Origin of the sequence: Synechococcus sp. FACHB-909 (genome assembly GCF_014698945.1) — a bacterium.
Taxonomy (GTDB): Bacteria; Cyanobacteriota; Cyanobacteriia; order PCC-6307; family Cyanobiaceae; genus Cyanobium.
Genome location: NZ_JACJTY010000002.1, coordinates 222,665 through 275,021 on the forward strand (window position 1 = coordinate 222,665; position 52,357 = coordinate 275,021).

Below are 52,357 nucleotides of genomic sequence, written 5' to 3' on the forward strand. Positions count from 1 at the left end.
GGGCCCAGAAGGCCCCCAGGGCCGCCACCAGGTTCACCCCGGATTCCATCGCATCCGAGAGCAGGCCCACCGAGCCGGTGTATCGCCAGGCGGCCGTCTTGAGCACGATGGTGGCCACCGCCGCCGCCACCGAAAGAAGGATGTAGGAGCGGGGGGACGCGAAGACCATGGGATCGGACCGGTCGCCAGGGGGAGGATGCCGCCCGGCCATGCTCGCCCAGCCTGGCCCCGGCGTCGCGTGGGGTCGCGGTCTGGCCCGTTCAGGGGCGGCGTTCGGCCACCAGCAGCAGGCCCCCCATGATCGAGAGGTTCTTCAGCAGCGCGATCCGCTCCTGGGGGTCGGCCACATCGTTGTGGAACAGCAGGGTGGTGGGCACCAGGAACAGCAGCAGCAGGATCGCCCCGAGCCGGGCCCGGATGCCGCTGATCACCAGCACCGACCCCACGACCATCAGGGCCACGGCCGCCGCCAGCAGCACCGGCGCCAGGGGGATGCCCCGGCCGGCGATCATCCCAGCCACCCCGGCGAAGCCCGTCAGCTTGCCGATCACCGCGTGGAGGAACACCAGGCACAGCAGCACCCGCGCGATGCCATCGAGGAGGGAGGGTCGGGACCCGGTGGAGGACGTCATCGCTTGCCGTGCGGATGGGGGAATTCTGCTGGGGCTCCCCTGGGCCTGACGAGCCAACGGGCCCCGGCCTGACGGCTGGCAATCTGGATCGGACCTACGTGCTTCCCGCTCCCCATGGCCGCCGGCCCCGCCACCGCCGTGCTCGCGCTGCGGGGCGTTCGTGTGGCCGGCCGCGGGCGGCCGCGGCTGGAGGACGTCGACCTGAGCCTGGCCCCCGGCGAGCGGGTGGCGCTGCTGGGGGCCAGTGGCGCCGGCAAGAGCACCCTGCTGGCGGTGGCCAACGGCCTGCTGGCGCCGGCGGCGGGCACGGTGCTCTGGGAGGGCCAGCCCCCCGCCCGCTCCCGCCGCGGCCGGCGGCTCCAGCAGGCCCGCATCGGCACCCTCTGGCAGGACCTGCGCCTGATCGAGGAGCTGACCGTCCAGCAGAACCTCAACGCCGCCCGCCTGGCCCGCTGGGGCTGGCCCCGGGCCGTGCTCAACCTGCTGCTGCCGCTCGACACCGAGGCCTGCGCGGCGGCCCTGCGGGCGATGGATCTGGATCCGGCCCTGCTGGAGCAACCGGTGACGGCCCTCTCCGGCGGCCAGCGCCAGCGGGTGGCGATGGCCCGCCTGCTGCGCCAGGAGCCCACCCTGCTGCTGGCCGATGAGCCCCTGGCCAGCCTCGATCCGCGCCTGGCCGGCGAGCTGCTGGCCCTGCTGCTGGCCCAGGCGGCGGCCCCCCGGGCCCTGCTGCTGAGCCTGCACCGCCCCGACCTGCTCGACGGCTTCGATCGGGCCGTGGGCCTCAAGGACGGCCGGGTGCTGTTCGACGGGCCGGTGGGCCAGGTGAACCCCGACCTGCTGGCAGACCTCTATGGGGGCACCCCCCCCGGCGCGGCCCCTTGAAACCGGCGCCGCCGCTGCTGATGCTGCTTCCGGCCCTGGTGCTGGTGCCCCTGGCCGTCCTGCTGCCGCCGCTGGTGCACGGGGGCGGCTGGGAGCTGATCGGCAGCTTCGCGCTGGCGGCGGTGACCCCGTCGCTGGATCCGGTGGTGCTCGCGTCGCTGCTGAAGGGGCTGGGGGTGACGGTCGGCATGGCCCTGCTGGGCTGGGCCGGCAGCCTGGTGCTTGGCCTGCTGCTGGGGGCGTGCAGCTCCCGCACCGTGTGGCGCACCCTGACCGGCAGCGCCCTGCCGGCGGAGCTGATCCGCCGCCTGCTGGCCCTGCCCCGGGCGATCCATGAGCTGATCTGGGGGCTGCTGCTGCTCCAGCTGGTGGGGCTCCAGCCGGCGGTGGCGGTGCTGGCGATCGCCCTGCCCTTCGGTGCCCTGGTGGCCCGGGTGCTGTCCGACCTGCTCGATGCCCTGCCCACGACCGGCCTGGAGGCCCTGCGGGCGGCGGGCGCCCCGGCGCCGGCCGCCCTGCTCACGGCCCTGGGTCCGGCCCTGCTGCCCGGGGTGCTCAGCTACGGCGGCTACCGGCTGGAGTGCGCCCTGCGCAGCGCCACCCTGCTGGGGGTGTTCGGCCTCGGGGGCCTCGGCACCGACCTCAAACTCACGCTGCAGTCGCTGGAGTTCCATGAACTGTGGAGCGGCCTGTGGCTGCTGCTGGCGGTGATGCTGGCCCTGGAGGCGGGCATCAGCCTGCTGCGGCGGCGCTGGCTGGTGCCCGGCAGGTTTGTGCTGGCCCGGCGGGGGGTGGGCGAGCGCAGCCGCGAGATGCTGCTGGCCCTGGCGGCCCTGGTGCCCCTGTGCGTCCTGGTGGGCCGGGCCCTGGGGGTGGATCCGGCGGCCCTGCTCAACTGGCAGCCGCTGCCGGGCCTGGGCGGCGGCGACTGGGCCGCCACCTGGGCCCTCCCCTGGCCGCGGCTGGTGGGCGGCACCCTGCTGCTCACCGCCCTGGCGGCCTGCCTGGCGGTGGGGCTGGCGCCGCTGCTGCTGCTGGTGGTGGCGCCGGTGGGCTGGGCGCGGCAGGGGCTGCGGCTGCTCTGGGCCCTGGGGCGCCTGTGGCCGCCGCCGCTGACGGCCCTGCTGCTGCTGTTCGTGCTGCAGCCGGGGGTGATCACCGCCGCCCTGGCCCTGGGCTTCCACAACCTGGGGGTGCTGGGCCGGCTGCTGCTGGAGAGTGTCGACGCCACCGACCCGGCCGCTGAGGAGGCCATGGCCTGCGGCGGCAGCGGGCCGCGGCTGGCCCTGCTCTACGGCCGCTTCAGCGCCCTGGCCCGGCCCTATCTGGCCTACGGCGCCTACCGGGCCGATGTGATCCTGCGGGAATCGGTGGTGGTGGGGCTGGTGGGGGCGACCGGGCTGGGCAGCCAGCTGCTGGAAAGCCTCAGCTCCTTCGCCTGGGACCAGCTGCTGGCGCTGGTGGCGGCCTACGCCCTGCTCACCCTGGCCGGCGAGGACCTCAGCGACCGGGCCCGGCACCGCTGGTTGCGGGCGGCCTGAGGGTGCCCCCCGCGTGGCACTCCCCGGGAGGATGCCCCAAGGTGAGCCGGCCCCGGTGCCGCTGCGATGCCCCCGACGCGATCCAGTCCCGACACCCCTGGCCCACCCTTCCACTACCGGTTCCTGCACCGCGTCGCGCCGGCGGCCCGAACCGGCTTCCTGGAGCTGGAGGAACGGCTGCGGACCGCGGCCCGTGGCTACCCCGGCTTCGTGGAGGAGAGCCTGCCCAACCCCCTGGGTCAGGCCGACAACGGGGAGCTGCTCTACGAATCGTCGCTGACCTTCGCCAGCCTGGCCGATTTCCTGGGCTGGATGGACAGCCCGGAGCGGCGGAACCTGCTCAACCCGGCCGAGCGCGGCGGCTACCGCTACGCGGGTGACGGCGACTGGGACGGTTATGCCCGCTGGCTGGGGGAAGCGGTGCGCCGCCGGGTGCCCGTCTGGAAGGTGAACCTGCTGGTGCTGCTGGTGCTCTATCCCACCGTGGAGGTGCTGCGGGTGCTGCTCCGGCCCCTGCCGCTGGATGGTCCCAGCGGCCTGCTGCTGGCCAATGTCTGCAGCGTGGCCCTCACCGGCTGGTGGCTGGTGCCCTGGGTGAGCCGGCTGTGCCGGCCGTGGCTGGAGGGCACCGGCAGCCGGCGTGGCCAGCGGCTCACGCTGACGGCGATCCTGGCGAGCCTGGGGCTGTTGCTGCTGCTGTTCCGGGTCCTGCCCGCCACCAGCACCTGAGCGCGCCTCAGTAGCGAACCCGGTCGGGCCTGGCCTGGTACTCCTTCCACACTTCCACCGCCTCCTCCCGGAGGACCTGGGTGAGCCGGATCGAGCGCTGCTCCTTGGGCAGGGCCAGCTGCTCGTAGATCGGACGATCGTCGAAGTCGCCGTATTCGAGGGCGTCCTCCACGCTGGCGGCGTAATACACCTCCTCGATGCCGGCCCAGTAGCAGGTGGCCATGCACATCGGGCAGGGCTCGGCGGAGGTGTAGAGGATGCAGCCGGGCAGCTTGAAGCTCTGCAGGGTGATGCAGGCCAGCCGGATCGCCTCCATCTCGCCGTGCCAGGTGGGATCGTGGCTGGCCACGACACGGTTCATCCCCTGGGAGATGACCACGCCATCCCTGACGATCAGCGCCCCGAAGGCCCCGCCGGTGCCGTAATCGATGGCGGCTTTTCGTGACAGCTGAATCGCCTGGCGGATGAAGGTCTCGTGGTCCGGCGTCGCTGCAGCCATGAACCTTCCTGCGCAGGCCCCACCGTAGCCGCGCCGGCCGTGGCAGCCTCCCTTTCGAGATCACGCCAGGGGCCGCCGATGGCAGGGAGTGCCGCCCGCTGCGGGCCGTTGCGGGGGGCGGGCCTGGCCGCTGCCACGCTGATGGTGAGCTCCCTGGCGTTGGGCGCCCTTGCCCCCACGGCCCTGGCTTCCCCGGCCGCCCCGCCCTGGCTGCAGCGGCTGATCGGCCAGCTGAAGGCCCAGCCGCCCGGCAATCCGCCCCAGACCGTGTGGCGCTACCGCTACCGGGGCCAGGTGGTGTACTACCTGCCGCCCCAGTGCTGCGACCAGATGAGCACGCTCTTCGATGCCGAGGGCCGGGTGATCGCTGCCCCGGACGGGGGCCTCACCGGCCGGGGCGATGGTCGGGCGGGCGATTTCCATGAGCGGCGCCGCGAGGGCCTGCTGCTCTGGCGCGATCTGCGGTGATCGGGCCCACCCTGATCAGCCCCGCCCGACCAGCTCCAGGCCATCGGCCAGGGGGATCCCCTCCCGCTGGAAGCGGGCCACCAGACGCCCCTGCAGCTCACGGGCGCAGGCCCACTGCTCGCCGGTCACCGTGGTGAGCAGGACGCTCACGGTGATGCCAAGTGGGCCCGTGGCACTGACGCCCCGCAGCAGGGGGGGCGTCAGCAGGCGGGGTCCCCAGGTGGGGTCGGTGTGGAAGGCGGCGAGCTCCTCGGCCACCACCGCCAGGGCCTGGCCGATGGAGGTGCAGCGGTGGGAGATGAGCAGTTTCACCTCCTCCCCGGAGCGCAGCTTGGTGTGGTTCACCACCCGGTCGAACGCACTGTTCTGGACCACGGCCACCCGGTGGTCGAAGCAGTGCAGCTGGGTGCTGAGCACACCCACATCCACCACGTCCCCCTCGAGGCCATTGATCTCCACCCAGTCGCCGATGGCGTAGCGGTCTTCGATCAGCACGGCGAGGCCGGCGACGAAGTCCCGCAGCAGCCCCTGGAACACCAGGGCCAGGCCGCCCAGCAGGGCGCCGCCGGCCAGCAGCAGGGAGGAGGAGGCGGCCCGGATCCCGGGAATGTCGATCAGGATCCAGCCGGCCGCCAGCAGGATGCAGACCAGATCGATGAGGCGATGGCTCACCCGCAGCAGGCTGCGGTGCCGCTGCTCCCGGCGGGCCTGCTCCTCCACCGGCACCCTGGAGCCGTCGGCCCACTGGTGCAGCAGGAAGGTGGCCAGGGAGCGCGCCAGCAGGGCGGCCAGCCCCACCATCAGCACCTTGAGGAGGGAATGAACCGGCTGGAGCAGCAACTGCAGCCCCAGGGGCACCTTGCCCGGGACGGCCATCACCCCCAGGGCCAGCATGACCATCAGCTGCAGCAGCACCAGCAGCAGCAGCACCAGCCCGAAGACCTGGTGGAGCTGCAGGCGTTGCTCCAGGGCCCGATCAGGGGTGGGGCTGCGGCGGCTGATGAGTCCGGCGCAGCGCACCCGGTTCCAGCGCCACAGCCAGAGGGTGGCGGCGGTGAGCAGGGCCAGAGCCAGCTGCACCGTGAGGGTGAACTGCCAGCGGCGGCGCAGATCGGCCGGCTGCATCACTTTGCGGGCATGGCGCAGGCGGCGCTGCAGCCGCTGCTGCCAGCGTTCCCCGAGGGCCAACGCGCTGACGCCGTTGAGGCTGGCATCGGCCCGGGTGATTGTGAGCAGCGGCAGGGGTTCGGAGCGTTCGGGCACCCTGGCTTCGAGCACCACATCGCCCCCCGGCAACTGCCGGCGCTCCACCACCAGCTGCTCGGGAGCGCTGCCGCTCACCCGCTGGAGCGGCGACGGCTCACAGGCCCCATCACTTCCCCCCAGCACCCGCACCAGGATCCACTCGGCGATCTGTTCGCTCTCGCTGCAGAGGTGCTCGGGGTCGTAGAGGAGGCGCAGGTTGCCTTCGATCACCTCGGCGCGGCGCCGGGCGTCGGGAGCATTGTCCTGATGGCCCACCACTGGAGAGGCCACGGTGAGGGCGGGAACGCCGAGGATCCGCACCTTGGCCAGCTCGAAACTGCCGGCGGCCACCACGCCGCCGGGGTCGGCCGGGCCTGTCCCGGGCCCACGGGCCCCGCTGCCATCGGCCGTGGCGGCGGCCATCGCCCCGGCCGGCGGCAGCCACCAGAGGCCGACGGCGAGCAGCAGGGCGAGGGCCCCCAGCCACCAGGGGCGCGCCGCACGATGCCACCAGGAGCGCACCCTCACGGCGCCTGATCGGCGGGTTCACGGAGCCGCGGCAGCAGTTGCACCAGGTTGCAGGGGCGGGTGGTGGCATCGAGCTGGGCGCGGATCAGCCGGTCCCAGGCGGTGGACACCGCATCGAGGGAGCCGGGCAGCACGAACACCACCGTGCCGTTGGCCACCCCGGCCAGGGCCCGACTCTGCAGGGTGCTGGTGCCGATCGTCTCGAAGGAGAGCACCCGGAACAGCTCGCCGAAGCCCTCGATGGTCTTGTCGAGCAGGGGCGCCACGGCCTCGGGGGTGCCGTCGCGGCCGGTGAGGCCGGTGCCGCCGGAGCTGATCACCACCTGGACGGCGGGGTCGGCGATCCAGCGGCTCAGCTCGGCGCGGATGCGATAGCGGTCGTCGGGCACCAGGCTGCGCTCCAGCAGCCGGTGGCCGGCCGCCTCCAGCCGCTGCTGCAGGGCATCGCCCGAGGGATCGTCGGCAAGGCTGCGGGTGTCGGAGACCGTGAGCAGGGCGATGGAGAGGCTCACGGATCCTGGGGCTGGGCTGGCACCGACGCTAGGGCGGAGAACGCCTCTGGCACACTGACTGTCGAGGAACGCAGGCCAAGCGGAGAACCCGGGGATGACCTGGAAACGGCTGGGGCGCGGTCTGTTGTTCGGCCTGGCGGGCTTCCTGCTCAGCACCGGCCTGAGCTACGTGCTGGTGCTGCAGCTCTACACCCGCCATGACCGCGAGCTGGCCGCGGCGATGACCAGCTTCTTCTTCTTCGGCCCCATCGGCGGGGCGATCGCCCTGGTGGTCGGGCTGCTGGTGTGACGCGGGGGCCGCGCTCAGGCCGCCACCGCCTCCACCACCGCGACCGGTGACGGGGTCGGGTGGATCCCCGCCAGGCGCAGGCCGGCGCGCTCCAGCAGCTGGGCGTACTCCGTGGGGGTGCGTTCCCGGCCGCCCTCGGTCATCACCAGCATGTTGAGATCGAGCAGCTTGCCCGGGGCCGGAGCGTTGCCCGGGGGGATCACCTGCTCGAGGATCAGCAGCCGCCCGCCCGGGGCCAGGCCGGCGCGGATGTGGCCGAGGATCGTCAGGCAGGCGTCATCGCCCCAGTCGTGGAGGATGTGCTTGAGCAGGTAGGTGTCGCCGCCGGCCGGCGCGCTGGTGAAGAAGTCGCCGCCGACGACGCTGAAGCGCCCCTCCAGCTCCGGCGGCACCGTCACCGGCGCCACCACCGCCGGCTGGTCGAAGAGGGTGCCGCGCAGGTGGCCGTGGTGGCGCAGCACCGCCTGCAGCAGTCCACCGCGGCCGCCGCCCACGTCGATCAGGTGGCGGGAGGCGCTGAAGTCCCAGGTGGCCAGCAGCCCCTCGGTCTCGACGCGGGAGAAGTCGGTCATGGCGCCGTCGAAGATGGCGCCGCGCTCGGGGTTGTGGCCGTACCAGTCGAAGACGGGTTCGCCGAAGTGGTGGCGGAAGGCGCTCTCGCCGCTGCGGACGCTGTGGAGCAGGTCGGTCCAGGCGTCGTAGTGCTCGCCGCCGAGCATGCGCACGAACTGGCGCAGGGAGCCGGGGTGGTCGCTGCGCAGCAGTTCGGCCAGGGGGGTGAGCACGAAGCGGCGCGGCTGGCCCTCGCTCTCGGCGAACACGCCCAGGCTGGCCAGACCCCGCAGCAGCCGGAACAGGGACTCGCCGTCGGCGCCGCAGCGGCCGGCAAGCTCCTCGGCGGTCAGGCCGTCGGGGCCGGCGGCGGCCAGATGGTCGGCGATCGCCAGCTCGGCGGCCACATGCAGCATCTGGGTCACCCAGTTGCCGCAGGCCAGCTGGAGGAAAAGGCCGGAGAGATCCGCGCTGGGGTCCATCGAAGCGGAGCGGGGCGTTGCCGGTCTACACCTGCCCTGCACCAGGGTCATCCCTGGGGGTTCGTTGACCGCGGGTGACCGGTGCGCCGACACAGACACCACGGGCGCTGACCCCTTAGGTTCCGGGCGAGACCACCCGTCACCGCGCTCCCCAGCCATGACCCTGAGCTCCGCCGAGCTGCTTGACGCCCTGCGCTGGCGCTACGCCACCAAGCAGTTCGACCCCAGCCGCCGCATTCCCGCTGACACGTGGGTAGCGCTGGAGCAGGCGCTGGTGCTCACCCCCTCCTCCTACGGCCTGCAGCCCTGGAAGTTCCTGGTGATCGAGGATCCGGCGCTGCGCGCCGAACTGCGGCCCCATTCCTGGAACCAGTCCCAGATCACCGATGCCTCGCACCTGGTGGTGTTCCTGGCGCGGCGAACGATCGAGCTGGGCGATCTGACGCGGCTGATCGAGGCCACGAGCTCAGCCCGCGGCGTGCCTGCGGAGCAGCTGGAGGGCTACCGGCAGCTGATGCAGAAGGATCTGGTCGACGGCCCCCGCAGCGCCGCCATCGCCAGCTGGGCCAGCAACCAGGTGTACATCGCCCTGGGCAACTTCATGACCGCCGCCGCCCTGTTGCAGGTGGACACCTGCCCGATCGAAGGCTTCTCGCCACCCGACTACGACCGCCTGCTGGGCCTGGAGGGGAGTCCCTACCGCAGTGCCGTGGTGTGCGTCGCCGGCTATCGCGATCCGGCCGACAAGTACGCCGACCTGGCCAAGGTCCGCTACCCGCTCGATGCGGTGATCGAAGACCGCTGAATGGTCAGCCGCCCCGCTACGCTGGCCCTGTCGCTGGCAGCAGGATCGGATCGAGGGCCTCGTGACGCCAGCGGCCCTCGGCCTTCTCCGCCACCAGGGGAATGAGGCGGAGCCGCAGCGGCGTGCCGCTGCCCACATCCACCCGCAGACCGGAATAGGTTCGGCGCAGGCTCGAGCCGCGCCCGGAGCGGCCCAGGAACAGACGGGATTGGGCCAGGGGGCGCTCCCGGCCGTCGACGGTTTCCTGGAGCAGAGGCCCCTCCCGCCGCTGGCGGCGCAGGCTGTAGCCGCTGCCGCCGCAGATCAGCCAGGGAATGTGGGCATCGCCGTGGCCGGTGTCGGCGGTCTGGAGAAACTCCATGCAGTGGGCGTGGCCGCTGAAGGCCAGATCGATCAGGGGCCGCCCGGCTGGCAGCGGCCCGAGGGCGGCGGCGACGCGATCCAGCACGCCGCGCAGCCGGGCCCGCACCGCCAGGGTCTGGCCCTGGTCCCACTTGCTGGTTTCGGTGACGTAGGGGGGATGGTGCAGCACCAGCAGCCGGCCCCGCACGTCCGGGTTGCGCCAGGAGGCGATCAGGGCGTCGGCGAACCAGTCGAGCTGCTCCTGGTCGACCGCCGGCGGACCGCCTTCGAGCTGCTTGTCGATGTCCCGGATCTGCTCGTCGAGCTGCTCGGCCTTGGCGGCCCGGTCGTCGCGGGCGTCCTCATCGCCGCCGAGGGGCCCGAGGGAGAGCAGCAGGGTGGCCCGTTCGGCGTCCAGCCGCTGGCGGCGCCGGCGCAGCTGGCCGTCGTCGGCACCGGCCGGCAGGGGCTGGTTGAAGGTGTTGGAGTCGAGGGCGAACACATCGACGCCGGCCCAGCGGACGCTGTAGTGGCGGTGGGGCAGGCGGGTGAAGGCGCCGGGGCGGTAGAGCAGGCAGCGAGCCCCGTCGATGGAGGCGGTGCGGGTGCGGGCGAGGTGCTCCTCCAGCTCGGCCTCGGGCACGGCGCCCAGCCCATCGAGGAAGGCGCGGGCCCAGGCCTGGCCCACGAAGGAGCCGTGCCAGCCCACATCCAGCTGGATCCAGGAGCGCAGCAGCCGCCGCGGCGGCGCCGTGACGCCGGCGAGCAGCCCCAGCGGCAGGGGGAGGTCGTAGTAGTCGTGGTTACCGAGCACCGGCAGGAACGGCACCCGGAAGACGAGCCGGTCGTAGCGCAGCCGCTCCCAGTCCTCGCCGCCCACGATCCACTCCCGGTAGGGACGGATGAAGTTGTCGGGGTACTGCTCGCTGGAGCCCACCGGGTAGACGACGTCGCCGGTGTGGAGCAGGAAGCGGGCATCGGCGCCATGGGCGAGCAGCTGCTCCGCCACCCGCCGCTGGGGGGTGTCGCGGCGATGCAGGCCGGTGCCGCTGTCGCCGAGCACCAGGAAGGAGAAGGCCTCGGGGCTGCCCGGATCGCCGTCGATCGCCAGGCGGCAGGGGTCGATGCCATGGCGGGCGAGGGCGGGATGGCCCCAGCGCACCCGGTCGGCCATGCGGCGGATCTTGGTGGCGACGCCCGCCTCGGTGGCCAAGTTCATGGGGGCGCGGTCACGGTGGCGGCAGCGGCGCGAACACCGTCAGGGCGCCGGGCAGGCAGGTGAAGGTGACCGGGTCGGCCTCGAGCATCTCGCCGTCGATCACCAGTCGCTGGGGCGGGTCGGTGGTGATCGTGATGCGGCTGGCCCGCAGACAGAGGAGATCGGGGTGGTTGGCGGGCGACTGCACCACGGCGGAGGTGAGCAGGGAGGCGAGGGCGTTGAGGCCCTGCAGGCGGGTGGCGGGGGAGGCGATGGTCACCTCCAGCAGACCGTCGTCGGGGATCACCCGGCCGAAGCCCTGGGCCAGCACGGAGGTGGCCGGGGCCACGTTGGCCACGGTGATGGCGGCGGCCTGCACATCGGTGACGGTGCCGTCGATCTCGACCCGGGCCCGGAACGGCTGCTGGGAGGCCAGCTGCTGGGCGCCGGCGAGCACGTAGGCGAGCGGGCCCAGCATGGTTTTCAGTTCGCGGGTGGCGCGATCCACCATCCCGGCCTCGAAGCCGACCCCGGCCAGCAGGGTCATCGGCACGTCGTTGCAGCGGGCGGCGTCCACCACGTGGGTGTGGCCGGCCAGGATCGTTTCACAGGCGGCCACCAGGTCGGTGGGGATGAACAGGGCCGAGGCGAAGGCGTTGGCGGTGCCGCGGGGGATGACGCCGAGGGGAATGCCGGTGCCCGCCACCGCCCCCGCCACGGCCGAGACGGTGCCGTCGCCGCCGCAGGCCACGATCATGGCGTTGCCCGCCTCGTCGGCCGGCCGGGCCTGGAGCAGCTCGACCAGTTCGCGGCACTGGTCGGCCGGGTCGGTGCCGGCCCGGGTGAGCAGCACCGTCACCAGCAGCTGGGGTTCGAGGATCGAGCGGATCAGGGCCAGATCGGCGTTGGCATCCCCCTGGCCGGCGACGGGATTGAACAGCAGGTAGGCCGAGCGGCCGTGGGACAGGCCGCGCAGGGCCAGCTCGGCGGTGGCGGCATTGAGGGCCAGGGGCACGGCGGCCAGATCGCAGGCGCGGATCAGCAGCCCGGCGTCGGGCGACGTGCCCGCCGGCGCGGCCGGATCGAGGAAGGCCACCACCAGGTCCACCGCACCGGCCAGCACCTCGGCGGCCACCTGGATGTCACCCCCCTCGGCGAGGGCCGCCAGCGGCGTGACCCGCAGCTGGGCGGTGCGCGGGTCGCTGCGGAGCCGCTCAGCCAGTTCGGCGCTGGCCAGCAGGGGGAAGCCGGCCACCGCAAGCGACTGCCGGTCGAGCCAGTCGAGCATCGCCTCGCGGCGCGACGCACTTGCCAGCAGCGCCAGGGCATGGGCCATGGGGATCAGGCTAGGGGCGTCGCCGCCACCTTCCCATGGCCCGTCCCCAGCAGCGCCTGGCCGCCAATGCGGAGGGGCCGTTCTATGTGGATCGGACCTGCATCGACTGCGGCACCTGCTGGCAGTTCGATCCGGCCCACTTCGCCCCCACCGGCCGCACCTCGCACGTGTGGGCCCAGCCCCGGGGCGAGGGCGAAACCCGCGCGGCCCTGCTGGCGTTGCAGGCCTGCCCGGTGGCGGCGATCGGCACCACCAGGGAGCTGCTGGCCCAGAGCCCGGCCGATGGCTTCCCATCGCTGGTGTGCAGCCTGCCGGCGGGGGAGGTGCACTACGGCGGCTGGGCGTCGCGCAAGAGCTTCGGGGCCAGCAGCTGGCTGATCACCCGGCGCCGCGCCGATGGTCGCCCCGACAACGTGCTGATCGATTCACCGCGCTGGAGCGGCGCCCTGGCCCGCCGGATCGAGGCCCTGGGAGGCCTGCAGCGGATCCTGCTCAGCCACCGCGACGACGTGGCCGACCACGACGCCTGGGCCCGGCATTTCAGTGCCGAACGCTGGATCCACACCGCCGATGCCGACGCCGCCCCGGAGGCGGAGCACCGCTTCGAGGGCACCGAACCCATCACACTCGACGACGACCTGGTGGTGCTGCCGGTGCCGGGTCACACCGCCGGCTCGGTGGCGGTGCTGTTCGCCGGCCAGGTCCTGTTCAGCGGCGACCACCTCTGGTGGGGGGTGGATCCCCCCGGGGTGGTGGCGTCCCGCCGCTACTGCTGGTGGGACTGGCAGGAGCAGGTGCGCTCGGTGGAGCGGCTGCTGGATCTGGACGTGCGCTGGCTGCTGCCCGGCCACGGCCGCTGGCACCACTTCGCTCCGGGTGAGTGGCGGCGCGAGCTGGAGGCGACCCTGGCGCGGGTGCGGCAGGGCCGGGGCGGGGAACCCTGAAGGCGGCTCCGCCTTGTTCTCATGGCTCCGACTCCCGGCCCGAGGCTGATGGATCGTTACCGTGAGGAACTCATGCCCAGTGGGTGAAGCGCTTTCTGCGCTTTCACGGGATGCGGCATCCCCTGGCCACGGTGGGGCAAGTGAGTGCCTCCACGCAGAACCAGGCGCTATCCGCCCTGCTCTTTCTCTACAGGCACGTGCTTGGGGGAGATGTGGGCAACCTGGAAGGGGTGGTGCGCGCCCGGCAGCCCAAGCGGTTGCCGGTGGTATTCACGGTGGCGGAGACGAGGAAGGTGCTGCAACGGCTCCAGGGAACCGAACAGCTTGTGGCGCAGATGCTCTATGGCAGCGGACTGCGGCTGATGGAAGCGCTGAGGCTCCGGGTGCAGGACGTGGAGATTGAGGTCAGGCAAGTGACCGTCCGCAGTGGCAAAGGCGACAAGGACCGGGTCACCGTGTTCCCCGCCAGCCTTACGGAGCCCTTGCAGAATCATCTGTTGGTGGTGCTGCCGATGGCATTGGGAAGGAAGTACCCGAACGCTGCCTCGGAATGGGGCTGGCAGTGGGTCTTCCCACAATCGCACCGTTGGCGTGACGCCAGGACCCGAACGGAAGGCCGGCACCACATTGACCCATCCGTGATCCAGAAGGCGGTGAAGCGGGCAATCCTGCGGGCCGGAATCAGTAAGCCGGCAAGCTGTCATACGTTCCGCCACTCGTTTGCGACTCACCTGCTGGAGCGCGGCCAGGACATCCGCACCATCCAGGAATTGCTGGGGTACAGCGATGTGAAGACCACGATGATCTATACGCATGTACTGAATCGCGGCCCTTGTGGGGTGATGAGCCCGGTGGACCTTCTGTAGCGTTCTGAACCGCTGGATCTCGGACCCGCCCATGCCTCCGTCACCCAAGAGCAACGCCAGAGAAAAGCCTTACGCTGGAGCGAGCTCCAAGGCTTGATCATGGTCTCGCAGGTTTCTTATGCCGCCGGAGACCCCCGAGCGGGATGGATACCGGACTCGCCGAAATTCTGTTAGCTGCACAGTAAGCCTGAGGTCGGTATCGTTGATGTGATGGTGGCGCTTTCGGATGCCGACAATCCTCAGAAGCGGTCCTTATAGGGTCTACTTCTACAGTCACGAGCCAAACGAGCCTCCCCATGTTCATGTCGACAGAGATAAGGCGTCTTGCAAAGTCTGGCTTGTTCCTGTGGCACTGTCCTCGAGCCTTGGTTTCAGCGCCAGAGAGCTGCGTGAAATTGAACGGCTGGTCAGCTTGAACAGAGCTATCCTTCTGAAAGCATGGGAGGAGTTTCATGGCCAACCCTGGTGAGCAGGTCACTGACGTTGCGTTGACAGAAGACAGGCTGATCGTCGACCTGGCTGACGGTCGTTCTATCTCGGTACCGCTGGCTTGGTTCCCAAGGCTTCTACATGCAACCTCCCAGGAGCGTGACAACTGGGAGATTGCAGGGGCTGGCTACGGAATCCACTGGCCAGATGTCGATGAGGATTTAAGTGTGGAAGGCCTGCTTCGAGGTGCGCCAGCGCCCCAGGCAAAGGCTCTGGTCAGCTAACAGCGCCCATGCACCTGAGCCGCCGCCGTAACGTTCTATTCTTCGCCGAGAAAACCTTGCGGCCAGGTGATGGCGAGCGTTAGACATCTGCTGGAGAATCCATGACCATCCATTCAATACTTTTCGATCTACTCGAAACTTCTAACATTCGATACCCCAAAAGTGATACGGGAGATTTTGAGGTGGTTCCCGTTCCGAAGGGACCAATTGCGCGAATTGCAGGAAGGGCATTTTTCCCAGGAGGCTCGGGAAGCTCCTCGGGCGAGAACCATCTCGTCCCAGAGAATCCAATTCTTGTAATCGGCAACAACTTTGGCTCTTACTCATACTATTTAGACTGTGTGCAGACTCACAAGGAAGAACCCTTGAGTAATTCGACGTGGGGAGAACTGCTTCATGTCTATCAGCAAGCAGGCCTTGATCCTAGCTTTTGTTTCCACACAAATGTGTTCATGGGGTACCTCCCTGGAGACAAGAATTCAGAGTCAATGAAAATCACTAAAGCGTTCAAGGAAGACTGTTACTCATTTCTAGTGAAGCAAATTCTAACGGTTAAGCCGAGAGCGATCATTGCTGTTGGAGCAAAGTCTAAAGATGCACTATCTCATCTTGCCAACGGCAAGATTCCATCGTGGTCATCGGCTACATATGCAGCGCTCTATCAAAACGGTCATTTCTTTCACAGAGACATTGATTTGTCATCAACTACTCTTGAATGGAGAGGTGACCTTCTGACAATGACTCATCCCGCTCTCCGAAGGGGAAACTTTGGCAAGATCAGGAAGAACGAAGGATTTGATCCTGAGCCTATCGAGATTGAGGGTCTTTCTAGTCTTGTAGAACGAAATGTCTAACATCACGATCCAGCGGCCGGTCCTGCTGCTGTCCTGTGGAAGCATCGGGCATCTGCCCGCCGCTGATCTTGAGCGTTAGGCTGAATATGGAGCTGGGGCAGCTTTCGTGAGCACTGACTGGCAAGCTGAGTTTGAAAGTCGACGACCAGACTACGAACGCGGCTGCTCGAAAATGACGTCCCTCCTGTCCGACCTTCTTCTCGCATCGGATATTCCGGCGACCATCGAATGTCGCGTAAAATCGCCAATTGGCTTCGCGGACAAGGTGGCACGCAAGGGATACGCAACTCCATTTGTACAGATGACCGACATCGTTGGCATTCGAGTGATCTTGCGGACGCTTGCAGACGTCCAACGCGTCGCAGAACTTCTTGCCCGAGAGTTTGAGGTTGATTGGGAGAATTCGGTCAGCAAGGTCAAGCAACTCGACCCCGACAGGTTTGGCTACCTCTCAGACCACTACATCCTGCGACTGAAGCCGCCGCGCACAGAGCTTGTCGAGTGGCAGACGTTCTCGGGAATGTGGGCGGAAGTCCAGGTGCGGACCATCGTGCAGCACGCATGGGCAGCAATTCAGCACGCCCTCGACTACAAGAGCACATTCGACATTCCTAAGACCCTGCGCAGGCGTCTCTTCCGCCTAAGCGCGCTGTTCGAGCTGGCTGATGAGGAGCTGGATTCCATTGCCGCAGGCGCGGGTGAACTTCTTGCACAGTACCGACAACAGATATCCTCGAATGCAACTGATATTGAACTGAATCTGGAGTCCATTCGAGCGTATCTCGAGGAGTCTGTCCAAGTTTCCTACTGGGCCGATCTCATCCGGTCTTGGGGTGTCGAAGTGAATCCCCCTGGGATGATCGCCCGCGACCTGGAAATGGCACGAGAAGTTGGGATCAAAACTGTGGCCGAGCTTGATGATCTCATTTTGTGCTCCAAGAGTTGGGGCGAACCCTACCTTCATGATTACTACAAAAACACATTCGGCAAGCTCCCGCCGTCTGGCTGTAGTTCCGACGTCAACGGAATCGTTACGCTTTTCTTGATCGGTAACTACCTAGAGGTGTTCACGGACGAGGAGCTGCCAAGTCGATGGGGCTGGGGCGAACCCCAGCGCGCAACAGTTCCTGCCAAGCAGTACAATCCGAAGTACTGTAATCCTCCAGCCTAACAAGCGCATCGAGCGGGCAACGCAAGATTAGAAACTTCCCGAAGCGTCTGGGTGCCGCTCATGCGTAAGTTGGATGGATGCTTGCGGCTTGCTCAGTGCCAACTACGGCGCATCATTTTCTCAGACCTTGTCAAAGCGATGCAGCGCTCTCATTATAGAGATGTCGCACTTCTCGAATGTTTGATCCAATTTCATGGGCAATTGGGTTTGGAGCCACGCAATCGACGCGGGCTCTGATCGGGAAGCTATATCCAGATGACCTACGCTCCAGGCTCCACGATGTGGCTGAGAGATGGGCGGAAAGACTCCCCAACGATATTCGAATTGATCCCGCCCAGTTAATGGAGCCGAACGGGGTTGGCCCATCTCGCGAGAAACTGCAAATACGCCTCTTCTTGCATAACCATCCTCCTAGTGAAGATTTATGGTTTTTTGCTCTGCAGGAGGCATGGAAAGAAGCAAGCGCCACCTCTTCATGCCGATTCTTCAAACAGTCATGCGGCGAAGCTGATATTCACTTGAGGAAGCTTGCCAAAGCGCTAGCCCTTGAATGCTCGAAGGATCGTAAACTGTTTCAAGTTTCTACACTCCATCAGCTCGAGGAAATCCTGTCTGAGCAAACTGCCTTAAAAAGGGAGCTAGGGATAACCAGAAGCCAGATCCTCAACAGTATCGAAAATATTGCTTTCCGCCCTCATATGATCAATCAGAAGGCAATCACACAGCTTCTTGAGCAGCCTCACCTATGCCATGGCCAAGGCCTACTGGATCTCAATTCTTTGTTACTAGTTGATAGTCCTTCGTCTTTAGTATCAGGAAAGATTCGTCGAAGTGAGTCTTGGGTTGGCCCAGCAGGATCGAGCAGAGAGCAAGCATCCTTTATCCCTCCTTCCCCATCTGAAGTTCCCAGTCTCTTTGCAGAGTTTATCGGAAAGTGGTCTGGCTCACCATCGCCACTGCAGAGCAGAGATCAAGCCGAGATATGCAGCGGAATTGCCTTATTTCACCATGAAATGTTGCGCATACATCCGTTTGAGGATGGAAATGGTAAAGTCGCTCGCGCGATCTCAGACCAACAAGCCAGGCATCTATGTTGCGTAAATAAGCGTCTCTGTTTGCGGGATAGCCCGAAATACTTGGAGTCCTTGTCTCGGGCTGACAGCGGCGACATAGATCTACTTGTTTTCATAGTGAAGTCGGCAATATCAAACTGCTTTGATACATAACTCAGCTCCAGTTGCCACTATCCAACATCGCCATTCACCTGAGCCGCCACCCTGAAGCAGTGTTTTGTCTAGATGGCTCATTGCGGCCAGGTGATGGCAAGCGTTCGAAGGATGTGTTGTCCTTGATGGGAGCCAGCAAGGCAGCGTTGCGCGACCGTAGCCAGGGGGCTACAGTTGGTGCATGGTTGAAGTCCGCTAGACAGAGCGGTTTGTCCGATGGTTGGCGGGTCTCCGTGATCTGAGACCCGGGTGAAGGTTCTGGCCAGGATCGCGCGCCTCATCGGCGGCAATCCTGGTGACGTCAAGCCAGTTGGGGCTGGCGTATCGGAGCTGCGGATCAACTACGGCCCTGGATACAGGGTCTACTACCTGCAGAGGGGAACCGCCTTGATCATCCTTTTGGCTGGCGGAGACAAGAGCTCACAAGCCAAGGACATTGATGAGGCCCTTCTGATGGCAGAGAACCTGACGGAGGAGACCTGATGAAAACCACGACGACCTCATACGACGTTGCCGAGCATCTACGCACACCCGAGGAGATGGCGGCCTACCTGGAAGCCTGCATCGAGGAGGCGGATGGTGATGCTGCCTTCATTGCCAAGGCCCTGGGCGACATCGCACGGGCCCAGGGAATGACCCAGGTGGCCAGAGATTCAGGACTTTCCAGGGAAAGCCTCTACAAGGCCTTATCTGGAGAGCGCAGCCCGAGCTTTGACACCATCCTGAAGGTCGTCTCGGCCCTTGGACTGAAGTTGAGCGCCAGTGTGAGAAGTGAAGCGGAGGTGACTTGAGCTCTGTTTAGGCGGTGTAGGTCCGCAAACGCTGCCAGTGAAGATGCGACACCTTCGAACAGGCCCCTGGAGTGGACAGGCCGCCGTCGAGTCCGCTTCGATAGCGATAGCTTCTTGCCTGCCACCCAGTGGCAACGTTAAGCATGCTGTCTGCTGAATAGGAGGCTATGACCGAGGTTGTCATCAGACATCTGGAGCAGGACGACTATCATTCGATCATCTCGGTTGTTGACGAATGGTGGGGTGGTCGGCCTATGGCCGCCATGCTCCCCAAGCTCTTCTTCGTCCACTTCCGCTCTACCAGCTTCACCGCCGTCGATGATGGTCAGATCGTTGGGTTCCTCATCGGTTTCGTTTCGCAGACCTTTCCCGACCAGGCCTACATCCACTTCCTCGGCGTGCATCCCGCACGACGTGGAGAGGGGTTGGGGCGCCTCCTCTATGGGCATTTCTTTGCCGCGGCTGCCTCGCATGGCTGCCGCACGGCCCACTGCGTGACAGCTCCGGTCAATCGCGACTCGATTGCCTTCCATCGTCGCCTTGGCTTCTCTCTTCTTGACTCCGACGACAAGGTCGACGGGGTGCCCTTCACGGTGGGCTATGACGGGGAGGGCCAAGACCGCGTGATCTTCACGAAAGATCTGGATATGCTTGATACCGTTCGCTGATGCCCATCACGCCGATTGAATGGATCAACCGCTGTTCCGCGTAGAGTTCATCTGCTAAGCGTTCGGCCTCCAAGAACCGCTGGGCCGCCATTGTTGCTAAACCCCGCATAACCCTGTTCCACCGAGTCCATAATGAGCTCCCAGCGCTTGTTCAAGGTCACAGACTTTCTCCAACCAGCAGATGGTGAGCCCATTCGCTCAGTCATCACCGAGTCGGCTGACGCAGCGGTCGTTGCTTGGACTGTCAAGCCCGGCCAGCAGATCTCGGCTCATGTGCATCCTGATGGCCAAGATACATGGACCATCCTCTCGGGTTGCGGCGAGTACCGCCTTAGTGCTAATGGAGAGTCGATTGCCATCGCCCAGGGAGATGTGCTGGTAGCCCATCGCCGGGAAGTCCACGGTGTTCTTAACACCGGTCAAGAACCGCTTGTCTTCGTTTCCGTCGTTTCTCCCGCAGCATTGGGCTTCGAGCCGGTGTAGCTCATCATCAACGAGATGCCTGGCATCAAGATCTAATGGCTGGGGCCAGAGACGTCGTGTAAGCGCACTTTGCTCCTGCCCGCCGCTGATCTTGAGATTAGGTCTGCCGTTTCCTGCGCCTCTTGGCATGGTACGAGTGCAGATGTGGCCGATCGCGACCAACGCCAGACCTCCTGCAACCAGCAGCGCTCCGAAGAGGCTTCCTGGCAACCCGGAAACCGGCACTCCCGGTTTCAGTAGAGACTTGCTGGGGTCTTTGGGATCGTAGAAGATTTGTACAGAGCGTCCCGCCGGTAAAGCATCAGCCTCGCGCTGAGCAACCTCGACGCTCTTGATGATTCCTACGTCGTCAAGGCTTTGGCGCGTGCCTGAGTACGTTCGTCCCATCAGGGAAAACTCGTAGTGCAGCATCACGACATGTGTTCCTACAGCACCCCGCCACGGCGGGCCAATACTGGGAGCGCCATCCCTCAATGGCCATCGGGACGTTGCGCGACAACAAGTAACTTCTGCCTCCCAACGTGGCGGCGACGATCAAGCCGAGGATGACTGCAATCAATGCAGTCTGTAGCACGCGCATGCTGTGTTCAGTATGGCCGAGTCACGCACGGGAGGCCTAACCCATCGCTCAAGTTGACCCGCTAGGGACGAAAGCCTAGCCTGAACCTTAGTCTGACCAAAAGTCAAAGATACAGTGACCACAAGTCCACCCAGAACTGTTTTCCTTGGAGTCAATGTGGATGTGACTCTGATTGGTGCTCTAGAGAATCAACAAGACGCTAGGCCTGCGATTTCTCGCCTGCACAACGTTGAGATGCTGTTTGTGTTTAGTTTGGCCAATCGTGACGACTGTTGAATGGAAGCATGCGATGGGATCTGTGTACCGAGCTTGCTACAGCTGGCGAGCACGCTAAATTTGACGTCATTGTCCTCGGTCTGAACCGCCCTCAGACGCTCCTTCTCCAAGTGCCATGACCAGCACGGCCCCGCACGACAAGATTCAGCGGCTCAGGCGAGCCAGTATCTTCGCCTCCACCCCCGACAACGTGCTGGCTGCTGTGGCTGATGCCGTTGAAGAAGTGCAGCTTGCGCCCAACCAGCAGCTGTTCGCCAAGGGAGACCACGGTACCTCCATGTACGTGATCGCTGCCGGCCTGGTGCGGGTCCACATCGGTGACCAGACCGTCGTCGAACTCTCGGAGGGTGAAATCGTGGGCGAGCTGGCTGCTCTCGACCCGGAACCCCGCTCGGCCTCGGTGAGCGCGATCGATCCGAGTACGCTTTATCAGATCGAGCAGTCGACCCTACACAGTCTGATGGCCGAACATCCCGAGGTCGTGCAGGGGATCGTCAAGGAACTGGCCCGCCGCTTGCGTGTCACCACCGCTCCCTACGGATTCAGCATCTGAATGGGCGTCTTTCGCTCTGTATCTGCCCCTATTCCCTAAAGGGGGCGATTCAGGATCGACACGGTTACGACTCAATGGATCGATCCCATACTTTCCCTTACCTTTCGTCCCATCCCTGGAGGACCTGGAGCATGAAACTTGTCGGTGGCTGTCACTGCGGCGCCATTCGCTACGAAGTCGAAGGTGATCCGCTCACCCACGCCCTCTGCCACTGCTCCGATTGTCGCCGCCATGCAGGCGCACCCGTGGTGGGTTGGACGATGTATGCCGAGACAGCCCTCCGGGTGACTCGGGGTGTTCCCAAAATCTACGCGTCGTCGCAGCAGGCACAACGGCACTTCTGTGGCGACTGCGGCACTGGGCTCTTCTACTACAACGCCGAAGGGCTTCCTGGAATCGTTGATATCCAGAGTGCTACCTACGATTCACCTGAAGCCGTACCAGCGCGCATTCAGATCCAGGTGGCAGAACGCATTGCCTGGATGGAGAGCGCCCACGAACTTCCCCAGTTTCAGCGCTTTCCTCCGCAGAACTAACCGTTGAGCTTCCAGTGCATGAACTTGATAGTGCGCTGGAGCCTGTTGCCCGTCTTGCGTTCGCTCCCCCCGGGAGTCGTTGAATCATGTGGTTCGAAGAACTGACCGGCTTTTCAGAACTCTCCCCAGGGCAAGTTCGCGAGAGGATCACGGTTGAAGGCGAGTCCTTGAACTCCCATGTGAATGGGAGGGTGTTCGCCTGTGGCCGGTTGGAAGCGCCGTCGTTGGCTGACTTGCGAGAGCGTGTTCAGGCCAGCGCCTATCCGTCCGGCACTCTGAGGGTGCGCGAGGTCGTCGCCAATGTGCAGCATCTGCATGCCGATGAGTCGAACGCGACTGCGCTGTTTCAGGTGGCCTCGCAGTTCAATCTGCTTGAGATGGTGTCTCCAGATGTGACGCCAGAGCACGGCGTGGGAATCTATGAATATGACCATACCCAGGGACCGGCGTGTGCCATGGCAGCTGGGGCAGGAACGATCTATCGCAACTACTTCGCGGAGGTCAACGGGCAAACCGGTCAATCAGCGCGCCACCAGATCGACTGCCTGGCTGACCTCGGCACCGCCCTGGGAAATACAGAGGGCCGCCTCTGGGAGATGAGGAATGGCTACCCCTTGGCTTCGCAGGCTGGCCTGGTGGAGATCTCAGAGCGCCTGAAGTCTGCGGACGACGATCAACGCGACGGCTGGCGACGGTTGCTGCGAATCGGAATTCAGTGGAGAACGCAGGTGACGTTGAAGGATTGCGAGCACCTCGTTTCACAGGTCTACGGCTCCGCCTTGCCCGTTGCCTATTCCCGCCATGCGTCGAACCTCTGGGCCCCCTTTGCACGGCTCATCCTGGAAGCCTCCTATGAGGCAACGATCTGCACCGCCATCCTGAACACGGCTCAGCATGGAAGTAACCGAGTTTTTCTCACGTTGCTCGGTGGCGGGGCTTTTGGCAATGAAACCGACTGGATTCTGAAGGGCATTGAACGGGCATTGAACCTTCACCGACACGCTGATCTTGATGTGGCTATCGTCAGTTATGGCGCTTCGAATCAGTACGTCAGACGTTTGGTCAGCTCTTTCTGATCATGAGCTCCCCCTTTCAGAATCAGGATGGCCATCATGGGCACCCGCTCTTCGCGGAGCTGGACCACCGTTGCTCTGGCAGTGAGCACCTGGGCTTTCAAGTCAATTGCTGATCTGGAGGCCCAGCCAAGTTGGAGCGTCCTGATGGATGGGAAGGAGCCTCAACCAGTGTCCTGACGCAGGCCTTACCTCGCTTAAAATCCGGCCATTGATGTCCTGGGCACACTGATGCTTCCCGAAACGCCCGCCAGCACGACACGTTCCGCCATCGCGCGGCGCTTCGCCGCTGGCGCCGCCATGGGTGTGCTGATCGCCTCGCTGCCCTTCGCCGCGGGTCACACTTTCCAGCTCAGCAGCCTTGAGGTGGTCGCTGCCGCCCTGGTGATTACCACCTCAGGAGTGATGTGCTGTCTGTGGGGCGGCCGCTTTCTTGATGCCCTTTTCAGGGCGCTGGATTCCACCTCCGTGTGAGGCTTCAGACTGCGCTCCATGCCGAGCTGGCGGGCTCCCATGGCTTTCACGCGATTGCTGACCAACCTCTGCTCCGACCGTCTGGGCGAGAGCCGCGATTTCTATGTTTCGCTTCTCGGGTTCGAGGTGAACTACGACAGTGACTGGTATGTCCAGCTGCGCAGCCCGACCCATCCTCAGCTTGAGCTCGGCATCATCGCCCGATCCAGTGAGCTCGTTCCCGAGCCCTTTCAGCAGGCGCCTGCCGGGATCTACCTCACCTTCGTTGTTCCTGACGTCGATGCTGTGTACGCCAAGGCCCTGGGCCTGGGGCTTTCGATCCATCAGGAGCCCAGGAATGAGTTCTATGGACAGCGCCGCTTCCTGACCGTCGATCCCAACGGTTGCCTCATCGACATTTGCAGCCCCTGCTGAGCGCCTGAGCAACCCATCCACCGAAGCCGCGATGTCATCCGCCTCGACCCGACGCCAGCGGCGTTTCCTGGATCAATACGGCCCCTGGGCCGTCGTCACCGGAGCCTCCTCCGGCATCGGCCGCGCCCTGGCCTGCCGCCTGGCCGACGCTGGGCTGAACCTGGTGCTCGTGGCCCGCGATCGCCCCCGGCTCGAGACCCTGGCGGCCAACCTCATCGCCAGCCACGGCGTGCAGGTGCAGGTCGTCGCCGTGGACCTGGCCCGGGAGGACCACCTCGAAGCGATCCGCCGGGTCACCGACCCGCTGGAGGTGGGATTGCTGGTGGCCTCCGCCGGCTTCGGCAGCTCCGGCCCCTTCCTGGAGTCCGACATCACCAGCGAAACCGAGATGCTGATGGTCAACGGCCGGGCGGTGCTGCAGGCCTGCCACCACTTCGGCCGTCGCCTGCGGGAGCGGGGTCGGGGCGGCCTGGTGCTGCTCAGCTCGATCGCCGCCTTCCAGGGGATGCCCTACGCGGCCCATTACGCCGCCACCAAGGCCTACGTGCAGAGCCTGGCCGAGGCCCTGCAGGTGGAACTCCGGGGCGACGGCGTGGCCGTGCTGGCCGCAGCGCCCGGGCCCACCCACAGCGGCTTCGCCGCCAGGGCCGGGATGCGGATGGGGGCGGCCATGGACCCGGAGGCCATCGCCGGGCCGATCCTCGCGGCCCTGGGGCGGCAGACCACGGTGTTGCCGGGCGCGCTCTCCAAGCTGCTGAGCTGGTCGCTGGTGCCCCTGCCGCGCTGGGCGCGGGTGAGCATCATGGGCACGGTGATGCGGGGCATGGCCATCCACTGATGCAGAGCAGCATCTTCACGGTGGTCCTGCTGCCTCTGGCGTTGGCCATCGTCATGCTGGGCATGGGCCTCAGCCTGGTGCCCGAGGACTTTCAGCGCATCACCCGCTATCCACGGGCGGTCGCGGTGGGCACGGCCTGCCAGTGCCTGGTGTTGCCGCTGCTGGGGGCCCTCATCGCCCTGTTGGTGCCCATGGAGCCGGTGATGGCGGTGGGACTGGTGGTTGTGGCCGTCTGCCCGGGCGGCCCGTCGTCCAACCTGATGACCTACCTGGCCCGGGGGGATGTGGCCCTGTCGGTGACGCTGACGGCCGTGAGCAGCATCGTCACGGTGGTCACGATTCCGCTGTTCACCAACCTGGCCCTCCAGTATTTCCTGGGGGAGGGGGCCGCGATCGCCCTGCCGATCGGCACCACCATGCTGCAGATCGTGCTGATCACCCTGCTGCCGACGGCCATCGGCATGGCCTTCCGTCACCGCTTCCCCGGGCCGGCCCGGCGCCTGGAGAAGCAGATGGGCCGCCTGGCCGGGGGCCTGCTGGCGCTGATCATCCTGCTGCTGTTCATCCGCGAGGCCCCCAAGTTGCCGGGCTTTCTGGCCCAGATGGGACTGGCCATCGCGTTGCTCAACGTGCTCGCCATGCTGGCGGGCTTCCTGGCCGGCCGGCTGTTCCGGCTGCCGCTGGCCCAGCAGGTGTGCATCGCGATCGAAGTGGGGATTCAGAACGGAACCCTGGCGATCGCCATCACCGCCGGCCTGCTCAACAGTCCCGACATGGCGGTGCCGGCGGCGGTCTACAGCCTACTGATGTATGTGTTCGGCTTTGGCGCGGTCCTCTGCGGCCGGCGCCTCATCCCTTCGGCCCGCCGGGCGTGAACTCCCATGGACCATGTGCTGATCATCCACGCCGTGCGGGACTACGGGGCCTGGAAACAGGTGTTCGACGCGGCGGCCAGCCTGCGCCGTGAGGCCGGCGAGCGGTCGTTCCAGGTGCTCCGAGATGCGAGCGACCCCAACAAGGTGGTGCACTTCTCCCGCTGGGAATCGATCGCCAGGGCGAAGGCGTTCTTCGAGTCCCCCGAGCTGGTGGAGATTCGTCGCCAGGCCGGTGTCGAATCCCCGGAGTTCCTCTATCTGCATCAGCTGGAGGCGGGCACGCTGTGACAGCTGGTGCCTTCCCCCCATGAGCCCCATCTTCCCCGGCCGTTACACCACCCAGATCGAGGGCCCGGGCCGGAACCCATCAACCGGCCACCGGCGCCAGGGAAACGGCGAGCCGGCGCCTCGGCCGGGACGGCGATCCCACCGTGCCCAGCTATGACAACCCCTGAACTCCCAGCGCCAGCACTCCCTGAGATCAGCACTGCCAGAATGATTGTCGTTTCAGGAATCGTCGTGTCTCTCCTTCGGCCGCCCCTTGCTCCCCTGGCCGCCGCCGCCGGCCTCCTGGCCGCCCTGGGCGGCGCCCCCGCCCTGGCCCAGCAGCCCGGCCATGGGGCCCAGAAGGCGGTGTTCGCCACCAAGGCGGAAGCCGAAGCCGCCGCCAAGCACTTCAACTGCACCGGGGCGCACAAGATGGGCAACCAGTGGATGCCCTGTGCCACCCATGGCGAAACCAAAGGCGGGACGTCCGGCCACGGCTCCCACTGATGCCTGACCCAGCCGCGCCCGAGAATCCACCCTCCGGCGGCGCCCCTCCCTCCAGCGGCCCCTCGGCCTGTGGTGGCCGGCCGAAGATCGTCGCCATCGGCATCGCCCCCCTGGGCATCATCTCGATCGGCATCGTCCCCATGGGGGTGATCAGCATCGGCGTTGTGCCGATGGGAGTGCTGAGCCTGGGGGCGGTGGCGATGGGGGTGATCAACGCCTCCGTGGTGGGCATGGGCATCCTCATCGCCGGGGTGAACGTGATGGGCGTCTGGTGGGTGGGGATGGAGGGGATGGGCCCCTACCGCCTCGGCAGCCCAAGCGGCCAGGTGCACCATCACCACAACCACAGCTCAGGCCAGGGCCAGCCCAACCTCTACGCCTACCCCAGCCGCGAGGAGGCCCTCAGGAAGGCGAAGGAACTCGGCTGCGAAGGGGCCCACGCCATGGGCTCCCTCTGGATGCCCTGCGAGCAACACCCCACCCCCTGAACTCAGGCCAGGGTCTTGAACATCACCAGCGCATCCACCTCCCCCAGGCGGGGATGGCGGAACGCCCCCGGCAGCCGGCCGATGGTGCGGAAGCCGTTGCGGCTCCAGGCGGCCACGCCGGCGGTGTTGGTGCTCACCACCAGGTTGAACTGCATCGCCGTGAACCCCCGCCGCCGCGCCTCCTCCTGGGAGTGGTGGCAGAGGGCATGGCCCACGCCCCGGCCCCGGGCGGCCTCGGCCACCACATAGCCGGCGTTGGCCACGTGGGCGCCCAGGCACGGCTGGTTGGGGCGCAGGTAGTAGGTGCCCAGGATGGCGCCGTCCGCATCGGTGGCCACGAAGGTGGCGGCGACGGCCCCCACCCAGGCCTGATGGGCGGCGTCGCTGTCGATGGACGGGTCGTGGGGGAAGGTTTCGCCGGCACGGAACACCGGCTCCAGCACCGCCCACACCCCTGGCCAGTCGGCCGGTTCGAACGCCCGGATCATCCCGCCGCTTGCACCACGATCGATTTGGTCACCGTACCGGGCAGATTCCGCGACACCGGACAGACCTTCATGCGCCGCTCCAGAAAGGCCCGGCTGGCCCCATCCAGCGCGGGCGTCGCCGCCCCATCGGCCGCCTCCAGCCGCACCTGGAACGTGCCCTCCACCGCCTCGACCATCCAGTCGGCGGAGGCGGTCACGCTCAGCACCCCGTCCACGGCCGCCAGGGGCAGGTGCCGCTCGAGGGCGTTGGCCACCAGGTAGTGGTGCTGGCAGAGCAGCAGCGACAGCAGGAAGAGCCGGAAGCCGGGGGTCTGCAGGCTGGGCTCCAGCGGCTGCCACGGCTCCTGCTCGCCGTTGCGGAAATCGACGCTGAGGCTGTCACCGGCGGCGCCGTGGCGGCTCTGCAGCTGGAACTGGAACAGGAGCTGGCTCATGGCTGGTGCGGGACGGTGTGGGTGGGGGGACTGGCGGCGCCGAGGCTGCGCTGGCGCTGGAGGGCTTCGGCGCCCGTGAGCAGGGCTGACCCGACCAGCAGGGCGGCGAAGCCCTGGCGCAGGTGGCGATCGGAGAGGTGGGGGGCCAGGGCCTGGCCGCCGATCGCGCCCAGCAGTCCGCCGCCGATCAGGGGCGCCAGCAGGGGCAGGCCGGCCGCCGGCCAGTGCCCGAGGGCCCCGAGGGCCACCAGGCTGTTGGTGGCGATCAGCACCAGGCTGGTGCCGCTGGCCAGGGGCATCGGCAGACCGGCCAGCAGCACCAGGGCGGGCACGATGGCGAAGCCGCCGCCCACGCCGGCGATCCCGGTGAGCAGGCCCACCAGCACCCCCTGCCCCGCCAGGGCCAGGCTCCCTCCGGGCCGCCGGGATCCGGTGGCGTGCCTGTCGCCGCCAGGGCCGCGTTGCCGCCGTGAGAGCAACCAGGCGGCCACCAGGGCGGCCGCGGCGAACACCGCCAGCTGCACCGGCTCGGGGATCAGCCCCTGCTTGACGAGGGAGCCGCCGATCCAGCTGCCCGCCAGGGCCGGCACCCCCAGGATCAGGGCGGGCCGGGGCGCCACCTGGCGCCGCCGCAGGTAGGGGCCGGCGTTGGCCACCGCCAGCAGGGTGACGGCCAGGAGCGACAGGGGCACCGCCTCACGGGTGGGCAGCCCGGCGCCGCTGATCAGCAGGGGCAGCAACAGGATCGAGCCGCCGGCGCCGAGCACCGCCAGCAGGAATCCGATCACGGCACCGCCAGAGGCCATCAGCAGCAGCAGCGGGCCGCTCAAGACCGTCCCCTCCGCCGGGACCGGGCGGCATGGCGTGGCGATGCGGGGACGGCGGACATCGCGGGGCTTGGACTGGTGACTATGACCATACACGCATACAACGGCAAAAGAGTGAAAGCTGCCGCTGTCTGCGCCCCATCGGCGGGAACGGCGCTGCATAATGTCGCTAGCGTCATAGTGATCTGGCATGGGCGTGGTCGGTCCCGGTTCGATTCCCAGTCCGGAGCTGCTGGAGGAGTTCAGCCAGTTCTTCCGGCTGCTGAGCGAGCCGGCCCGGCTCCAGCTGCTCTGCCATCTGCGGCAGGGTCCCTGCGATGTCGCCTCCCTGATCGAGGCCACCGGGTTCAGCCAGTCCCACATCAGTCGCCAGCTCTCCCAGCTGCAGCGGGCCGGCCTCGTGAGTTGCGAGCGCGAAGGGGTCCGGCTCATCTACCGGGCCGACGCCGAGCTGGTGGAGGAGCTCTGCCACCTGGTCCAGACGCGCATGAAGCAGCGCCTGCAGCAGCAGCTCGACCAGCTCCATTCCGCCTGAGGCCCGGATCAGAGCCAGTGCGCCGGGTACGCAGAGGCTCCCCTGACCCCCCGGCTGAACAGCCAGGCGAGCAACACGAGCAGCACCGACCCCGAGAGCACGGGAAACAGCACGAATCCGGCACCGGCCTTGAGAAAGACCCCGAGAAAGGCGACGCCGCCGGCCGGGGGGTGGAGGCAACGACCCAGTTGCCCCACCACGATCGTGAGCCCGACCGCCAGGGCCACACCCCAGGCACCGGACCAGCCGCAGCTCACCACCAGAATTGCGATCAGGCCCCCCAGTCCGTTGCCCAGAACGATGTTGCGGGGCTGGGCCAGGGGGCTGCGGGGGTGGCCGAACAACAGCACCGAGGACGCCCCCAGCGGGGCCGCCATCAGCAGGTAGCCGCTCCAGGCGCTGAGACCACCGAGCAGGGCCAGGGACAGCAAAGCCCCGAGCCAGGAGAAGGCCAGGTGGTCGCGGGTGAAACGCGGCTGGTAGGCCCTGCCCCTCTCTCGCTCTGTGTGAACGGAAGCCAGGAGTCGCCCCAACCACCATGTGCCCGTCCCACGGGCGCCGGAGCCTGCAACGCGAGGGTGCTGGCGTTCAGGAGCCGATGGCCCGGCCCGGAGAGTCATGGGAGGCAACCGCAAGGGGTTGACCGACCCATTGTGGTGAGTTCTGCCGCTGGATCGTGTGGCAGCGGGTACAAGGACAGCTCGGCAGACTGACGGCGTTCCCTTGGCGTCAGCCGGTGATCACGCTCTCTGACGCCTCCGGCTCCGCTCGCCCGGGCGCCCACCCCCTGTGGACGAGGGCCTTCCACGGTTTCAACCTGCTGGTGCTGCTGCTGATGGCCGGCAGCGGCCTGGAGATCTACAACGCCAATCCGGTCTTCGGCGGCCGGGCGGGGGCGACCGTGCCCGAGTGGCTCACCCTCGGCGGCTGGCTGGCCGGCGGCCGCGACTGGCACTTCGGCGTCATGGGTCTGTATGCCGCCAACCTGGGGCTCTGGATCGGCCTGCTGCTGCAGCGCCGCCACCGGCGCCTGGCCGACGGCGGCGATCTGGGCACCCTGCGCCGCAGCGCCAGTCCCCCCCGGCGCCGCCTGGCCAGCCACCGGATCACCTACACCCTGATGCTGGTCGTGCTGGCCTTCAGCCTGATCACGGGCCTGGCCATGTACAAGCCGGCCCAGCTGTGGTGGCTGGTGTCCCTGTTCGCCTTCGCCGAGCCGGCCGGCCACTCCAGCTGGCAGACGCTGCGGGTCTGTCACCTGGCCACCATCCCCGCCATCGCCCTGCTGCTGGTGGCCCACGTGGGGCTCTCCTGGCGGGTGGGCGGCCTGCGGCTGCTGCGGCGCATGGCCCTGTGATGGGCAGCGACCCCGGCCGCCGCCGTGCCCTCGGCCTGCTGGTCTCCGGCGGCTCCTCCCTGCTGCTCGGCGGCTGTGGCCTCAACCGCTGGAGCACCGCGGTGGGCGCCGCCACCCAGCCGCTGAACGAACGGATCGAGGCCCTGCTGCAGGGCCAGGGGCCGGTGCCCGAATTCCGGCGCAGCCAGGTGGAGCCGGCCGCCCTGCTGGTCAACAGCTTCAACGGCACCCCCAACCTCCCGCCGGAGAGCTACCGGCTCGTGGTCAACGGGGCGGTGCGCCGGCCCCTGCGCCTTGATCTGGCCGCCCTGGCCGCCCTGCCCCAGCGGGAGTGCGTCGTCCGCCACGTCTGCGTGGAGGGCTGGGCGGCGATCGTCGCCTGGTCGGGCCCGCGTCTGGCCGATGTGCTGGCCCTGGCGGGCCCGTCTCCCCTCGGGGCCTATCTGGCGATCCGTTCCGCCGACCAGTACTTCGAGACCTGGGATCTGGCCTCCGCCTTGCACCCCCAGACCCTGCTCGCCACCCACATGAACGGGGCGCCGCTGCCCGTGGCCAACGGCGCCCCCGTGCGGCTGGCGAGCCCCATCAAGCTCGGCTACAAGCAGAGCAAGTGGGTCACCGGCCTGGAGCTGATGACAAGCCTCGGCGACCGCCTCGGCACCTGGGAGGACAGGGGCTACGAGTGGTTCGCCGGACTCTGAGTGGACGCTGAGGGGCCTGGCGCTCAGGGCTTGAGGGGCGCCCAGGCCATGGTGGCGTTGAACTTCTGGCACCAGATCAGCACCGATTTCTGGGCCTTGAGGTCGATCGAGGCGGGGATCACGTAGCTCTGGCCCCCCTTGCTGGATTTCAGCTTCGACAGCAGCGTGTAGCTGCCGGGCTTGAGGGGGAAGCCGGGGGCCTTGCTCATCGCCAGGGGCGTGGCGGAGGGGCTGAAGGCCACCCACAGATCCGGGGCCATGTCGTTGGTCTTGAAGTCGCCGCTGAGGGTGAGCACCGTCTTGCCGCCCTGCTCGCTGATCGAGAAGCCGCCGCTCACGGGAGCCTCTGCCTTGCGGAAGCTGCCGCTGGCCTTCGCCATGGCCTGGGCCAGGGAAGCCAGGGCGGGGGTGATCGGCTCGACGGCGGGGAGGCCGAGGCTGCGGGCGGGGAGGACGGTGCCGGAGAAGGCCGCCGCCGCCACCAGGGTGAGGGCGCCGGTGAGGACGGTGCGGGGGGAGCGGGTCATGGCGAATGGGGTGTGAGGGGCGAGGGACAGGCCAGGCGTTGCGACGCCAGAACCCGCGCTCACCAGCAGATACCCATGGGCGGCCGCTCCGGATTCGATCCGGTGCCGGTTCAGGTGATCGGCACGGTGTGGTGGAGGGCGTCGAGATTCACCTGGCGACGCCCCCGGCCGTCGACGGACACCAGATCGGCAAAGGTCCGGCCCTGGAGAATGTCCTCGATGCGGTAGTGGTGGACCTGGAGCAGGGACGATCCCGTCACCTCGTCGGAACCCTCCACCAGCACCATCAGGGCACCGCTGGCCCGGGCGATGGCGTCGAGACCCAGCTGGACCAGGGGACTCTCCGGGGTGAGCGGGTGGGTCAGCACCGCCGTCACATGCAGCTGGGGCGTGGAGGGGTTCAGCAAGGGCAGCGGGTGCACCCGGCGTTGCCACAGCCCCGGTTCAATCTCCTCATCCACGAACAGGGCCATCGTGTACGACACCTTCAACCAGTAGCTGGGGTCGGTGGTGACGAAGCGGCAGCTGAGGTGACCACCGGGCCAGCAGCTCAGGCACAGCTGGCGGCTGAACCGCAGCGGGGAATCCACCTGGGTGAAGCGCAGGAAGAACAGACCCGTGACCATGGCGGTGGTCAGGATGCCGATGATCCGCTGGCCCGCCGCCAGGCCCAGGGTGTAGGGCGAGTTCACCCTGGCCGACTGGAAGCTGGCGCTGAACATGTTCTGCAGGGCGAAGATGCCGCTGGCGGGCAGCCCCATCGCCCCCTCCGCCTCCACATGGCCGGCATCCAGCTGGAACGCCAGGGCGAAGATCAGCACCTCCGCCAGGTAGATGAGCGTCATCGCCAGGAAGAACACCGGCCATGGCATCCGCATCGCCATCGACACCGGCTGGCGCCAGAGGCTGGTCCAGGGGCTGCGCTGGTGATCCAGGGTGCGGCGTGCTGGCCGCGACAGCTGGTTGAGGACGGTGGAGAGGCGCACGAGGACCCGGAGCCCGACGCAGGAACAGTAGGGGCCCCGGCCCAGCGCTCCGGGCCGCTCTCCGGCTGTTCCCTGGTGGCCTGGAGGGCGCCATCCTGAGCCGATGAGGCTCCCAGATCCATCGGACGGGCGAGCGCGGCCGATCCCGGGCCTGCTGCCGCTGCTGCTCTACGTGCTGCTGCGGGGGATGGACGCCACCGTGCTCAAGGGCCTGCAGGACCACGGGATGGCCCATCCGGTGGATGGTGAGAACCCGATCAGCTTCTGCAATGTCTTCTTCCTGGCCCAGCTCACGGTGGGTCTGGCGGCCCTGATCCCCGGACGGCGCAGCCTGGGCAACGACCTGGCGCAGCTGGGGCCGGCCGATCGGCGCCTGCTCGCCCTGCACGGGGGCCTGGGCCTGTTTCTCGGGCCCGTGGCCTACTACCTCGCCCTGGAATCCCTCTCGGTGATCAGCCAGACGCTGCTGTTCGCCCTGGTGTTGCCCGTCTCCGCCCTGCTGGCGCGCTGGCTGCTCGGGGAGGCGCTCCCCGCCGGCTTCCGGCTCAGCCTGGTGCTGATCGGTGCCGGGCTGGTCGTGCCCCAGGCGGCCACGGCCATGGGCAGCGGCCGGATGGATGACGCCGCCGGCATCGCCTGGGCCCTGGTGGGGGTGCTGGCCTTCGCCGGCTCGGCCGTCAGCGGCCGCGCCATCGCCGCCCGCCGCTGGCCGGCGGCCGTGAGTGTGGGGGTGCCCACCCTGCTGAGTGCCCTGGTCTTCGGCGCCATCGCCCTGGTGCTGTTCGGACCGCAGCATTTCCTCCTGCTGCGGCTCTGGTGGGTGGTGGGGGTGATCGGCGTCTATGCCGTCACCCTCTCCCTCGGCCGTGAACTGGCCCTGCGCCAGGCCTACCGCCGCTGCAGCGTGGCCGTCGTCTCCCTCTGGAGCTCCCTGGCCCTGGTGGTGGCGGTCCTCAGCGCCGCCCTGCTGCTGGGGGAACCGTTGGGCATCCCCGTGCTGGCCGGTGCGGCCCTGGTGCTGGCCGGCGTGTTCGTCAGCCGCCGGCCGGGCCCCATCCGATCGCAGCCTTCGCCGGTATCCGAAGAACGGCACTCCCGCTGAACACCCCCCGGTCGTGAACCCCTCCGACGCCGACGCCCCCCCCCAGACGGCCGCCGCTGCGGGGCTCCCTTTCGGGGGCCCCTGGCGAGGCCGGCGATCTGGGCGCGCTCTACGACAGCTGCAGCGGTCCGGTGTACCGCCTGGCCCTGCGGCTGTGCCGCTCGAGCCAGGAGGCCGAAGACCTCACCCATGACGTCTTCCTGCGCTACTGGCAGCAGGGGCGCTACGACCCCGCTCGGGGTCCGGTGCTGGCCTACCTGCTGCTGTTGACCCGCTCGATGGCCATCAACCGCCTCAACCAGCGCGCCAACCGCTGGCAGCTGGTGCAACGCTGGTCGGAGCACCTGTTCCCGTCGGCCGTGCCCACCCCCCACGACCGTGCCGAGTCGGAGGATCTGGCCGACAGGGTCCGGGGGGCCCTGGCGGCGATCCCCGCCAACCAGCGCCAGGTGCTGGAGATGGCCTACTACGAAGGACTCAGCCAGTCGGCGATCGGAGCGCTGCTGGAGCTGCCCCTCGGCACCGTCAAGACCCGCGCCCGCCAGGGCCTGATCCGCCTGCGCGCCCTCCTCCACGATTCGCCCGCCCAGCCATGACTCCCGACGCCATCCCCACCCCCGATGCCGCCGGCATCGACGCCCTGCTCGCCGGCCATGCCCTGGGGGACCTCGAGGAGGCCGAGCGGGAGCAGCTGGCGATGCTGCTGCGGGAGCGGCCCGAGCTGCGCCAGCGGCTCGAGGAGTTCAGCACCACCCTGGAGCTGCTGCCCCTGGCCCTGCCGGCCACCGCGGTGCCGCCTCCCGCCCTGCGCCGGCGCCTCCTGCAGCCCAGCGCCCGGCCGGGGCCCTGGCGTCTCTGGCTGGTGCCCTCCCTGCTGGCGGCCGGCCTGCTGGTGCTCGCCGGCGAGCTGCACCAGACCCGCCAGCAGCTGGCGGGTCTGCAGCGGCAGTTGGCGCCGGCACCGCTCGCCGATCCCCGCCTGTTGCCGCTGCAGGCCGTGCAGCCCGGCCAGAAGGCGGCCGGTGAGGTGCTGGTCACCGGCAACCGCACCCACAACCTGCTGACCCTCAGCCACCTCCCCCCCCTGCCGCCGCAGCGCACCTACCGCCTCTGGGCCACCGTGGGGGGAAAGACCGTCGGTTGCGTCCACTTTGTGCCCAACGCCAGCGGCCAGGTGGCCATGCCCATCCCCCTCTCCCCCACCAGCCAAGCCAGCGCCGTCAGCGTCAGCGTTGAAGGCGAGCCCAACGGCCCGGCGCCCAAGGGCCCGATGCTGCTCACCAGCTCCCTCTGAACGATGGCCCCCGCCCCCCTCCCCACCCAGCTCCATGCCGATCCGGCCCTGCGGGTGGTCGTCGACAGCGGCTCTCTGCCCTGGTATCTCTCACCCCTGGCCGGGGTGGAGCGGCGCCCGCTGGAGCGCGACGGCGGGGAGGTCGCCCGGGCCACCTCGGTTGTCCGCTACGCCCCCGGCAGCCGTTTCTCCCCCCATGGGCACGACGGCGGCGAGGAGTTTCTCGTGCTCGAGGGGGTCTTCTCGGATGAGCAGGGCGACTACGGCCCCGGCACCTACGTGCGTAACCCGGTCGGCTCCGCCCATGCCCCTTTCAGTGCGGCCGGCTGCACCATCCTGGTGAAGCTCCGCCAGATGGATCCGGCCGACCAGACGCGGGTCGTGATCGACACCGGCTCCTCCACCTTCGTGCCCGGCCTGGTGCCCGGCCTGAGCGTCCTGCCCCTGCATGGCTTCGGCCTGGAGCACGTGGCCCTGGTGCGCTGGGAGCCCGGAACTCGCTTCCCCCTCCACGCCCACCCGGGGGGCGAGGAGATCTTCGTGCTCGAGGGGGTGTTCGAGGACGAGCAGGGGGCCTACCCGGCCGGGACCTGGCTGCGCAATCCGGCCGGCAGTCGCCATGCGCCCTTCAGCGGCAGCGGTTGCCTGATCTGGGTCAAGACCGGCCACCTTGACCCGGGGACGGCCTCCCCGCCCGGCTGATCGCGGTTCAGGAGGTCGCCGCCCGGCCCCGCAGCGGTGCCACCGCCAGGGAGACCAGGAAGGCCACCAGCTGGGCGATCACGACGCAGGGGCCGGAGGGCAGCGCAAAGGCGGCCGACAGCAGCAGGCCGAGCACGGCGCCGGCGGCCCCGAGTCCGGCGGAGAGGGCCACATAGGTGCCGAAGCGCCGACTGACCAGCCGCGAGGCACAGGCGGGGATGACCACGAAGGCGCTGATTAGCAGCACCCCCACCGCCTTGACGGAGATGGCCACCACCACGGCCAGCAGGACCAGGAACAGCAACCGGTGCAGGGAGACGGCCACCCCCCGGGAGCGAGCGAGGGGTTCGTCGAGGGTGAGAAGCACCTGGTCGCGCCGGGTGAGGGTGAGGTAGCCGGTGGTGACGACGAGCAGGGCCCCGATCAGGGCCAGGTCAAGCCAGGTGACCCCCAGGATGTCGCCGAACAGGAGCTGCTGGATGCCGCCCTTGTAGACGTGCAGCAGGCTCAGGGCCACCACGGCCATGGCGAGCGAAGAGGAATAGACGATGTTCAGCAGGGCATCGGCCGGCAGCTTGCTGCGTTGCACCAGCTGGTTCGTCATCAGGGCGAACAGCACCGCGAAGGGGATCAGCACCAGGGTGGGATCGATCCCCAGCAGCAGGCCCAGGGTGATGCCGAGCAGGGCCGAATGGCCCAGGGCGTCACTGAAGAAGGAAAGCTGGCGCAGCACGGCGAAGCTGCCCAGCACGCCGCCGAGGGCGCCGCTGAGAAGACCGCCCAGCAGGGCCCGCTGCATGAAGGGGAGCTGGAGCAGCTCCACCAGGGTCGATGCCCCTGCCATGCCCTCGGTCATGGGTGCTGTCCCCGGTCCGTCGCTGCCATCGGCTCAGGGTACCCAGGGCGCTCGTGTGCGACCTCAGGAGAGTGTGTGGGCCAGGGCCAGGTCCAGGGCCTCCGCGACCAGGGCCAGCGAGGCCGCCAGCAGGGCCAGGCGACCGGCGCGGCAGAACAGCCGTGAGGTGATGACGAAACCCATCGGGATCATGGCTTTACTCCGGTGCAGGGCAAGGGGGAAGGGCTCAGTGGGAGGGGCGGTGCAGGGGACGCAGATCGGGCAGGGCGGCCGAGAAGGCGGGGGATCCGTGGCGGGTGAGGGGCCAGCGCCGCACCCAGCAGCTGTCGGTTTCCTCGTCGATGCTGATCACCTGGTAGGTGCCGCCCTGGCGGCTGCCCAGCGCCACGAAGCTGCCGGGGTGCAGGGCTGCTGCCGGATGGGATGGGGGGTGAGGCATGGATGGACCACGCAGCGGCCTTCAACGTAACAGAAGGTTGCGGATTGGTTGACGATTCGCCCCGTCGTGTGCGTTCCAAAGCACAGGGCCCGGACCCCGAACACACGTAGCCCCCCTCGAGCATGACCCGAGGGGGGCTACTTTGCGAAGGCGTTGGGGAGTTGATCAATCTCCCCGGCCCCGCACCTTTGGTTTAGATCGGAAGCGACGGCGACAGCGGTACGCCGTACAAAGCTTCACTCGTCGTCGTCGGAGCCGCCCACGGGCACCAGCCGGATCGCCTTGCGACCGAGCTTGATCTCGAATTCATCGCCCGGCTCGAGGCCCAGCATCGCGGTGTAGGCCTTGCCCACCAGCAGGTTGCCGTTGAACTGGACCTTGGCGGTATAGCCGAGCTTGCGGCCGGCCTTGGTGGCCGCCTTGCCGACGCCGTCGCCGAGGTTGATCCCCTTGGCATCGAGAAGCGCTTCGTAGAAGGCCGTGAAGTTCAGGCGCTCGTTGCCGTCCTTCTTGGTGCTCACGTAGCCGCAGCTGCGCACCAGATCGGACTTCGAGGCATCGCCCAGCTCTTTCACCTTGGCGAGCAGATCGGCACCTTTGAGCATGATGCAATGGCGGTTGGTATTGGGCGAAATTCTACAACTCGGGCCTGCGATCGCCAGGGGAGCCAGGTTCAGCTTTTGGGTGGACCCTCCACCTGGTACTGCACCTGCTGGGGGAAGGGGATCTCGATCTGCCGGTCCCGGAAGACCCGCCAGATGGCGGCCTGGACTTCGCTGCAGATGGAGACGTTATCCATCGGGTTGGCGATCCAGAAACGCAGGGCGTAGTCGATGGAGGAATCGCCATAACGCAGCAGCAGGCCCTTCGGCGCCGGGGTGGCCAGAATCCGGCTCTGGCCGCGGGCCGTGGCTTCCAGCAGGGCGATCACGTCGTCGGGATCGTGGTGGTAGGCCGCACTGACCAGCACCTGGCTGCGCCGCAGGGTGTCGGTGCCCGTGTAGGTGACGGTGGTGCTGGTGAAGAAGGTCTGATTCGGGATCACCAGTTCGGCGTTATCCCGGTCGCGCCAGAGCACGGCGGCCCGCAGGCCGAGGCTGCGCACTTCACAGGGATCACCGTCGATGAACAGCACCTCCCCAGGCCGCACCGACCCCTCGAACAACAGCCAGAGGCCGCTGACGAAGTTCGAGAAGACTTCCTTGATGCCAAAACCCAGGCCCACCGAAAGACCGCCGGCCACCGCCAGGATCGCGGTGCGGTTGAAGCCCACGTGATCGAGGGCCCAGACGATGCCAACGGCCACCGCCGCATAGCGGATCATCAGGGCCAGGGCCCGGCGGCTGCCGTTGCTGATGCCCACGCTGCGCTGCACCAGCCAGGCCACACCCTGGGCCGGCGGCCCGGTGCCCATGGCCAGCACGTACAGGATCACCACCGCCAGCAAAAAGCTGCCCACGGTCACTTCTGAGCCGAACCATTCGCCGATGGGGATCAGGGCCAGATCCTGGGGGTTGTCGAACACCCGGATCACCAGCAAAGCGGCGACCAGCAGGTACGCCGGGCGGATCAGGCGCGTCTCCAGCAACTGCATCGGCTGGGGCTGGATGAAGCGGCCCAGGAGCAGTCGCACCCCGCCCAGCCCCAGCCAGCCGAGGTACAGGAGCAGCCCCAGCAGCACCAGGCCGAAGGGCTGCCCGCCCAGCCCCAGGGCCAGCGACAGCAGGCCCAGCAGCGTGGGGATCACCAGCTTCGGCCGCCCTGCCGGGGGAAACCGCGGGGCCAGCCGCGGGCCCAGCAGCCCCTGGCCGAGGAACACGAGCAGCAACAGGATCAGCTGGACACGCACCTCCATGCGTTGCAGGTAGCCGAACCAGCCGAGGATCTCCAGCAGCAGCATGTTCATCGGGACCTCTCGCCACCCAGCAGGTCGATCAGGCCCTTGAGGGCGTCCTGCTGGCTCAGGTCATCAAAGAGGAAACGGGTGAGCAGCGCCTGCCAGGCGTCCCTCTGGCTCTTGCTGGTCTTCCCCTCCAGGCGGAGCGTCGAGCTCTTGATCGACTGCTTTCGGCCCTCCACCATGGCGGCCACCACGGAGGAACTGCTCACCGGCGGAGCCACCTTCCGGTTCACCGGCAGCACGTACTGGTTGCGAAGGACCATGTCTCGCTGGTGCAGCGGACTGATGGCGAACCGGGCCAGGGCCAGGGCCAGCTGGCGCTGGCCCGGACTGGAGTTGACCCCGAAGGCGAGCACCCGCTCCCGGGTGATCGGGCTGGCGGTGCCGAAGGGGCCGGAGGGCAGGGGGGACACGCCCAGGTTCGTGCCCAGGCGCGACCGGAGCCGGGTGATGTTGATGCTGCGGCAGGGAATCCAGTCGAGGGTCCCCACCATCAGCTCCTTCAGCAGTTCCGTCTCGGTGGGGTAAACGGTGACGTGCTGTTGCAGGTCGGCCTCGCGCAACCACTGCAGCCAGCCATCCAGGCTGGTCCGCATCGCCGGGGTCACCGGTTTCCCGGCCAGCAGGTCGCTGACGGCGTCGATCGCCCCAAGCGGGCCCAGGGTCCAGGCCAGGCTCACCGCATCGAGAGACAGCCCCACCTCCATCCCCTTGGCACTGAAGGCCAGCAGCTCGCTGAGGGTGGCGGGGCTGCGGCTGACGCGGCGCCGATCGAAGCAGGCCACAAGGGGCTGCAGCTCCAGGGGGATGCCCGTCAGGGTGCCGTCCCTGCGCCGGACCCGTACCACCGAACCCGCATCCAGCTGATCCAGCACCGCGGCCGGCAAGGACACGGTGCTGATGAGCCGTTCCCGGGCCAGTTCCTGGGCCGTGGACTCGTTCACAAGGAGCAGGTCGGGGCTCAGGCCGGTCCGGTTGCGGACGAGGAGTTCATTGCGCAGCCGTTCCTCGGTGAAGGTTTCCACCTGGAGCCTGACCCGCGGCTGCAGGGTGCGGAACGAGGCCTGAAGCAGGGCCGTGCGTTCACGGACTTCCTTCTGCAGTTCGGTGTCCAGGGCCTCCTGACTGACCCCAACCGCGATGTAGAGGGTGCCCTCGAGGGGGCGCAGGATCGGCTGCAGCCGCTGCCCCTGGCAGCCCCCCAGGGAGGCCAGCAACGGGATGGCGAGCCCCACGGCGAGCCGGGTGATCCGGGCCTGGCGTCGGCCCTGGCCGGGCGGGGTGGGGGAGCGGCGGAGGAGGGGGATCACATGGGGAGGTTAGGGGTGTTGCCCGCGGCGGGCCCGCAGGGCCAGCACGGTGGGGCCGACCCAGTAGGCCCCTGGATCCAGGCGCGCCCTGGCCATGGCCGCGGCGGCAGCGGCGGCCTCCTCGGCCGACCCGTGCCCCTGGCGGATTAGCTCCTCCTCCGGTTCGGTCCCCAGGACGTAGCTGTCCGCCGGCGAGTCGCCTGGGGTCATCGACCGGGCGCCGCTCAGTCCTCGGGGTAGAGCAGTTCGGCGAGTTCGTCGGGGTCCACGTCGTAGACACGGGCCAGGGTGGTCTCGATGGCGCTGGTCACCACATCCGGCAGGAAGCGCATCGCGTTCAGGGCGTCGTCGGCGATGTCGTCGGTGAGGAGTTTGTCGCCCCCCAGCTTCTCGTCGTTGATCACGGCCATCACCCAGCTCTGGTAGGCGGTGACGAGATCGGCGAACTCGAGCTCAGGATCGTTCAGATCGAGGGCCATCGGGCGTCTCCAGGGACGGTCGTTGCCCCTGCAGTTTGCCGCTTGGCCGTCAGGATGGCTGGATGGATCAGGAACCCCTGCCATCGGTGGCCTCCCTGCAGGGCACCCTGTTCGACTTCGCCATCGCCGAACTGGTGCGCCAGCACCGGCAGAGCTTCCCGCCCCTGTGGACGGCGGAGAGCTGGGCCAAGCTGCTCATCTGGCTGGCCCTCAGCTGCGGCTGCTCCGGGGAGGCCCGGGCCCTCGAGGCCTTCGCGGCGGCCCTGGGTCCGGCGCTCACGGCCCGCATGCGGCGGCTGTTCTTCGAGCGGGAACTCCCCGACCACAACCTGCGGGTGATGGCCGATCCGGCCGAGCAGCAGGTGCTCGTGCTGCCCCTGGAGCCCGGGCCCGCGACCGGCACCCCGGAGGCCATCGCCCCCGAGCGGGTGGCCGCCGCCCTCGAGGCGGTGGGCCTCAGCCCGCTGGTGTCGGACGATCGAGGCCGCTGGCAATCGCTGGAGGCGCTGGTCGCCGTGCCCTGGCGGAACGGACAGGGCTGAGGCCGGCGCAGCGGCGCCGCAGGCGCCGGGCCTGGGCGAAGGCGACGCCGACGCCGAGCAGGGGCAGGGGGCCGGGCACCGGCGACGGGGTGAGGGCGAGCAGCTGGCCGTTCACCCCGTCGCCATCGTTGGCCACGTAGATCGTGCCGTCGCGGCCGACGGCCAGGCCCGTGGGGCTGACCAGGTCGTCGAAGATCGTGCGGACGCTGCCATCGAGGCCCAGCCTCAGGATGCTGCCCGACGGGGGGCCCCAGAAGTCATCGCTGTACTGGAGCAGGTAGAGCGAATCATCCGGTCCGGCGGCGATGTCGATCAGGTTGCTGAAGCCGCCGGCGAACTTCGTCACCGGGTTGGTGAAGTCGTAGCGGAACACGTCGGCGGTCCCGGGGGCGAAGGGAAAGCCGGAGAGCTGGGCGATGTACAGCGCCCCGTCGGGGCCGATGGTCATGCCGGTGGGCACGGCCTGGGCCGGGACCTCGGGGAAGGGGAAGGGGAAGGGCAGCGGCGGGGTGGTGACGAGCTCCTCCGGGAACACGTTCACCAGCGAGACCTGGTTGGCGCCGTTGGCCTTCACCAGGCTGTTGCCGCCCGAGTCGGTGACGTAGGTGTCGTCCCCGCGCACCACCAGGGCGAAGGGATTGCTGTTGAGATCCTTGCCGTCGGGATTCTGCGTCGCTTCGAAACCGGCGATGTCGGCCAGGGGCGTCAGGCTGCCGGCGGTCAGGTCGATGGCGACCGTCTGGCCGAAGAGGGAGCTGCCCGCGCCGGGGATCAGGGTGGGGTTGGCGCCGAAGCCGAAGACGCCGAAGAGCTGGCCGGAGCCGTTGAAGGCGAGGTCCGCCAGGCCCGTTCCCTCCGGGAACAGGGGGGAGGACTGGACCGCCAGGGAGGGCAGGTTGGAGAGCGCCCGGGAATAGACGTTGGTGTTGCGGTCGAAGAGGCCCACGGCCCCGGTGGTGCCGTAGCAGAGGGTGTTGCCGCTGCCGGCGACGAGACAGGGGCCGCTGCCGCCCCGGCCCGCTTCACTGAGCACGAGGTTGCCGTTCGGCGCGATCGTCAGCCCGCGCGGATTCTCCAGCCCCGTCGCCAGGGTCCGGACCCGGTACGGAGCGGCGTCGGCGGGGGCGCCTGCGGCCAGCAGGCCGGCGCCGGCCCAGGCCCCCAGGGCCAGGCCAAGCAGCCCATGGCCAGGCCGGAGCGGACGTTGGCGGGAGGCGGGGTGCAGCGGCGACGGCGTCATCGGCAAGACGGTCCGGGGGAGGCGACAGGCGGCACTCTGCCGATCCTGCGGGCCCCGTCAAGACGCCGAGGACACCCCCGGTGGACGTCGGGCCTGCGTTCTAGGTTCCATGTCCGAGAGGATCTGGGCGCGGATGCGGCTGATCGGCAGCTTCGAGGATCCCGGCTATGTGGCCCTGGCCGATGCGGCGATGGCCTTCTTCGACCGCCGCACCGACCTGCAGCGCCGCGGGGTCGCCTTCTCCTTCGGCGCCGAGGCGGGCGACGGCGATCCCGGTGCGGTGGGGGCGGCGGATCCCGGCAAGATCTCCACCGACATCAGCCTGGTGTGGATCGACCGCTCCGACCCCGAGGCCCAGGGCCTGGCGGACGTGATCATGCGCGGCGTCTCCGCCGGCCTGAAGCGCTACCTGGCCGAGCGGCCCCTGTTCCTCACCTGCTGCCCGGAGCGCTCCCTGTTCGTCAACCCGATCTTCAACCTGCAGCGCTATGCGCCGGGGGAGGGGTTCTTCAGCTGGCACTGCGACTGGAACACCAGCGATGAGGCCACCGAGCCGATCCGCCGCGTGCTGGCCTGGATCCTCTACCTCGACACCGTCCCCGACGCCGGCACCGAATTCCACTGGCAGGACCACCACGAGGAGGCTGTCAAGGGCAAGCTGGCGATCTTCCCCGCCGGCCTCTCCCATGTGCACCGGGGCCGCGTCAGCCAGACCCACAGCAAGACCATCGCCACCGGCTGGATCAATGCCGGCACGCTGGACGCCTACGTGGCGCGGCTCGCCGCCGGCTGAGGCCCCGGTCCTTTGGTCAGTCCAGGCGCGACGGCACGATCAGCCGCTCCAGCCGGAGCTCCAGTTCCTCGGTGAGCGCCTGCACCGCCTGGCGCCGATCCCGGCGGTAGTCGGCGAGGCGGCCATCCACCACGATCGGCCGGTCGATGCTGATCCGCACCCGCCGCCGCCCCAGCCGGGGGCGCTGGTTGGCCGTGTGGCCCTGGATCCGGCACTGGGTGTCCCAGAGGAGCAGCAGGGTGTCGGCGAAGCGCTCCTGGCTCGGCCGCTCCCGCACGTAGCTGCCGCTCACCGCGACGAAGGACTCCACCACGCGCATGTGCCACAGCTGGGCCGCCGTTTCCTCCGCCAGCCGGTCGGCCAGGGCCTGGGCCAGGGGACTGGGGGGCTCGCCGCCGGGGGGCTGGGCCGGGTAGAGCCGGTCCCAGCCGGCCTGCTCCAGACGCCGGCAGCGGTCGGTGAGGCTGCCGCTGGGCCCCATGCCGAAGGACTGCTCCACCCGCCGCAGGGCCAGATCCATCAGCCGCTGCAGCCGGGGCCCGAAGGCGGGCTCCGGCTCTGCGGTGTCCGCGGCGGGCGCGCACGCCTCGGGCAGGGCCAGGTGCACCTTGTCGCGGTAGAAGGCCTCCATCTGCTCGAGCATCCGCTCCCCGAGGCGCACCAGCCGCCCATGCAACCGGGACGGGTCGAGGTCGTGGCCGGGATCGGGGGCCAGGCCGGCCCCTTCCTCCAGGCGGCAGAGCAGCGCCTCGATCGCCCCCCAGACCGGCTCGATGAAGCTGTACTGCAGGCCGATCGGCAGCAGGTCCATCCGCTCGTGGCGACCGGCCTCCGCCAGGTCGGCCGCCGTCCAGAAGGCGAGCTGGGCGGTGCCGGGCTCCAGGGGGCTGAGGCGTTCGTTGTGGCCGTTGGTGGCCCCCTCCGGCGCCAGGGCGAAGGGATGGGGCCCCTCCAGCAGCAGCTTCCGGGCCGTGCGCAGGGCGGGCAGATCGAGCTTGCTGCGCTGGATCGAGGCGCCGCCCAGGTGGGTGAAGATCCACCCCATCGCCGGCCCGGCCCAGAGGGGGATGCCGCGATCGAACAGGAACTGGCCGGTGGGCGCCGGATCAAAGCGCAGGCCCTGCCGCCGGCCTGCTTCGGCCAGCTCCACCCACAGCAGCCGGGCCATGCTCAGGGGATCGTCGAGGCTCGGGTGCCGGAAGGCGATCAGCAGCCGGCTCTCCCCGGCCTGGAAGGAGCGCATCGCCTCCACGAGCGTGGCCATGCCCTCCACCTCCACCGCCGCAATCCGGCAGCGCCAGCGCAGCCAGAGCGGCAGCACCAGCCGGCCGAGCGCCAGCACCCGGCCATCCAGGCGGGGCGGCAGGAATTCCAGGGGCGGGGCGGTGGCCATCGGCGGAGGTTAGGCGGGCTGCCGGGGGCGGGCTGTGTCCAGGTCAGCCCTTGGCCCAGGGCCAGTCTCAGCGCAGTTCGAGGGGGGTGATCGGCCCGTCGCCCCGCCGTACCCCCAGCCGGATCGGCCGGGGCGGACCCTGCGCCGGCAGCGTCACCTCCACCCAGAGCCGCTCGCCGGCCGGACGGCGGGAGGGATCCGCCACCCCGGGCGGGATGAAGTAGGCCACCGAGGGCCCCAGGCGCCAGCCTTCGCCCTGCGGTGTCGCCGCAAGGCTCTTGGAGCGGGGGGTGGCGTCCGTGGCCAGGGTGGCCCGCACCCGGGCGGCCTCGCTGCGCAGCACCAGCCGCTCCCCCGACCAGGCTCTGGACTGGCCGGCCGGCACCTCGGGGGCCGGCACCAGCAGGGCCAGGTTCACGTAGCGCCCCCGGATCGGCAGGTAGGGATCCACCGGCTCGCTCAGGATCCAGCCCCGGGGCCGGGTGGCCCGATCCAGCAGCAGCTGGCCCCCCAGGCTCAGCAGCAGGCCGCCCTGCAGCAGGGCCACCAGCAGGCCGCGCGCCGGCCCGGGGATCATGGGGTCCCCCTGGCGATGGCCCGGGCCACGAGCCGGCGGCGCAGCAGCTCCAGGCCCCAGCCGCCGCCGAGGAACAGCACCCCCAGCCCGATCAGGCTGGCGGAGCGTCCCAGGCTGTCCATCACCTGGGAGACGTAGAAGGCGAGCACGTCGATGGCGATCAGGGCGGCGCCGAAGTTGACCCGCTCGGAGCGGCCCTCCATCACGCCCCAGGCCACCAGCAGCAGGCCGCCGACCGCCCACAACAGATAGGTGAACACGCCGGCGTCCTGGTGGGTGGACCAGGCCAGCGCCACCCCCGGCAGCAGCCAGCCGATCGCCACCGCCAGGGGCCAGGCGCGCCGGCCCCGCAGGCCCACGCCCAGCAGCAGGGGGCCCCCCAGGGCGACGGCCCAGCCGACCAGGGCCAGCGGCAGCGGCAGGGAGGCGCTGGTCGGCCCCCCGTGGCTGAGCAGCTGCCAGAGCAGGCCCGCCGGCAGCAGGCCCAGGCCGCCGAGCCAGAGCAGCACCCGCCGCGGCGGGGAGGCGGGGCCCGCCCCCGCCGGCGCCGCCAGATAACAGAGGTTGAGCAGCACCAGACCCGCCGCCGGGGCCAGCACGGCCGTCGGATCCCCGGATCCCTGCTGGAGTGCCTCGGTGGCGGTGTCGACGGCCCTCTGCCATTCGCTGAGCAGCCAGGCCGGCCCCAGCAGGGCCAGCAGCGCCAGCTGGGGCCACTGGCGCAGCAGGGCCCAGCCCAGGCCCGCGCCGATGGCCCAGAGCAGCAGCCCCAGGGGCCATTGGGCCTCGAGGTGGAACAGCTGGCCCGCCAGGAACAGGCCCGCCCCCAGGGTCACCGTGCCCACGCCGTGCAGGCTCACGGCCAGGGGCGGGAAGCGGCTCTCCACGGCGGCGGCGCCCCCGTGCAGGCCCACCACCAGCGCCAGCAGCAGGCCGAAGCGCTGGCCGGGTCCGAGGGCCGCCCAGTGGGTGGAGACGAACAGCAGCAGCCCGGCGGCCACCAGCACGCCCCCGAGAGCGACCGCCACCAGCACCGGCACCCGCAGCCGTGGGCGGCCCGGCTGGGCCCGTTCCCAGGCCCGGATCGCCTCGGCGCCGGCGGTGTCGATCAGGCCCGCCTGCCGCCAGCGCTCCAGCCGTGATTCCCAGCCGTCAGCCATGGGCTGAGGCTACGGGGATTGGGTGGCTCAGTCGTCGCGCTCCGCGTGAATGTTTTGCGCCGGGGCGAAGCCGTGGGGTGGGGCGATGTGGATGATGAAGAGATCCTCTGATCGGTCCCGTTGTCGGCCAGCGGAGCGCCACGGCCCCATCTGGACAGCCCTGCTCAGGGGCGGATCGGGGCCGCCGAGCGGCAGCGGCGCCTGATCGAGGAGCGCCATCGGCTGCTGGCCGAGAACGCCAGGGATGTGATCTGGACCATGGCGCCCGATGGCTCGATCACCTCGGTCAGCCAGGCGGTGGAGAGCCTCCGGGGCCTGACGCCGGAGGAGGCGATGGTCCAGCCGATCGAGCAGATCCATCCCCCCGACTCCTTGGCGATCTCCCTGGGTTACTTCACCCAGCTGGTCGAGGACCTGCAGGCCGGCCGAGCGCCCCAGTCCTTCCGCGGCGAGCTGGAGTACTACTGCCGCGACGGCTCCACCGTCTGGATGGACGTGATCGCCCTGCCGGTGCTGGACGAGCAGGGGGCCTTCCTGGAGCTGCTGGGGGTCAGCCGTGACATCACGGAGCGCAAGCGCACGGCGCTCGAACTGCAGCAGGCCCGGGCAGAGGCCGAGGCGGCCAACCAGGCCTTGCTGGCCGCCAACCGGAAGCTGGTGTTGCTGGCCACCACCGATGGCCTCACCGGGCTCTGGAACCGGCGGGAACTGGATGAGCGGGTGCGCCGGGAGATCGATCGTGCCGATCGCTACGGCGCTGACCTGTCCCTGGTGCTCTTCGACATCGATCACTTCAAGGACGTCAACGACCGCTTCGGCCACCTGGCCGGCGACCAAGTGCTGGTGGAGCTGGGGCGACGGGTGGAAGCCCAGCTGCGGAGCTGCGACGGCGTCGGCCGCTGGGGCGGCGAGGAGTTCCTGGTGCTGATGTCCAACAGCCGTGCCGAGGAGGAGGCCCGTCAGATGGCGGAGCGGCTGCGGCAACGGGTGGAGGCGGAGCCCTTCGCGGTCGTGGGACGGGTGACGATCAGCTCCGGGGTGGTGCAGCGACGGCCCTGGGAGTCGGCCGAAGCCTGGTTCCATCGGCTCGATCAGGTGCTGTATCGGGCCAAGGAACGGGGGCGCAACCGGGTGGAGCTGGAGCCGGAGTCGGCGCGCTGAGCGCCAGCCCGCTTTGAGACCATGGGCGCACTGCCCGCGCCCAGCCCGTGACCGAGTCTTCCCTGCCCAAGACCTACGACCCGGCCGCCACCGAGGCGCGCTGGCAGGCGGCCTGGGAGCAGGCCGGAGCTTTCCACCCCGACCCCACGGCGCCCGGGGAACCGTTCAGCATCGTCATCCCGCCGCCGAACGTGACCGGCAGCCTGCACATGGGCCACGGCTTCGAGACGGCCCTGATCGACACGATCGTGCGCTTCCAGCGCCTGCAGGGCAAGAACGTGCTGTGCCTGCCCGGCACCGACCACGCCTCGATCGCCGTGCAGACGCTGCTGGAGAAGCAGATCAAGGCCGAAGGCGGCAGCAAGGACGACCTGGGCCGCGACGCCTTCCTGGAGCGGGCCTGGGCCTGGAAGGGGGAGAGCGGCGGCACGATCGTGGGCCAGCTGCGCCGGCTGGGCTACTCGGTCGACTGGCGCCGGGAGCGCTTCACCCTGGATCCCGGCCTGAGCGCGGCGGTGGTGGAGGCCTTCGTGCGCCTGCACGAGCAGGGGCTCATCTACCGCGGCGAATACCTCGTCAACTGGTGCCCGGCCTCGGGATCGGCGGTGAGCGATCTGGAGGTGGAGATGAAGGAGCTTGACGGCCACCTCTGGCACTTCCGCTATCCCCTCAGTCGCGGCCCCGCCGCCGATGGCACCGACCATCTGGTGGTGGCCACCACCCGCCCCGAAACCCTGCTGGGCGACACCGGCGTGGCGGTGCACCCCACCGACCCGCGCTACGCCGCCCTGGTGGGGCAGACGATCACCCTGCCCCTGGTGGGACGGCAGATCCCGATCGTGGCGGATGAGCACGTGGACCCGGCCTTCGGAACGGGTTGCGTCAAGGTGACCCCCGCCCACGACCCCAACGACTTCGCCATCGGCAGCCGCCACGGCCTGCCCCTGATCACGGTGATGGCCAAGGACGGCAGCATGAACGCGGCGGCCGGCCGCTTCGCCGGCCTGGACCGCTTCGAGGCCCGCAAGGCGGTGGTGGCGGCGATGGAGGCGGAGGGGTTCCTGGTGAAGGTGGAGCCCCACCGCCACAGCGTGCCCTTTTCGGATCGCGGCAAGGTGCCGGTGGAGCCGCTGCTCTCCACCCAGTGGTTCGCACGTGCCGAACCGCTGGCGGCCCGCTGCCGCGAGGCCCTCGACGGCGGCGCGCCCCGCTTCGTGCCCGAGCGCTGGGAGAAGGTTTACCGCGACTGGCTCACCGACATCCGCGACTGGTGCATCAGCCGTCAGCTCTGGTGGGGCCACCGCATCCCCGCCTGGTTCGTGGTCAGCGAGACCGGCGGCGTGATCACCGAGGCCACGCCCTACGTGGTGGCCCGTGATGCCGCGGAGGCCGTCGCCAAGGCGGAAGCGGCCCACGGCGAGGCTTCCCGGGCCGCCGGCCGGGAGCTGCAGCTGGAGCAGGACCCGGACGTGCTCGACACCTGGTTCTCCAGCGGCCTGTGGCCCTTCTCCACCCTGGGCTGGCCCGAGGGCGAGGCCGCCGACCTGGCCCGCTGGTACCCCACCAGCGTGCTGGTGACGGGCTTCGACATCATTTTTTTCTGGGTGGCCCGCATGACGATGCTGGCCGGCGCCATGCAGCCCCTTGGCGCCGGCAAGGCCTGGATGCCCTTCGCCGACGTGATGATCCACGGCCTGGTGCGGGACGAGAACAACCGCAAGATGAGCAAGAGCGCCGGCAACGGCATCGATCCGCTGCCGCTGATCGAGCGCTATGGCGCCGATGCCCTGCGCTTCGCCCTGGTGCGCGAGGTGGCCGGCGCCGGCCAGGACATCCGCCTCGACTACGACCGCAACGACGGCAGCTCCGCCACGGTGGAGGCGGCGCGCAACTTCGCCAACAAGCTCTGGAACGCCACCCGCTTCGCCCTGATGAACCTGGGCGGTGAGACGCCCGCCAGCCTGGGGGCCCCGGACCCGGCGCACCTGCAGCTCGCCGACCGCTGGATCCTGTCGCGGCTGGAGCGTGTGAAGCGCGAGACGGCCGAGCGCTACGCCAGCTACGGCCTGGGGGAAGCCGCCAAGGGGCTCTACGAGTTCGCCTGGAACGAGGTCTGCGACTGGACGATCGAGCTGCTGAAGCGGCGCCTCAACCCGCGCCCCGCCGCCGAAGGGGAGCCCCTCACCGCCGAGGTGCTGGCCGACCAGCGCGTGGCCCGGCAGGTGCTGGCCAAGGTGCTGGCGGAGCTGCTGGTGCTGCTGCATCCCCTGATGCCCCACCTGAGCGAGGAGCTCTGGCACGGGCTCACCGGCGCCCCCGAAGGCACCTTCCTGGCCCTGCAGCCCTGGCCGGCGGTGGAGCCGGCCGCCCTCGATGAAGGTCTTGAGGCGTCGTTCGCCGAGCTGATCGAGGCGATCCGGGTGGTGCGCAACCTGCGGGCCGTGGCGGGCCTCAAGCCCAACCAGGGTGCGCCGGTGCTGTTCATCACCGGCCGCGAGGAGCTGGCGGCGGTGCTGCGGGAGGGCAGCGACGACATCACCACCCTCACCAAGGCGGAGAGCGTGACCGTGCTGGATCCGGCGACGGCAGCCGAGCGGCCGGCGGCACGGGCCCTGGCGGCGGTGAGCGGCGAGCTGCAGGTGCTGCTGCCCCTGGAGGGCCTGGTCGACCTCGACGCCCTGCGGGCGCGCCTGGAGAAGGACATCGCCAAGGCCACCAAGGAGATCAGCGGCCTGGCCGGCCGCCTCGCCAACCCCAACTTCGCCGGCAAGGCGCCACCCGAGGTGGTGGCCGAGTGCAAGGCCAACCTGGCCGAAGCCGAGGCCCAGGCGGCCCTGGCGCGGCAGCGGCTGGCGGATCTGGGCTGAGGGGGGGGTGTCTTCGGAGGCGATCGACTGCGGCGCCTCGGCATCGGCCATCCGATGCGGCCTTGATGGGGCTGGGTCTGCTGTTGGCAATGGATCGCTTCCGGCGCCGTGGGCACTGGGCAAGCAGGCATCACTGCTCAGGCAACGTCCCCATCGGGCCCAGCCAGGAAACCGCTGACTGGGAGCGGCCAACGTTTGCCATCTCCTGGCCGCAGTGAGTATGCCTTACTGATACTCCATAACATCAACGACTTTGAGGGGGTGGTTCAGGTGAAGAGCTTGGTTTGAAAGTGCTCTTCGCCCTGAGAGGAAACATTTCAGGATGGCGTATCGACTCAACGGACAAGTCAACGTCTAGGTCAGGCCAATAGAGATGGTCGGGTGAGGGACGTAGGACGTTGATAACCTGCTGAATTGTGGCTAGCTTGAACCAAGGAAACTCGGAATACGGAAGCGCTAGCTCTTCGTCATCGATAAGCATCCAAATGCAATGGCTGGAAACGTTGGTGACCTCAGCTTCCAAAGTGGTTGTTCCAGGCATTGATAATCTCCTGCTGGCGTGACTCGACTAATCGTTCAGCATCTTTGATCTTTGAGGAGCTTAGCCTAACGCAGAGCTAAGCGGCCGTGCGGTAGCGCGGTCCGAGTGAGCAACGCGAACGGCTTCAGCGAGAGGTTATCTCGCGGCTTCATCAGCTATGGCTCACACTGACTCAAGCCAGTTGCGAAGTAGAGTGTCCACGAGTTTCTGCGCCTCGTTTATTGTCATTGGATTTGGCGGCGGATCGCTCTCTTCCTTGCCATGCCGTGCGTCATCCCCAACGGCAGAGACGCTGTTCGCCGTGTGCTTAAAGCGCCTGATATCAGTGCGGGTTGCCCAATCCTTCGAAATTATCGTTTTCTGACTTATCGCTGCTTCGATCACTTCAAACAATCGATATAGGTCAACCCAAGTTAGCGCGCCAGCGTCACGAAGTCGAAGAGCCCGCTGAAGTTGAGGCTCACTAGCGGCAGCGGGTAGATGCCTTCGTACAGGGTCCCCCGGCCGCGATACCTTGCCCCCTGCGATGACTGTTGGCGGGTACACACGCATGCGAAAATGGGCAGTTGGAATGAATACCGTCACGCCTCGCTTCCCATCTGCATCAACGGCGTACACCACGCCCGAGAGCGTGATAGGGCGAAGGCTTTGCAGGTACAGGCGAGCAAGCCCCGACATCCTTTGAACAAGCTCTCGAGCATGCTCCAACGCATCTTCTGCACCTTCTTCCGCTGAGCCCCGAGAGAACCGCATCCAAAAGCGACCGTCACGCTCGAATATCTTCTCAGCAGAGTCTGCAAAAGCGTCACGCAACATCCCCAGGTCAGCCGCTTCGCCCTCGAGCCCGAACTCCCAATGTCCACTCATCGTTCTACGAGATAACGCTTATTGGATGGTTTCCGAGAACCAAGGCCAAAGTGCACCTCCCTTCCGTGAACCACCCTGAGTCTTCAAGTGGGTGTCGGCTGATCATCAAGGCAGCGCAACCTGTTTCAAATCATGTTGTCCTCCATGAACAGGTGGTTCTCGGACCCGTAAACCACCTGTTCATTCTGATGCACGCGTCCGGTTCGGGTGCCACTGCCACGCTGAACCATCACTGCGCTACATTCCCGCCGTGAGCCGGTGCAGGGAGCTGTAATCCAGCGCATCCAGCCCTGCAGCCGTCGCCCGCTCCAGCAGCGTCGCCAGCCCATCAAGTCCCTCCGTCTCCAGTCCCAGTCCGCGCGCCGTCTGCAGGAACAGCAGCAGGTCCTTGCGCAGGTGGGCGGTGGGGAAGTTGGGGTTGGCGTAATCGTCGGCCAGTTCCTTCGCCAGCTTCTTGTCGAAGGTGGGGGCGTACAGGGCGCTGGCGCGCAGGATCGCCATGAACGCCTCCACGTCCACCCCGGCCCGCTGCACCAGATGCAGGCTGAGGCTGAAGCTGTGGGTGAGGCTGGCGATCAGCTGGTTGAGGGCCAGCTTGGTGGTCAGCGCCGCCCCCACCGGGCCCAGCAGGCGGGGCTC

65 protein-coding genes and 1 pseudogene (2 of these 66 cut by a window edge) are annotated in these 52,357 nt (G+C 68.3%); 38 read left to right on the plus strand and 28 right to left on the minus strand.

What is annotated here, in order from left to right:
- Together H6G99_RS04440 and H6G99_RS04445 are read right to left on the minus strand one after the other, a co-directional pair.
- A protein-coding gene (locus H6G99_RS04440; protein ID WP_190610163.1) for a cation diffusion facilitator family transporter crosses the window boundary here: on the minus strand, window positions 1-169 show its 5' portion. 740 nt of this gene lie to the left of the window's left edge; the window shows 169 of its 909 coding nt (coding positions 1-169); the start codon lies at window positions 167-169; its stop codon lies off the left edge, out of view.
- 91 nt (window positions 170-260) lie between these two features.
- Window positions 261-632: a DoxX family protein gene (locus H6G99_RS04445; protein WP_094585265.1), complete on the minus strand. Its 372-nt coding sequence runs from the start codon at window positions 630-632 to the stop codon at window positions 261-263.
- Between the two features lie 114 nt (window positions 633-746).
- Between H6G99_RS04445 and H6G99_RS04450 the strand changes: the two genes are divergently transcribed.
- The 3 genes from H6G99_RS04450 to H6G99_RS04460 all read left to right on the plus strand — a co-directional run bounded on the left by H6G99_RS04450 (window position 747) and on the right by H6G99_RS04460 (window position 3,787).
- Window positions 747-1,517, plus strand: coding sequence for a phosphonate ABC transporter ATP-binding protein (locus tag H6G99_RS04450; RefSeq protein ID WP_094585264.1), 771 nt, complete (start codon window positions 747-749; stop codon window positions 1,515-1,517).
- A 20-nt stretch (window positions 1,518-1,537) separates the two neighbouring features.
- Entirely contained in the window at window positions 1,538-3,058 is a 1,521-nt protein-coding gene (locus tag H6G99_RS04455; protein ID WP_286190986.1) for a PhnE/PtxC family ABC transporter permease, read from the plus strand.
- A 66-nt stretch (window positions 3,059-3,124) separates the two neighbouring features.
- The gene (locus tag H6G99_RS04460) at window positions 3,125-3,787 is read left to right on the plus strand and encodes a putative antibiotic biosynthesis monooxygenase (protein WP_190610166.1); all 663 of its coding nucleotides are present in this window, start codon (window positions 3,125-3,127) and stop codon (window positions 3,785-3,787) included.
- A gap of 7 nt (window positions 3,788-3,794) precedes the next feature.
- Here the strand turns inward: H6G99_RS04460 and H6G99_RS04465 are convergent, their stop codons facing one another.
- Window positions 3,795-4,286: a nucleoside deaminase gene (locus H6G99_RS04465; RefSeq protein WP_190610168.1), complete on the minus strand. Its 492-nt coding sequence runs from the start codon at window positions 4,284-4,286 to the stop codon at window positions 3,795-3,797.
- Between the two features lie 78 nt (window positions 4,287-4,364).
- On the opposite strand from H6G99_RS04465, the gene H6G99_RS04470 reads away from it, so the two are divergent.
- Entirely contained in the window at window positions 4,365-4,754 is a 390-nt protein-coding gene (locus H6G99_RS04470) for a DUF6970 domain-containing protein (RefSeq protein WP_199296977.1), read from the plus strand.
- Window positions 4,755-4,769: 15 nt separating this feature from the next.
- On the opposite strand, the gene H6G99_RS16535 is transcribed toward H6G99_RS04470, so the two are convergent.
- Window positions 4,770-6,527: a mechanosensitive ion channel family protein gene (locus tag H6G99_RS16535; RefSeq protein WP_190610170.1), complete on the minus strand. Its 1,758-nt coding sequence runs from the start codon at window positions 6,525-6,527 to the stop codon at window positions 4,770-4,772.
- Window positions 6,524-7,039, minus strand: coding sequence for a molybdenum cofactor biosynthesis protein B (gene moaB, locus H6G99_RS04480; RefSeq protein ID WP_190610172.1), 516 nt, complete (start codon window positions 7,037-7,039; stop codon window positions 6,524-6,526). The genes H6G99_RS16535 and moaB overlap by 4 nt, the downstream gene beginning before the upstream one ends.
- A 94-nt stretch (window positions 7,040-7,133) precedes the next feature.
- Between moaB and H6G99_RS04485 the strand changes: the two genes are divergently transcribed.
- The gene (locus H6G99_RS04485) at window positions 7,134-7,328 is read left to right on the plus strand and encodes a hypothetical protein (protein WP_190610173.1); all 195 of its coding nucleotides are present in this window, start codon (window positions 7,134-7,136) and stop codon (window positions 7,326-7,328) included.
- A 14-nt stretch (window positions 7,329-7,342) separates the two neighbouring features.
- Here H6G99_RS04485 and H6G99_RS04490 read toward each other — a convergent pair whose 3' ends face one another.
- Window positions 7,343-8,362 (minus strand): methyltransferase, encoded by a 1,020-nt coding sequence (locus H6G99_RS04490; protein WP_190610175.1) that lies wholly within the window; start codon window positions 8,360-8,362, stop codon window positions 7,343-7,345.
- A 157-nt stretch (window positions 8,363-8,519) separates the two neighbouring features.
- On the opposite strand from H6G99_RS04490, the gene H6G99_RS04495 reads away from it, so the two are divergent.
- Window positions 8,520-9,167, plus strand: a complete 648-nt coding sequence (locus tag H6G99_RS04495) for an NAD(P)H-dependent oxidoreductase (protein ID WP_190610177.1) — start codon at window positions 8,520-8,522, stop codon at window positions 9,165-9,167.
- 16 nt (window positions 9,168-9,183) lie between these two features.
- Here H6G99_RS04495 and H6G99_RS04500 read toward each other — a convergent pair whose 3' ends face one another.
- Both H6G99_RS04500 and H6G99_RS04505 read right to left on the minus strand, forming a co-directional pair.
- Window positions 9,184-10,728 (minus strand): metallophosphoesterase family protein, encoded by a 1,545-nt coding sequence (locus tag H6G99_RS04500; RefSeq protein WP_190610179.1) that lies wholly within the window; start codon window positions 10,726-10,728, stop codon window positions 9,184-9,186.
- A gap of 10 nt (window positions 10,729-10,738) precedes the next feature.
- On the minus strand, window positions 10,739-12,043 hold the full coding sequence (locus H6G99_RS04505; protein ID WP_190610180.1) for a diacylglycerol kinase family protein: 1,305 nt from the start codon (window positions 12,041-12,043) through the stop codon (window positions 10,739-10,741).
- 35 nt (window positions 12,044-12,078) lie between these two features.
- Between H6G99_RS04505 and H6G99_RS04510 the strand changes: the two genes are divergently transcribed.
- From H6G99_RS04510 to H6G99_RS04560, 11 genes are all read left to right on the plus strand, one after another.
- On the plus strand, window positions 12,079-12,987 hold the full coding sequence (locus H6G99_RS04510; RefSeq protein WP_190610182.1) for an MBL fold metallo-hydrolase: 909 nt from the start codon (window positions 12,079-12,081) through the stop codon (window positions 12,985-12,987).
- An 83-nt stretch (window positions 12,988-13,070) separates the two neighbouring features.
- Complete coding sequence (locus H6G99_RS04515) at window positions 13,071-13,853, plus strand: integron integrase (protein WP_353617171.1); 783 nt, start codon at window positions 13,071-13,073, stop codon at window positions 13,851-13,853.
- 226 nt (window positions 13,854-14,079) lie between these two features.
- Window positions 14,080-14,322, plus strand: coding sequence for a DUF4160 domain-containing protein (locus tag H6G99_RS04520; RefSeq protein ID WP_190610184.1), 243 nt, complete (start codon window positions 14,080-14,082; stop codon window positions 14,320-14,322).
- The gene (locus tag H6G99_RS04525; protein WP_094511221.1) at window positions 14,306-14,566 is read left to right on the plus strand and encodes a DUF2442 domain-containing protein; all 261 of its coding nucleotides are present in this window, start codon (window positions 14,306-14,308) and stop codon (window positions 14,564-14,566) included. The genes H6G99_RS04520 and H6G99_RS04525 overlap by 17 nt, the downstream gene beginning before the upstream one ends.
- 101 nt (window positions 14,567-14,667) lie before the next feature.
- A complete protein-coding gene (locus H6G99_RS04530; protein ID WP_190610186.1) occupies window positions 14,668-15,420 on the plus strand; it encodes a uracil-DNA glycosylase family protein in 753 nt (250 codons plus the stop codon).
- 106 nt (window positions 15,421-15,526) lie between these two features.
- Window positions 15,527-16,591 carry a GTP pyrophosphokinase gene (locus H6G99_RS04535; protein ID WP_190610188.1) on the plus strand — a complete coding sequence of 355 codons (1,065 nt, stop codon included), beginning with the start codon at window positions 15,527-15,529 and terminating at the stop codon, window positions 16,589-16,591.
- 698 nt (window positions 16,592-17,289) lie between these two features.
- Complete coding sequence (locus tag H6G99_RS16540; protein WP_353617184.1) at window positions 17,290-17,817, plus strand: Fic family protein; 528 nt, start codon at window positions 17,290-17,292, stop codon at window positions 17,815-17,817.
- A gap of 249 nt (window positions 17,818-18,066) precedes the next feature.
- Window positions 18,067-18,300: a type II toxin-antitoxin system RelE/ParE family toxin gene (locus H6G99_RS04545; RefSeq protein WP_353617172.1), complete on the plus strand. Its 234-nt coding sequence runs from the start codon at window positions 18,067-18,069 to the stop codon at window positions 18,298-18,300.
- Window positions 18,300-18,608, plus strand: a complete 309-nt coding sequence (locus tag H6G99_RS04550; protein ID WP_094585247.1) for an addiction module antidote protein — start codon at window positions 18,300-18,302, stop codon at window positions 18,606-18,608. Before H6G99_RS04545 ends, H6G99_RS04550 begins: the two co-directional genes overlap by 1 nt.
- A gap of 167 nt (window positions 18,609-18,775) precedes the next feature.
- A complete protein-coding gene (locus tag H6G99_RS04555; RefSeq protein ID WP_190610191.1) occupies window positions 18,776-19,276 on the plus strand; it encodes a GNAT family N-acetyltransferase in 501 nt (166 codons plus the stop codon).
- A 132-nt stretch (window positions 19,277-19,408) separates the two neighbouring features.
- The gene (locus tag H6G99_RS04560) at window positions 19,409-19,759 is read left to right on the plus strand and encodes a cupin domain-containing protein (RefSeq protein WP_094585245.1); all 351 of its coding nucleotides are present in this window, start codon (window positions 19,409-19,411) and stop codon (window positions 19,757-19,759) included.
- 234 nt (window positions 19,760-19,993) lie between these two features.
- Here the strand turns inward: H6G99_RS04560 and H6G99_RS16675 are convergent.
- A pseudogene (locus H6G99_RS16675) lies at window positions 19,994-20,170 on the minus strand (DUF3592 domain-containing protein); the annotation flags it as partial.
- Between the two features lie 560 nt (window positions 20,171-20,730).
- Between H6G99_RS16675 and H6G99_RS04565 the strand changes: the two are divergent.
- The 10 genes from H6G99_RS04565 (at window position 20,731) to H6G99_RS04610 (ending at window position 26,640) form a co-directional block, all read left to right on the plus strand.
- Entirely contained in the window at window positions 20,731-21,168 is a 438-nt protein-coding gene (locus tag H6G99_RS04565; protein WP_190610192.1) for a cyclic nucleotide-binding domain-containing protein, read from the plus strand.
- A gap of 131 nt (window positions 21,169-21,299) precedes the next feature.
- A complete protein-coding gene (locus H6G99_RS04570) occupies window positions 21,300-21,704 on the plus strand; it encodes a GFA family protein (RefSeq protein WP_190610194.1) in 405 nt (134 codons plus the stop codon).
- An 86-nt stretch (window positions 21,705-21,790) separates the two neighbouring features.
- Window positions 21,791-22,780, plus strand: coding sequence for a hypothetical protein (locus tag H6G99_RS04575; RefSeq protein WP_190610196.1), 990 nt, complete (start codon window positions 21,791-21,793; stop codon window positions 22,778-22,780).
- A gap of 228 nt (window positions 22,781-23,008) precedes the next feature.
- A complete protein-coding gene (locus H6G99_RS04580; protein WP_190610198.1) occupies window positions 23,009-23,251 on the plus strand; it encodes a hypothetical protein in 243 nt (80 codons plus the stop codon).
- A 39-nt stretch (window positions 23,252-23,290) separates the two neighbouring features.
- On the plus strand, window positions 23,291-23,665 hold the full coding sequence (locus H6G99_RS04585) for a VOC family protein (protein WP_094585377.1): 375 nt from the start codon (window positions 23,291-23,293) through the stop codon (window positions 23,663-23,665).
- A gap of 31 nt (window positions 23,666-23,696) precedes the next feature.
- Window positions 23,697-24,503 (plus strand): SDR family NAD(P)-dependent oxidoreductase, encoded by an 807-nt coding sequence (locus H6G99_RS04590; RefSeq protein ID WP_190610200.1) that lies wholly within the window; start codon window positions 23,697-23,699, stop codon window positions 24,501-24,503.
- Entirely contained in the window at window positions 24,503-25,378 is an 876-nt protein-coding gene (locus H6G99_RS04595) for a bile acid:sodium symporter family protein (protein WP_190610202.1), read from the plus strand. Before H6G99_RS04590 ends, H6G99_RS04595 begins: the two co-directional genes overlap by 1 nt.
- 6 nt (window positions 25,379-25,384) lie before the next feature.
- Window positions 25,385-25,666, plus strand: a complete 282-nt coding sequence (locus tag H6G99_RS04600; RefSeq protein WP_190610204.1) for an antibiotic biosynthesis monooxygenase — start codon at window positions 25,385-25,387, stop codon at window positions 25,664-25,666.
- Window positions 25,667-25,897: 231 nt separating this feature from the next.
- Window positions 25,898-26,152 carry a DUF3721 domain-containing protein gene (locus H6G99_RS04605; protein WP_502690423.1) on the plus strand — a complete coding sequence of 85 codons (255 nt, stop codon included), beginning with the start codon at window positions 25,898-25,900 and terminating at the stop codon, window positions 26,150-26,152.
- A complete protein-coding gene (locus tag H6G99_RS04610; protein WP_190610206.1) occupies window positions 26,152-26,640 on the plus strand; it encodes a DUF3721 domain-containing protein in 489 nt (162 codons plus the stop codon). The genes H6G99_RS04605 and H6G99_RS04610 overlap by 1 nt, the downstream gene beginning before the upstream one ends.
- A gap of 2 nt (window positions 26,641-26,642) precedes the next feature.
- Here H6G99_RS04610 and H6G99_RS04615 read toward each other — a convergent pair whose 3' ends face one another.
- The 3 genes from H6G99_RS04615 to H6G99_RS04625 are packed head-to-tail and all read right to left on the minus strand — an operon-like array spanning window position 26,643 to window position 28,392.
- Window positions 26,643-27,128, minus strand: a complete 486-nt coding sequence (locus H6G99_RS04615) for a GNAT family N-acetyltransferase (RefSeq protein ID WP_190610208.1) — start codon at window positions 27,126-27,128, stop codon at window positions 26,643-26,645.
- The gene (locus H6G99_RS04620) at window positions 27,125-27,562 is read right to left on the minus strand and encodes a hypothetical protein (RefSeq protein WP_190610209.1); all 438 of its coding nucleotides are present in this window, start codon (window positions 27,560-27,562) and stop codon (window positions 27,125-27,127) included. The genes H6G99_RS04615 and H6G99_RS04620 overlap by 4 nt, the downstream gene beginning before the upstream one ends.
- Window positions 27,559-28,392 carry a sulfite exporter TauE/SafE family protein gene (locus H6G99_RS04625; RefSeq protein WP_353617173.1) on the minus strand — a complete coding sequence of 278 codons (834 nt, stop codon included), beginning with the start codon at window positions 28,390-28,392 and terminating at the stop codon, window positions 27,559-27,561. The genes H6G99_RS04620 and H6G99_RS04625 overlap by 4 nt, the downstream gene beginning before the upstream one ends.
- A 187-nt stretch (window positions 28,393-28,579) precedes the next feature.
- On the opposite strand from H6G99_RS04625, the gene H6G99_RS04630 reads away from it, so the two are divergent.
- Window positions 28,580-28,924, plus strand: coding sequence for an ArsR/SmtB family transcription factor (locus H6G99_RS04630; RefSeq protein ID WP_094585233.1), 345 nt, complete (start codon window positions 28,580-28,582; stop codon window positions 28,922-28,924).
- Between the two features lie 8 nt (window positions 28,925-28,932).
- Here H6G99_RS04630 and H6G99_RS04635 read toward each other — a convergent pair whose 3' ends face one another.
- On the minus strand, window positions 28,933-29,457 hold the full coding sequence (locus H6G99_RS04635) for an HPP family protein (RefSeq protein ID WP_502707667.1): 525 nt from the start codon (window positions 29,455-29,457) through the stop codon (window positions 28,933-28,935).
- 203 nt (window positions 29,458-29,660) lie between these two features.
- Between H6G99_RS04635 and H6G99_RS04640 the strand changes: the two genes are divergently transcribed.
- Both H6G99_RS04640 and H6G99_RS04645 read left to right on the plus strand, forming a co-directional pair.
- Window positions 29,661-30,281: a cytochrome b/b6 domain-containing protein gene (locus H6G99_RS04640; RefSeq protein ID WP_233133896.1), complete on the plus strand. Its 621-nt coding sequence runs from the start codon at window positions 29,661-29,663 to the stop codon at window positions 30,279-30,281.
- Window positions 30,281-30,982, plus strand: a complete 702-nt coding sequence (locus tag H6G99_RS04645; protein WP_190610213.1) for a molybdopterin-dependent oxidoreductase — start codon at window positions 30,281-30,283, stop codon at window positions 30,980-30,982. Before H6G99_RS04640 ends, H6G99_RS04645 begins: the two co-directional genes overlap by 1 nt.
- Before the next feature lie 23 nt (window positions 30,983-31,005).
- Here the strand turns inward: H6G99_RS04645 and H6G99_RS04650 are convergent, their stop codons facing one another.
- Entirely contained in the window at window positions 31,006-31,509 is a 504-nt protein-coding gene (locus H6G99_RS04650) for a DM13 domain-containing protein (RefSeq protein ID WP_190610215.1), read from the minus strand.
- Window positions 31,510-31,619: 110 nt separating this feature from the next.
- A complete protein-coding gene (locus H6G99_RS16545) occupies window positions 31,620-32,495 on the minus strand; it encodes a hypothetical protein (protein WP_190610216.1) in 876 nt (291 codons plus the stop codon).
- 103 nt (window positions 32,496-32,598) lie between these two features.
- Between H6G99_RS16545 and H6G99_RS04660 the strand changes: the two genes are divergently transcribed.
- The 4 genes from H6G99_RS04660 (at window position 32,599) to H6G99_RS04675 (ending at window position 35,593) form a co-directional block, all read left to right on the plus strand.
- Window positions 32,599-33,597, plus strand: a complete 999-nt coding sequence (locus H6G99_RS04660) for a DMT family transporter (RefSeq protein WP_190610218.1) — start codon at window positions 32,599-32,601, stop codon at window positions 33,595-33,597.
- Between the two features lie 131 nt (window positions 33,598-33,728).
- Window positions 33,729-34,193 (plus strand): sigma-70 family RNA polymerase sigma factor, encoded by a 465-nt coding sequence (locus tag H6G99_RS04665; RefSeq protein WP_353617174.1) that lies wholly within the window; start codon window positions 33,729-33,731, stop codon window positions 34,191-34,193.
- The gene (locus H6G99_RS04670; RefSeq protein ID WP_190610220.1) at window positions 34,190-34,891 is read left to right on the plus strand and encodes an anti-sigma factor; all 702 of its coding nucleotides are present in this window, start codon (window positions 34,190-34,192) and stop codon (window positions 34,889-34,891) included. The genes H6G99_RS04665 and H6G99_RS04670 overlap by 4 nt, the downstream gene beginning before the upstream one ends.
- Before the next feature lie 3 nt (window positions 34,892-34,894).
- Complete coding sequence (locus H6G99_RS04675; RefSeq protein ID WP_190610222.1) at window positions 34,895-35,593, plus strand: cupin domain-containing protein; 699 nt, start codon at window positions 34,895-34,897, stop codon at window positions 35,591-35,593.
- Window positions 35,594-35,600: 7 nt separating this feature from the next.
- Here the strand turns inward: H6G99_RS04675 and H6G99_RS04680 are convergent, their stop codons facing one another.
- The 7 genes from H6G99_RS04680 to H6G99_RS04710 form a co-directional block, all read right to left on the minus strand.
- The gene (locus H6G99_RS04680) at window positions 35,601-36,437 is read right to left on the minus strand and encodes a metal ABC transporter permease (RefSeq protein ID WP_190610223.1); all 837 of its coding nucleotides are present in this window, start codon (window positions 36,435-36,437) and stop codon (window positions 35,601-35,603) included.
- A 238-nt stretch (window positions 36,438-36,675) separates the two neighbouring features.
- Window positions 36,676-36,888, minus strand: coding sequence for a DUF8657 domain-containing function (locus H6G99_RS04685; RefSeq protein ID WP_094585224.1), 213 nt, complete (start codon window positions 36,886-36,888; stop codon window positions 36,676-36,678).
- A gap of 236 nt (window positions 36,889-37,124) precedes the next feature.
- Window positions 37,125-37,493 carry an AbrB family transcriptional regulator gene (locus H6G99_RS04690; RefSeq protein ID WP_015110192.1) on the minus strand — a complete coding sequence of 123 codons (369 nt, stop codon included), beginning with the start codon at window positions 37,491-37,493 and terminating at the stop codon, window positions 37,125-37,127.
- A gap of 68 nt (window positions 37,494-37,561) precedes the next feature.
- The gene (locus tag H6G99_RS04695) at window positions 37,562-38,794 is read right to left on the minus strand and encodes a mechanosensitive ion channel family protein (RefSeq protein WP_094585223.1); all 1,233 of its coding nucleotides are present in this window, start codon (window positions 38,792-38,794) and stop codon (window positions 37,562-37,564) included.
- Window positions 38,791-40,098, minus strand: coding sequence for an extracellular solute-binding protein (locus H6G99_RS04700; RefSeq protein WP_094585222.1), 1,308 nt, complete (start codon window positions 40,096-40,098; stop codon window positions 38,791-38,793). The genes H6G99_RS04695 and H6G99_RS04700 overlap by 4 nt, the downstream gene beginning before the upstream one ends.
- Window positions 40,099-40,107: 9 nt before the next feature.
- Window positions 40,108-40,308: a hypothetical protein gene (locus H6G99_RS04705; protein ID WP_190610225.1), complete on the minus strand. Its 201-nt coding sequence runs from the start codon at window positions 40,306-40,308 to the stop codon at window positions 40,108-40,110.
- 14 nt (window positions 40,309-40,322) lie between these two features.
- Window positions 40,323-40,577, minus strand: coding sequence for a hypothetical protein (locus H6G99_RS04710; protein WP_094585220.1), 255 nt, complete (start codon window positions 40,575-40,577; stop codon window positions 40,323-40,325).
- A gap of 62 nt (window positions 40,578-40,639) precedes the next feature.
- On the opposite strand from H6G99_RS04710, the gene H6G99_RS04715 reads away from it, so the two are divergent.
- The gene (locus H6G99_RS04715; RefSeq protein WP_190610227.1) at window positions 40,640-41,119 is read left to right on the plus strand and encodes a protein phosphatase; all 480 of its coding nucleotides are present in this window, start codon (window positions 40,640-40,642) and stop codon (window positions 41,117-41,119) included.
- Here the strand turns inward: H6G99_RS04715 and H6G99_RS04720 are convergent.
- Window positions 41,034-42,359 carry a ScyD/ScyE family protein gene (locus H6G99_RS04720; protein ID WP_190610228.1) on the minus strand — a complete coding sequence of 442 codons (1,326 nt, stop codon included), beginning with the start codon at window positions 42,357-42,359 and terminating at the stop codon, window positions 41,034-41,036. The two genes, H6G99_RS04715 and H6G99_RS04720, sit on opposite strands and share 86 nt — an antisense overlap.
- 133 nt (window positions 42,360-42,492) lie before the next feature.
- Between H6G99_RS04720 and H6G99_RS04725 the strand changes: the two genes are divergently transcribed.
- Window positions 42,493-43,152 carry a 2OG-Fe(II) oxygenase gene (locus tag H6G99_RS04725; RefSeq protein WP_190610535.1) on the plus strand — a complete coding sequence of 220 codons (660 nt, stop codon included), beginning with the start codon at window positions 42,493-42,495 and terminating at the stop codon, window positions 43,150-43,152.
- Window positions 43,153-43,168: 16 nt separating this feature from the next.
- On the opposite strand, the gene H6G99_RS04730 is transcribed toward H6G99_RS04725, so the two are convergent.
- The 3 genes from H6G99_RS04730 to H6G99_RS04740 form a co-directional block, all read right to left on the minus strand.
- Complete coding sequence (locus H6G99_RS04730; protein ID WP_190610231.1) at window positions 43,169-44,545, minus strand: 1-acyl-sn-glycerol-3-phosphate acyltransferase; 1,377 nt, start codon at window positions 44,543-44,545, stop codon at window positions 43,169-43,171.
- Window positions 44,546-44,612: 67 nt separating this feature from the next.
- The gene (locus H6G99_RS04735; protein WP_190610232.1) at window positions 44,613-45,122 is read right to left on the minus strand and encodes a hypothetical protein; all 510 of its coding nucleotides are present in this window, start codon (window positions 45,120-45,122) and stop codon (window positions 44,613-44,615) included.
- Window positions 45,119-46,282, minus strand: coding sequence for a DUF2157 domain-containing protein (locus H6G99_RS04740; RefSeq protein WP_190610234.1), 1,164 nt, complete (start codon window positions 46,280-46,282; stop codon window positions 45,119-45,121). The genes H6G99_RS04735 and H6G99_RS04740 overlap by 4 nt, the downstream gene beginning before the upstream one ends.
- 120 nt (window positions 46,283-46,402) lie before the next feature.
- On the opposite strand from H6G99_RS04740, the gene H6G99_RS04745 reads away from it, so the two are divergent.
- Both H6G99_RS04745 and H6G99_RS04750 read left to right on the plus strand, forming a co-directional pair.
- The gene (locus H6G99_RS04745; protein WP_190610236.1) at window positions 46,403-47,443 is read left to right on the plus strand and encodes a GGDEF domain-containing protein; all 1,041 of its coding nucleotides are present in this window, start codon (window positions 46,403-46,405) and stop codon (window positions 47,441-47,443) included.
- Between the two features lie 47 nt (window positions 47,444-47,490).
- Complete coding sequence (locus tag H6G99_RS04750) at window positions 47,491-50,310, plus strand: valine--tRNA ligase (protein ID WP_190610238.1); 2,820 nt, start codon at window positions 47,491-47,493, stop codon at window positions 50,308-50,310.
- A 244-nt stretch (window positions 50,311-50,554) separates the two neighbouring features.
- Here H6G99_RS04750 and H6G99_RS04755 read toward each other — a convergent pair whose 3' ends face one another.
- Window positions 50,555-50,851: a DUF2442 domain-containing protein gene (locus tag H6G99_RS04755; RefSeq protein ID WP_190610239.1), complete on the minus strand. Its 297-nt coding sequence runs from the start codon at window positions 50,849-50,851 to the stop codon at window positions 50,555-50,557.
- Window positions 50,852-51,955: 1,104 nt separating this feature from the next.
- Window positions 51,956-52,357, minus strand: partial view of an NAD(P)-dependent oxidoreductase gene (locus H6G99_RS04760; protein WP_190610241.1) — the 3' end only. Its footprint extends 456 nt past the window's final position; the window shows 402 of its 858 coding nt (coding positions 457-858); the start codon falls outside the window, past its right edge; it ends in the stop codon at window positions 51,956-51,958.

Coding starts and splice junctions, on each gene's coding strand:
- H6G99_RS04445 (WP_094585265.1), bottom strand. CDS start 632: ATGACGTCCTCCACCGGGTCCCGACCCTCCCTCCTCGATGGCATCGCG.
- H6G99_RS04450 (WP_094585264.1), top strand. CDS start 747: ATGGCCGCCGGCCCCGCCACCGCCGTGCTCGCGCTGCGGGGCGTTCGT.
- H6G99_RS04455 (WP_286190986.1), top strand. CDS start 1,538: ATGCTGCTTCCGGCCCTGGTGCTGGTGCCCCTGGCCGTCCTGCTGCCG.
- H6G99_RS04460 (WP_190610166.1), top strand. CDS start 3,125: ATGCCCCCGACGCGATCCAGTCCCGACACCCCTGGCCCACCCTTCCAC.
- H6G99_RS04465 (WP_190610168.1), bottom strand. CDS start 4,286: ATGGCTGCAGCGACGCCGGACCACGAGACCTTCATCCGCCAGGCGATT.
- H6G99_RS04470 (WP_199296977.1), top strand. CDS start 4,365: ATGGCAGGGAGTGCCGCCCGCTGCGGGCCGTTGCGGGGGGCGGGCCTG.
- H6G99_RS04485 (WP_190610173.1), top strand. CDS start 7,134: ATGACCTGGAAACGGCTGGGGCGCGGTCTGTTGTTCGGCCTGGCGGGC.
- H6G99_RS04490 (WP_190610175.1), bottom strand. CDS start 8,362: ATGGACCCCAGCGCGGATCTCTCCGGCCTTTTCCTCCAGCTGGCCTGC.
- H6G99_RS04495 (WP_190610177.1), top strand. CDS start 8,520: ATGACCCTGAGCTCCGCCGAGCTGCTTGACGCCCTGCGCTGGCGCTAC.
- H6G99_RS04500 (WP_190610179.1), bottom strand. CDS start 10,728: ATGAACTTGGCCACCGAGGCGGGCGTCGCCACCAAGATCCGCCGCATG.
- H6G99_RS04505 (WP_190610180.1), bottom strand. CDS start 12,043: ATGGCCCATGCCCTGGCGCTGCTGGCAAGTGCGTCGCGCCGCGAGGCG.
- H6G99_RS04510 (WP_190610182.1), top strand. CDS start 12,079: ATGGCCCGTCCCCAGCAGCGCCTGGCCGCCAATGCGGAGGGGCCGTTC.
- H6G99_RS04520 (WP_190610184.1), top strand. CDS start 14,080: ATGCCGACAATCCTCAGAAGCGGTCCTTATAGGGTCTACTTCTACAGT.
- H6G99_RS04525 (WP_094511221.1), top strand. CDS start 14,306: ATGGCCAACCCTGGTGAGCAGGTCACTGACGTTGCGTTGACAGAAGAC.
- H6G99_RS04530 (WP_190610186.1), top strand. CDS start 14,668: ATGACCATCCATTCAATACTTTTCGATCTACTCGAAACTTCTAACATT.
- H6G99_RS16540 (WP_353617184.1), top strand. CDS start 17,290: ATGATCAATCAGAAGGCAATCACACAGCTTCTTGAGCAGCCTCACCTA.
- H6G99_RS04550 (WP_094585247.1), top strand. CDS start 18,300: ATGAAAACCACGACGACCTCATACGACGTTGCCGAGCATCTACGCACA.
- H6G99_RS04555 (WP_190610191.1), top strand. CDS start 18,776: ATGACCGAGGTTGTCATCAGACATCTGGAGCAGGACGACTATCATTCG.
- H6G99_RS04560 (WP_094585245.1), top strand. CDS start 19,409: ATGAGCTCCCAGCGCTTGTTCAAGGTCACAGACTTTCTCCAACCAGCA.
- H6G99_RS04565 (WP_190610192.1), top strand. CDS start 20,731: ATGACCAGCACGGCCCCGCACGACAAGATTCAGCGGCTCAGGCGAGCC.
- H6G99_RS04570 (WP_190610194.1), top strand. CDS start 21,300: ATGAAACTTGTCGGTGGCTGTCACTGCGGCGCCATTCGCTACGAAGTC.
- H6G99_RS04575 (WP_190610196.1), top strand. CDS start 21,791: ATGTGGTTCGAAGAACTGACCGGCTTTTCAGAACTCTCCCCAGGGCAA.
- H6G99_RS04580 (WP_190610198.1), top strand. CDS start 23,009: ATGCTTCCCGAAACGCCCGCCAGCACGACACGTTCCGCCATCGCGCGG.
- H6G99_RS04585 (WP_094585377.1), top strand. CDS start 23,291: ATGGCTTTCACGCGATTGCTGACCAACCTCTGCTCCGACCGTCTGGGC.
- H6G99_RS04590 (WP_190610200.1), top strand. CDS start 23,697: ATGTCATCCGCCTCGACCCGACGCCAGCGGCGTTTCCTGGATCAATAC.
- H6G99_RS04595 (WP_190610202.1), top strand. CDS start 24,503: ATGCAGAGCAGCATCTTCACGGTGGTCCTGCTGCCTCTGGCGTTGGCC.
- H6G99_RS04600 (WP_190610204.1), top strand. CDS start 25,385: ATGGACCATGTGCTGATCATCCACGCCGTGCGGGACTACGGGGCCTGG.
- H6G99_RS04610 (WP_190610206.1), top strand. CDS start 26,152: ATGCCTGACCCAGCCGCGCCCGAGAATCCACCCTCCGGCGGCGCCCCT.
- H6G99_RS04615 (WP_190610208.1), bottom strand. CDS start 27,128: ATGATCCGGGCGTTCGAACCGGCCGACTGGCCAGGGGTGTGGGCGGTG.
- H6G99_RS04620 (WP_190610209.1), bottom strand. CDS start 27,562: ATGAGCCAGCTCCTGTTCCAGTTCCAGCTGCAGAGCCGCCACGGCGCC.
- H6G99_RS04630 (WP_094585233.1), top strand. CDS start 28,580: ATGGGCGTGGTCGGTCCCGGTTCGATTCCCAGTCCGGAGCTGCTGGAG.
- H6G99_RS04645 (WP_190610213.1), top strand. CDS start 30,281: ATGGGCAGCGACCCCGGCCGCCGCCGTGCCCTCGGCCTGCTGGTCTCC.
- H6G99_RS04650 (WP_190610215.1), bottom strand. CDS start 31,509: ATGACCCGCTCCCCCCGCACCGTCCTCACCGGCGCCCTCACCCTGGTG.
- H6G99_RS04660 (WP_190610218.1), top strand. CDS start 32,599: ATGAGGCTCCCAGATCCATCGGACGGGCGAGCGCGGCCGATCCCGGGC.
- H6G99_RS04670 (WP_190610220.1), top strand. CDS start 34,190: ATGACTCCCGACGCCATCCCCACCCCCGATGCCGCCGGCATCGACGCC.
- H6G99_RS04675 (WP_190610222.1), top strand. CDS start 34,895: ATGGCCCCCGCCCCCCTCCCCACCCAGCTCCATGCCGATCCGGCCCTG.
- H6G99_RS04680 (WP_190610223.1), bottom strand. CDS start 36,437: ATGGCAGGGGCATCGACCCTGGTGGAGCTGCTCCAGCTCCCCTTCATG.
- H6G99_RS04685 (WP_094585224.1), bottom strand. CDS start 36,888: ATGCCTCACCCCCCATCCCATCCGGCAGCAGCCCTGCACCCCGGCAGC.
- H6G99_RS04690 (WP_015110192.1), bottom strand. CDS start 37,493: ATGCTCAAAGGTGCCGATCTGCTCGCCAAGGTGAAAGAGCTGGGCGAT.
- H6G99_RS04695 (WP_094585223.1), bottom strand. CDS start 38,794: ATGAACATGCTGCTGCTGGAGATCCTCGGCTGGTTCGGCTACCTGCAA.
- H6G99_RS04705 (WP_190610225.1), bottom strand. CDS start 40,308: ATGACCCCAGGCGACTCGCCGGCGGACAGCTACGTCCTGGGGACCGAA.
- H6G99_RS04710 (WP_094585220.1), bottom strand. CDS start 40,577: ATGGCCCTCGATCTGAACGATCCTGAGCTCGAGTTCGCCGATCTCGTC.
- H6G99_RS04715 (WP_190610227.1), top strand. CDS start 40,640: ATGGATCAGGAACCCCTGCCATCGGTGGCCTCCCTGCAGGGCACCCTG.
- H6G99_RS04720 (WP_190610228.1), bottom strand. CDS start 42,359: ATGACGCCGTCGCCGCTGCACCCCGCCTCCCGCCAACGTCCGCTCCGG.
- H6G99_RS04725 (WP_190610535.1), top strand. CDS start 42,493: ATGCGGCTGATCGGCAGCTTCGAGGATCCCGGCTATGTGGCCCTGGCC.
- H6G99_RS04730 (WP_190610231.1), bottom strand. CDS start 44,545: ATGGCCACCGCCCCGCCCCTGGAATTCCTGCCGCCCCGCCTGGATGGC.
- H6G99_RS04735 (WP_190610232.1), bottom strand. CDS start 45,122: ATGATCCCCGGGCCGGCGCGCGGCCTGCTGGTGGCCCTGCTGCAGGGC.
- H6G99_RS04740 (WP_190610234.1), bottom strand. CDS start 46,282: ATGGCTGACGGCTGGGAATCACGGCTGGAGCGCTGGCGGCAGGCGGGC.
- H6G99_RS04755 (WP_190610239.1), bottom strand. CDS start 50,851: ATGCCTGGAACAACCACTTTGGAAGCTGAGGTCACCAACGTTTCCAGC.